The 56,283-nt window shown below is 56.0% G+C and carries 55 protein-coding genes and 1 tRNA gene (1 of these 56 only partly in view); 26 read left to right on the plus strand and 30 right to left on the minus strand.

The annotated features are described in order from the left end of the window. Positions 1 to 163: 163 nt before the first annotated feature. Positions 164 to 1,396 (minus strand): phosphoglycerate dehydrogenase, encoded by a 1,233-nt coding sequence (serA, locus tag KIF87_RS19620; RefSeq protein WP_063144926.1) that lies wholly within the window; start codon positions 1,394 to 1,396, stop codon positions 164 to 166. A gap of 266 nt (positions 1,397 to 1,662) precedes the next feature. Then, complete coding sequence (rpiA, locus tag KIF87_RS19625; protein WP_014885151.1) at positions 1,663 to 2,322, minus strand: ribose-5-phosphate isomerase RpiA; 660 nt, start codon at positions 2,320 to 2,322, stop codon at positions 1,663 to 1,665. A gap of 127 nt (positions 2,323 to 2,449) precedes the next feature. Here rpiA and argP point away from each other — a divergent pair, with 127 nt between their 5' ends. Beyond that, complete coding sequence (gene argP, locus KIF87_RS19630) at positions 2,450 to 3,343, plus strand: DNA-binding transcriptional regulator ArgP (RefSeq protein ID WP_003860089.1); 894 nt, start codon at positions 2,450 to 2,452, stop codon at positions 3,341 to 3,343. A 42-nt stretch (positions 3,344 to 3,385) separates the two neighbouring features. On the opposite strand, the gene KIF87_RS19635 is transcribed toward argP, so the two are convergent. From KIF87_RS19635 to tkt, 7 genes are all read right to left on the minus strand, one after another. Then, positions 3,386 to 4,117, minus strand: a complete 732-nt coding sequence (locus tag KIF87_RS19635) for an oxidative stress defense protein (RefSeq protein WP_023618222.1) — start codon at positions 4,115 to 4,117, stop codon at positions 3,386 to 3,388. A gap of 91 nt (positions 4,118 to 4,208) precedes the next feature. Then, positions 4,209 to 4,844, minus strand: a complete 636-nt coding sequence (argO, locus tag KIF87_RS19640) for an arginine exporter ArgO (RefSeq protein WP_021242063.1) — start codon at positions 4,842 to 4,844, stop codon at positions 4,209 to 4,211. A gap of 145 nt (positions 4,845 to 4,989) precedes the next feature. After that, positions 4,990 to 5,844, minus strand: coding sequence for a small-conductance mechanosensitive channel MscS (mscS, locus tag KIF87_RS19645; RefSeq protein ID WP_202773640.1), 855 nt, complete (start codon positions 5,842 to 5,844; stop codon positions 4,990 to 4,992). Between the two features lie 186 nt (positions 5,845 to 6,030). Then, on the minus strand, positions 6,031 to 7,110 hold the full coding sequence (fbaA, locus tag KIF87_RS19650; RefSeq protein WP_029739216.1) for a class II fructose-bisphosphate aldolase: 1,080 nt from the start codon (positions 7,108 to 7,110) through the stop codon (positions 6,031 to 6,033). A 92-nt stretch (positions 7,111 to 7,202) separates the two neighbouring features. Then, a complete protein-coding gene (gene pgk / locus KIF87_RS19655; protein ID WP_032660073.1) occupies positions 7,203 to 8,366 on the minus strand; it encodes a phosphoglycerate kinase in 1,164 nt (387 codons plus the stop codon). A gap of 49 nt (positions 8,367 to 8,415) precedes the next feature. After that, positions 8,416 to 9,435 (minus strand): erythrose-4-phosphate dehydrogenase, encoded by a 1,020-nt coding sequence (gene epd / locus KIF87_RS19660; RefSeq protein WP_023333324.1) that lies wholly within the window; start codon positions 9,433 to 9,435, stop codon positions 8,416 to 8,418. A 341-nt stretch (positions 9,436 to 9,776) separates the two neighbouring features. Continuing rightward, a complete protein-coding gene (tkt, locus tag KIF87_RS19665) occupies positions 9,777 to 11,768 on the minus strand; it encodes a transketolase (protein WP_213330261.1) in 1,992 nt (663 codons plus the stop codon). Positions 11,769 to 12,040: 272 nt separating this feature from the next. Here tkt and loiP point away from each other — a divergent pair, with 272 nt between their 5' ends. Together loiP and KIF87_RS19675 are read left to right on the plus strand one after the other, a co-directional pair. Further along, positions 12,041 to 12,799 carry a metalloprotease LoiP gene (loiP, locus tag KIF87_RS19670; protein ID WP_021242066.1) on the plus strand — a complete coding sequence of 253 codons (759 nt, stop codon included), beginning with the start codon at positions 12,041 to 12,043 and terminating at the stop codon, positions 12,797 to 12,799. 210 nt (positions 12,800 to 13,009) lie between these two features. Beyond that, a complete protein-coding gene (locus tag KIF87_RS19675; RefSeq protein ID WP_213330262.1) occupies positions 13,010 to 14,278 on the plus strand; it encodes an OprD family outer membrane porin in 1,269 nt (422 codons plus the stop codon). Positions 14,279 to 14,330: 52 nt separating this feature from the next. On the opposite strand, the gene speB is transcribed toward KIF87_RS19675, so the two are convergent. From speB to yqgG, 4 genes are all read right to left on the minus strand, one after another. After that, positions 14,331 to 15,251, minus strand: a complete 921-nt coding sequence (gene speB / locus KIF87_RS19680; protein WP_014071686.1) for an agmatinase — start codon at positions 15,249 to 15,251, stop codon at positions 14,331 to 14,333. Positions 15,252 to 15,481: 230 nt separating this feature from the next. Next, entirely contained in the window at positions 15,482 to 17,458 is a 1,977-nt protein-coding gene (gene speA / locus KIF87_RS19685; RefSeq protein WP_213330263.1) for a biosynthetic arginine decarboxylase, read from the minus strand. Between the two features lie 8 nt (positions 17,459 to 17,466). Then, entirely contained in the window at positions 17,467 to 17,598 is a 132-nt protein-coding gene (yqgB, locus tag KIF87_RS19690) for an acid stress response protein YqgB (RefSeq protein WP_127312443.1), read from the minus strand. A 94-nt stretch (positions 17,599 to 17,692) separates the two neighbouring features. Next, complete coding sequence (gene yqgG, locus KIF87_RS23625) at positions 17,693 to 17,836, minus strand: small protein YqgG (protein WP_420095149.1); 144 nt, start codon at positions 17,834 to 17,836, stop codon at positions 17,693 to 17,695. A 425-nt stretch (positions 17,837 to 18,261) separates the two neighbouring features. Here yqgG and metK point away from each other — a divergent pair, with 425 nt between their 5' ends. The 8 genes from metK to ruvX all read left to right on the plus strand — a co-directional run bounded on the left by metK (position 18,262) and on the right by ruvX (position 25,319). Further along, positions 18,262 to 19,416 (plus strand): methionine adenosyltransferase, encoded by a 1,155-nt coding sequence (gene metK, locus KIF87_RS19700; protein WP_213330265.1) that lies wholly within the window; start codon positions 18,262 to 18,264, stop codon positions 19,414 to 19,416. A 333-nt stretch (positions 19,417 to 19,749) separates the two neighbouring features. After that, the gene (galP, locus tag KIF87_RS19705; RefSeq protein WP_063144921.1) at positions 19,750 to 21,147 is read left to right on the plus strand and encodes a galactose/proton symporter; all 1,398 of its coding nucleotides are present in this window, start codon (positions 19,750 to 19,752) and stop codon (positions 21,145 to 21,147) included. A gap of 58 nt (positions 21,148 to 21,205) precedes the next feature. After that, complete coding sequence (locus tag KIF87_RS19710) at positions 21,206 to 21,703, plus strand: SprT family zinc-dependent metalloprotease (protein ID WP_213330267.1); 498 nt, start codon at positions 21,206 to 21,208, stop codon at positions 21,701 to 21,703. Positions 21,704 to 21,797: 94 nt separating this feature from the next. Next, positions 21,798 to 22,505 (plus strand): deoxyribonuclease I, encoded by a 708-nt coding sequence (gene endA, locus KIF87_RS19715; protein WP_023333343.1) that lies wholly within the window; start codon positions 21,798 to 21,800, stop codon positions 22,503 to 22,505. Positions 22,506 to 22,556: 51 nt separating this feature from the next. Then, on the plus strand, positions 22,557 to 23,288 hold the full coding sequence (gene rsmE, locus KIF87_RS19720; RefSeq protein WP_010435451.1) for a 16S rRNA (uracil(1498)-N(3))-methyltransferase: 732 nt from the start codon (positions 22,557 to 22,559) through the stop codon (positions 23,286 to 23,288). 19 nt (positions 23,289 to 23,307) lie between these two features. After that, positions 23,308 to 24,255, plus strand: coding sequence for a glutathione synthase (gshB, locus tag KIF87_RS19725; protein WP_047173570.1), 948 nt, complete (start codon positions 23,308 to 23,310; stop codon positions 24,253 to 24,255). 87 nt (positions 24,256 to 24,342) lie between these two features. Continuing rightward, positions 24,343 to 24,903 (plus strand): YqgE/AlgH family protein, encoded by a 561-nt coding sequence (locus KIF87_RS19730; RefSeq protein ID WP_008499752.1) that lies wholly within the window; start codon positions 24,343 to 24,345, stop codon positions 24,901 to 24,903. After that, a complete protein-coding gene (ruvX, locus tag KIF87_RS19735; protein ID WP_021242076.1) occupies positions 24,903 to 25,319 on the plus strand; it encodes a Holliday junction resolvase RuvX in 417 nt (138 codons plus the stop codon). Before KIF87_RS19730 ends, ruvX begins: the two co-directional genes overlap by 1 nt. 10 nt (positions 25,320 to 25,329) lie before the next feature. On the opposite strand, the gene KIF87_RS19740 is transcribed toward ruvX, so the two are convergent. Further along, on the minus strand, positions 25,330 to 26,310 hold the full coding sequence (locus KIF87_RS19740; RefSeq protein WP_121424610.1) for a type IV pilus twitching motility protein PilT: 981 nt from the start codon (positions 26,308 to 26,310) through the stop codon (positions 25,330 to 25,332). A gap of 17 nt (positions 26,311 to 26,327) precedes the next feature. On the opposite strand from KIF87_RS19740, the gene KIF87_RS19745 reads away from it, so the two are divergent. From KIF87_RS19745 to KIF87_RS19770, 6 genes are all read left to right on the plus strand, one after another. Continuing rightward, positions 26,328 to 27,029 carry a YggS family pyridoxal phosphate-dependent enzyme gene (locus KIF87_RS19745; RefSeq protein ID WP_213330269.1) on the plus strand — a complete coding sequence of 234 codons (702 nt, stop codon included), beginning with the start codon at positions 26,328 to 26,330 and terminating at the stop codon, positions 27,027 to 27,029. Between the two features lie 21 nt (positions 27,030 to 27,050). Further along, positions 27,051 to 27,617 carry a YggT family protein gene (locus KIF87_RS19750; protein WP_121424612.1) on the plus strand — a complete coding sequence of 189 codons (567 nt, stop codon included), beginning with the start codon at positions 27,051 to 27,053 and terminating at the stop codon, positions 27,615 to 27,617. Beyond that, positions 27,614 to 27,910: a DUF167 family protein YggU gene (yggU, locus tag KIF87_RS19755; protein ID WP_213330271.1), complete on the plus strand. Its 297-nt coding sequence runs from the start codon at positions 27,614 to 27,616 to the stop codon at positions 27,908 to 27,910. The genes KIF87_RS19750 and yggU overlap by 4 nt, the downstream gene beginning before the upstream one ends. A 3-nt stretch (positions 27,911 to 27,913) precedes the next feature. Continuing rightward, positions 27,914 to 28,507: an XTP/dITP diphosphatase gene (locus KIF87_RS19760; RefSeq protein WP_048979374.1), complete on the plus strand. Its 594-nt coding sequence runs from the start codon at positions 27,914 to 27,916 to the stop codon at positions 28,505 to 28,507. Beyond that, positions 28,500 to 29,642, plus strand: a complete 1,143-nt coding sequence (gene hemW, locus KIF87_RS19765; protein ID WP_213330273.1) for a radical SAM family heme chaperone HemW — start codon at positions 28,500 to 28,502, stop codon at positions 29,640 to 29,642. The genes KIF87_RS19760 and hemW overlap by 8 nt, the downstream gene beginning before the upstream one ends. A gap of 63 nt (positions 29,643 to 29,705) precedes the next feature. Then, the gene (locus KIF87_RS19770; RefSeq protein WP_166712314.1) at positions 29,706 to 30,044 is read left to right on the plus strand and encodes an endonuclease domain-containing protein; all 339 of its coding nucleotides are present in this window, start codon (positions 29,706 to 29,708) and stop codon (positions 30,042 to 30,044) included. Positions 30,045 to 30,126: 82 nt separating this feature from the next. Here KIF87_RS19770 and KIF87_RS19775 read toward each other — a convergent pair whose 3' ends face one another. From KIF87_RS19775 to trmB, 3 genes are read right to left on the minus strand one after another with little or no spacing between them, the layout of a single operon-like run. Further along, a complete protein-coding gene (locus tag KIF87_RS19775) occupies positions 30,127 to 30,843 on the minus strand; it encodes a YggN family protein (RefSeq protein ID WP_033146612.1) in 717 nt (238 codons plus the stop codon). Positions 30,844 to 30,899: 56 nt separating this feature from the next. Further along, a complete protein-coding gene (locus KIF87_RS19780) occupies positions 30,900 to 31,226 on the minus strand; it encodes a YggL family protein (RefSeq protein ID WP_014885198.1) in 327 nt (108 codons plus the stop codon). Further along, positions 31,226 to 31,945, minus strand: a complete 720-nt coding sequence (gene trmB / locus KIF87_RS19785; RefSeq protein WP_213330275.1) for a tRNA (guanosine(46)-N7)-methyltransferase TrmB — start codon at positions 31,943 to 31,945, stop codon at positions 31,226 to 31,228. The genes KIF87_RS19780 and trmB overlap by 1 nt, the downstream gene beginning before the upstream one ends. 144 nt (positions 31,946 to 32,089) lie before the next feature. On the opposite strand from trmB, the gene mutY reads away from it, so the two are divergent. The 4 genes from mutY (at position 32,090) to KIF87_RS19805 (ending at position 36,169) form a co-directional block, all read left to right on the plus strand. Continuing rightward, positions 32,090 to 33,142 carry an A/G-specific adenine glycosylase gene (gene mutY, locus KIF87_RS19790; RefSeq protein ID WP_213330277.1) on the plus strand — a complete coding sequence of 351 codons (1,053 nt, stop codon included), beginning with the start codon at positions 32,090 to 32,092 and terminating at the stop codon, positions 33,140 to 33,142. 26 nt (positions 33,143 to 33,168) lie between these two features. Next, the gene (locus KIF87_RS19795) at positions 33,169 to 33,441 is read left to right on the plus strand and encodes an oxidative damage protection protein (protein WP_023309138.1); all 273 of its coding nucleotides are present in this window, start codon (positions 33,169 to 33,171) and stop codon (positions 33,439 to 33,441) included. A 124-nt stretch (positions 33,442 to 33,565) separates the two neighbouring features. Beyond that, on the plus strand, positions 33,566 to 34,642 hold the full coding sequence (gene mltC / locus KIF87_RS19800) for a membrane-bound lytic murein transglycosylase MltC (protein WP_032660036.1): 1,077 nt from the start codon (positions 33,566 to 33,568) through the stop codon (positions 34,640 to 34,642). Positions 34,643 to 34,912: 270 nt separating this feature from the next. After that, complete coding sequence (locus tag KIF87_RS19805; protein WP_063144910.1) at positions 34,913 to 36,169, plus strand: nucleoside permease; 1,257 nt, start codon at positions 34,913 to 34,915, stop codon at positions 36,167 to 36,169. A gap of 90 nt (positions 36,170 to 36,259) precedes the next feature. Here KIF87_RS19805 and citG read toward each other — a convergent pair whose 3' ends face one another. The 8 genes from citG to KIF87_RS19845 are packed head-to-tail and all read right to left on the minus strand — an operon-like array spanning position 36,260 to position 43,571. Beyond that, entirely contained in the window at positions 36,260 to 37,063 is an 804-nt protein-coding gene (citG, locus tag KIF87_RS19810) for a triphosphoribosyl-dephospho-CoA synthase CitG (RefSeq protein ID WP_213330279.1), read from the minus strand. Continuing rightward, on the minus strand, positions 37,041 to 37,580 hold the full coding sequence (citX, locus tag KIF87_RS19815) for a citrate lyase holo-[acyl-carrier protein] synthase (protein WP_213330281.1): 540 nt from the start codon (positions 37,578 to 37,580) through the stop codon (positions 37,041 to 37,043). Before citX ends, citG begins: the two co-directional genes overlap by 23 nt. A 2-nt stretch (positions 37,581 to 37,582) precedes the next feature. Next, a complete protein-coding gene (citF, locus tag KIF87_RS19820) occupies positions 37,583 to 39,100 on the minus strand; it encodes a citrate lyase subunit alpha (protein ID WP_213330324.1) in 1,518 nt (505 codons plus the stop codon). Between the two features lie 10 nt (positions 39,101 to 39,110). Continuing rightward, a complete protein-coding gene (citE, locus tag KIF87_RS19825; protein WP_213330283.1) occupies positions 39,111 to 39,986 on the minus strand; it encodes a citrate (pro-3S)-lyase subunit beta in 876 nt (291 codons plus the stop codon). Then, a complete protein-coding gene (gene citD / locus KIF87_RS19830) occupies positions 39,983 to 40,276 on the minus strand; it encodes a citrate lyase acyl carrier protein (RefSeq protein ID WP_213330285.1) in 294 nt (97 codons plus the stop codon). The genes citE and citD overlap by 4 nt, the downstream gene beginning before the upstream one ends. Before the next feature lie 16 nt (positions 40,277 to 40,292). Then, positions 40,293 to 41,315: a [citrate (pro-3S)-lyase] ligase gene (gene citC, locus KIF87_RS19835; RefSeq protein ID WP_193940437.1), complete on the minus strand. Its 1,023-nt coding sequence runs from the start codon at positions 41,313 to 41,315 to the stop codon at positions 40,293 to 40,295. A gap of 13 nt (positions 41,316 to 41,328) precedes the next feature. Continuing rightward, positions 41,329 to 42,192 (minus strand): fumarylacetoacetate hydrolase family protein, encoded by an 864-nt coding sequence (locus KIF87_RS19840; RefSeq protein ID WP_059312234.1) that lies wholly within the window; start codon positions 42,190 to 42,192, stop codon positions 41,329 to 41,331. Positions 42,193 to 42,209: 17 nt separating this feature from the next. Beyond that, the gene (locus KIF87_RS19845; protein WP_133550521.1) at positions 42,210 to 43,571 is read right to left on the minus strand and encodes a 2-hydroxycarboxylate transporter family protein; all 1,362 of its coding nucleotides are present in this window, start codon (positions 43,569 to 43,571) and stop codon (positions 42,210 to 42,212) included. 345 nt (positions 43,572 to 43,916) lie between these two features. Between KIF87_RS19845 and KIF87_RS19850 the strand changes: the two genes are divergently transcribed. Beyond that, positions 43,917 to 45,542 carry an ATP-binding protein gene (locus tag KIF87_RS19850; protein ID WP_213330287.1) on the plus strand — a complete coding sequence of 542 codons (1,626 nt, stop codon included), beginning with the start codon at positions 43,917 to 43,919 and terminating at the stop codon, positions 45,540 to 45,542. Continuing rightward, positions 45,532 to 46,224 (plus strand): response regulator, encoded by a 693-nt coding sequence (locus KIF87_RS19855; RefSeq protein WP_193940440.1) that lies wholly within the window; start codon positions 45,532 to 45,534, stop codon positions 46,222 to 46,224. Before KIF87_RS19850 ends, KIF87_RS19855 begins: the two co-directional genes overlap by 11 nt. An 88-nt stretch (positions 46,225 to 46,312) precedes the next feature. Here KIF87_RS19855 and KIF87_RS19860 read toward each other — a convergent pair whose 3' ends face one another. Continuing rightward, entirely contained in the window at positions 46,313 to 48,448 is a 2,136-nt protein-coding gene (locus tag KIF87_RS19860) for an ornithine decarboxylase (protein WP_213330289.1), read from the minus strand. Positions 48,449 to 48,629: 181 nt separating this feature from the next. On the opposite strand from KIF87_RS19860, the gene KIF87_RS19865 reads away from it, so the two are divergent. The 3 genes from KIF87_RS19865 (at position 48,630) to KIF87_RS19875 (ending at position 50,942) form a co-directional block, all read left to right on the plus strand. Continuing rightward, positions 48,630 to 49,346, plus strand: coding sequence for a DUF554 domain-containing protein (locus tag KIF87_RS19865; RefSeq protein ID WP_213330291.1), 717 nt, complete (start codon positions 48,630 to 48,632; stop codon positions 49,344 to 49,346). A 95-nt stretch (positions 49,347 to 49,441) separates the two neighbouring features. Further along, positions 49,442 to 49,517: transfer RNA gene (locus KIF87_RS19870), tRNA-Phe, on the plus strand. Between the two features lie 165 nt (positions 49,518 to 49,682). After that, complete coding sequence (locus KIF87_RS19875; protein WP_213330293.1) at positions 49,683 to 50,942, plus strand: tyrosine-type recombinase/integrase; 1,260 nt, start codon at positions 49,683 to 49,685, stop codon at positions 50,940 to 50,942. A gap of 193 nt (positions 50,943 to 51,135) precedes the next feature. Here the strand turns inward: KIF87_RS19875 and KIF87_RS19880 are convergent, their stop codons facing one another. The 4 genes from KIF87_RS19880 to KIF87_RS19895 all read right to left on the minus strand — a co-directional run. Beyond that, complete coding sequence (locus KIF87_RS19880; RefSeq protein ID WP_213330295.1) at positions 51,136 to 52,017, minus strand: integrase domain-containing protein; 882 nt, start codon at positions 52,015 to 52,017, stop codon at positions 51,136 to 51,138. Between the two features lie 838 nt (positions 52,018 to 52,855). Further along, positions 52,856 to 53,071 (minus strand): helix-turn-helix domain-containing protein, encoded by a 216-nt coding sequence (locus KIF87_RS19885; protein ID WP_213330297.1) that lies wholly within the window; start codon positions 53,069 to 53,071, stop codon positions 52,856 to 52,858. Beyond that, a complete protein-coding gene (locus tag KIF87_RS19890; protein ID WP_213330299.1) occupies positions 53,068 to 53,529 on the minus strand; it encodes a hypothetical protein in 462 nt (153 codons plus the stop codon). Before KIF87_RS19890 ends, KIF87_RS19885 begins: the two co-directional genes overlap by 4 nt. Positions 53,530 to 54,206: 677 nt before the next feature. Next, positions 54,207 to 56,283 carry the 3' portion of an AAA family ATPase gene (locus tag KIF87_RS19895; protein ID WP_213330301.1) on the minus strand. 119 nt of this gene lie beyond the right edge of the window, so the window shows 2,077 of its 2,196 coding nt (coding positions 120–2,196); its start codon lies off the right edge, out of view; its stop codon occupies positions 54,207 to 54,209.

Here is a 56,283-nt window from a genome sequence, read left to right on the forward strand (position 1 = left end):
GGCATAAGCGACTCCATAAACGGGTTCTTATGCCTTAGTTGTAAGTGTCTACCATGTCCCCGAACAAGTGTTCACTATGTCCCCGGACCGTACACCCACAGGGAGAGGGTGAAAACATAAAAAACGGTAACTATCGTTACCGTTTTGCATTTACCTCGCACCATCAGTACAGCAGACGCGCGCGAATCGTCCCCGCAATAGACTTCATGCTCAGCAGCGCTTTCTCGGCAACATCGTCATCCGCTTCGATATCAATGACCACGTAGCCCATCTGCGAGTTTGTTTGCAGATACTGCGCGGCAATGTTGACGCCCTGCTCGGCAAAGATCTGGTTGATCGCGGTCAGCACGCCCGGACGGTTTTCGTGGATGTGCAGCAGACGACGACCACCGTGCAGCGGCAGAGACACTTCCGGGAAGTTCACGGCAGAGAGCGTAGAGCCGTTGTCGGAGTATTTGCTCAGCTTGCCCGCCACTTCCAGACCGATATTCTCCTGCGCTTCCTGGGTCGAACCGCCGATGTGTGGCGTCAGGATCACGTTGTCGAACTCGCACAGCGGAGAGGTAAACGGATCGCTGTTGGTGGCTGGCTCCGTCGGGAACACGTCGATGGCCGCGCCCGCCAGATGCTTACGCTTCAGCGCATCCGCCAGTGCCGGGATATCGACAACCGTGCCGCGCGCGGCGTTAATCAGCAGCGAGCCCGGCTTCATCAGCGCCAGCTCTTCCGCGCCCATCATGTTTTTGGTGGAGGCATTTTCCGGTACGTGCAGGCTCACCACGTCGCTCATGTTCAGCAGGTCAGAAAGGTGTTGAACCTGGGTCGCATTGCCCAGCGGCAGCTTGCTTTCGATATCGTAGAAAAACACGTGCATACCCAGGGATTCCGCCAGAATACCGAGCTGCGTACCGATGTGGCCGTAGCCGATAATCCCCAGCTTTTTACCACGCGCTTCGAAAGAGCCAGACGCCAGCTTGTTCCACACGCCGCGGTGCGCCTTGGCGTTCGCTTCTGGAATGCCGCGCAGCAGCAGCAGCAGTTCGCCAATCACCAGCTCCGCCACGGAACGGGTGTTGGAGAACGGGGCGTTGAAGACGGGAATACCACGTTTGGCGGCAGCATTCAGGTCAACCTGGTTGGTACCGATGCAGAAGCAGCCGATAGCCACCAGCTTTTCCGCCGCGGCAATAACGTCTTCAGTCAGATGAGTACGGGATCGCAGGCCAATGAAGTGGGCATCACGGATGGACGCTTTCAGCTCTTCGGTATCGAGCGCGCCTTTGTGAAATTCGATGTTGGTGTAACCTGCCGCACGAAGGCTATCGATTGCTTTTTGATGCACGCCCTCGACCAGCAGGAATTTAATCTTGTCTTTCTCCAGTGATACCTTTGCCATTTCCCCGACCCTGTTTTTGTCTGAACTGATGTTGTGCTGGATATGAATCCGCTGTAGCCAACATATCAAAAAAAACTATTGCAGCAATATGAACGTTTGCGTCGGCACTCTGAAGAAAAGTCATCCAGGGCAAAATGTCAGAGGAAAATGCTATGGAAATTTACAAACGCGGCAGGATCGGCAAAAGAGGCTGAAAAACGTGACACAAGTCACCGAATTTAGCTTTTCAAAAATTTTTTAGCGGGGGGAGGACTCCCCCCGTCAGATCATTTTACGATGGTTTTCACGCCGTCAGCGGTGCCGATCAGCGCCACATCCGCGCCACGGTTGGCGAATAGCCCTACGGTCACTACGCCTGGGATAGCGTTGATGGCATTTTCCAGCGCAATCGCGTCGAGAATTTCCAGACCGTGAACGTCGAGGATCACGTTACCGTTGTCGGTGACGACGCCCTGGCGATATTCCGGACGACCGCCCAGCTTCACCAGCTGACGGGCAACCGCGCTACGCGCCATTGGGATCACTTCGACCGGCAGCGGGAAGTTACCCAGAATGTCTACCTGCTTGGAGGCATCCGCGATGCAGATAAACTTGTCCGCAACGGAGGCGATGATTTTTTCGCGCGTCAGCGCCGCGCCGCCGCCTTTGATCATCTGCATGTGGCCGTTGATTTCATCCGCGCCATCAACGTAAATCCCCAGACGATCCACTTCGTTGAGATCGAAAACGGTAATGCCGAGGCTTTTCAGCTTTTCCGTGGAAGCATCAGAGCTGGAAACCGCGCCCTCGATTTGCCCCTTCATCGTACCCAGCGCATCGATAAAGTGTGCCGCGGTTGATCCCGTACCGACACCGACAATGGTACCCGGCTGTACGTACTGGAGAGCGGCCCATCCTACTGCTTTTTTCAGTTCATCCTGCGTCATGATCGTTTTGCCTGTGGTGTGAAAACTCAGGGCGCATTATAGAACACGTCGAATGGAATTCGTCTGCCACGAAGGGAAAATTGTGTCATAGTGCAGAATAAGCAAAATTAAGGAGCCAGCCAGAGCAATGAAACGTCCGGACTACAGAACACTACAGGCACTTGATGCAGTTATCCGTGAACGCGGTTTTGAGCGCGCGGCGCAAAAGCTTTGCATCACCCAGTCCGCCGTATCACAGCGTATCAAACAGCTTGAAAACATGTTCGGCCAGCCGCTGCTGGTGCGTACCGTGCCGCCACGTCCAACCGAGCAGGGGCAAAAGCTCCTCGCCCTGCTGCGCCAGGTTGAACTGCTGGAAGACGAGTGGCTGGGTGACGAACAAACGGGCTCTACGCCGCTGCTGCTCTCTCTGGCGGTCAACGCCGACAGTCTGGCGACCTGGCTGCTGCCGGCCCTGGCGCCGGTATTAGCGGACTCCCCTATCCGCCTGAACTTACAGGTTGAAGATGAAACCCGTACCCAGGAACGCCTGCGTCGCGGTGAAGTGGTTGGGGCAGTCAGTATCCAGCCTCAGGCGCTGCCAAGCTGTCTTGTCGATCAGCTGGGCGCCCTGGACTACCTGTTTGTGGGTTCAAAAGCCTTCGCCGAGCGCTACTTCCCGAACGGCGTCACCCGCGCCGCGCTGCTGAAAGCGCCCGCCGTCGCGTTCGACCATCTGGACGATATGCATCAGGCGTTCCTGCAGCAAAACTTCGATCTGCCGCCGGGCAGCGTGCCGTGCCATATCGTTAACTCGTCTGAAGCCTTTGTGCAGCTTGCGCGTCAGGGCACCACCTGCTGCATGATCCCGCATCTGCAGATTGAGAAAGAGTTGAAAAGCGGTGAGCTGATTGACTTAACGCCGGGGCTGTATCAGCGTCGGATGCTCTACTGGCACCGTTTTGCGCCGGAAAGCCGCATGATGCGCAACGTCACCGACGCGCTGCTGGCGTTTGGGCACAAGGTGTTGAGGCAGGATTAAAAAATAAGCCGGGTGGCGGCGTCGCCTTACCCGGCCTACAGATTACTGAGCCGGTTTCGGCTGTGCTGCAACAGGTTCCAGCTGGAAGACCACATCCACCTGATCGTCGAACTGAATGGTTGGCTGCTCATAGGTTTCCTGAGCGGACACCGGGGCTGCATCAGCCTTCATCATCCGTACCATCGGGCTTGGCTGGTAGTTAGAGACGTGGTAACGCACGCTATAAACCGGGCCGAGCTTGCTCTTAAAGCCAGAAGCCAGCTGTTCCGCCTGGTGAATGGCATCATCAATCGCCGCTTTACGCGCTTCGTCTTTGTATTTCTCCGGTTGCGCAACGCCCAGCGACACGGAACGAATTTCGTTCAGACCCGCCTTCAGCGCGCCATCCAGCAGCGAGTTAAGCTTATCCAGCTGACGCACGGTCACTTCAACGGTACGCACGGCGCGGTAGCCTTTCAGGATGCTTTTGCCATTCTGGTAGTCGTAATCAGGTTGAGTACGCAGGTTCGCGGAGTTGATATCTTTTTTGCCAACACCGTTCTGCTCGAGGAAAGAGAGGTATTGCGCAACACGATCGTCAGCCTGCTTCTTGGCAGATGCCGCATCTTTCGCAGCGACATTGACTTCAATTGCCAGTGTTGCAACATCGGGTACCGCGTCCACGCTTGCGGTGCCTGAAGTGACGATGTGCGGGCCATCCGGCAGTTCACTTGCCTGCACCGACACCGCACCAAAACTTACTAATGCCGCCAGGGCCATCACCTTAAACTTCACTGTTATTCCTCCATGTTGCGAAGAGTGCCCATTAACAGGGCGCATGCCAGCAAGCTTAGCGGGTCTTGTTCAGTTGTCCATAAGACAAGGATTAGTTGAACAATTCCTGTACGTGGTGAATCCCCTCTTTTGCCAGTTGAAAAGCAATAAACCACATCACCAGCCCCACCAGCGTATTAATGATGCGCTGGGCTTTGGCCGTACGCAGACGAGGTGCCAGCCATGCGGCAAGAATGGCGAGACCGAAGAACCAGAGGAAAGAGGCGCTGACCGTGCCAAGCGCAAACCAGCGTTTCGGCTCAACGTCCAGCTGTCCGCCCAGGCTGCCCAGCACCACGAAGGTGTCCAGATAAACATGCGGATTAAGCCAGGTGACTGCCAGCATGGTGACGATAATCTTCCAGCGGCCCTGCTTCATGACTTCCGCGCTCGCCAGTTCGAGGTTGCTGCTCATCGCCGTTTTCAGGGCACCAAAACCATACCAGAGCAGAAACGCCACGCCGCCCCAGGTGACCAGCGCCAGTAGCCAGGGAGACTGCATCAGCAATGCGCTGCCGCCAAAAATCCCGGCACAGATCAGCAGTAAATCGCTAACCGCGCACAGCAGGGCAATCATCAGATGATACTGGCGGCGGATGCCCTGGTTCATCACGAATGCATTTTGCGGGCCGAGGGGAAGGATCATGGCCGCACCTAAGGCAAGCCCTTGAAAGTAATAGGATAACATGACGGAATTCTCACAGTATTGTTCTGGAAGGTGACTATACTGCGCGAATCACATTAGAGGAAATGGATAATATTAATTGGGGATTAGCAGCGCTTATAAAAATAAAGCCCGGTGTCGCTAGCGCTTACCGGGCCTAAGGGTGAAGTTATTCTGCTTCTTTAACTTTTTTGACGTTTACGTCCATCTGCGGGTACGGGAAGCTGATGCCGTTGGCGTCGAAGTCGCGCTTAATGCGTTCCAGCACGTCCCAGTACACGTTTTGCAGATCGCTGCTCTTGCTCCAGATACGCACCACGAAGTTAATCGAGGACGCGCCCAGTTCGTTCAGGCGAACCGTCTGCTCTTTGTCTTTCAGAATGCGATCGTCTGAAGCAATGATATTGCTGATCAGCGACTTCACCCGATCGATATCGGAGTCGTACGCCACGCTGATAATCAGTTCGTTACGACGCACCGGTTCACGGGAGAAGTTAATGATGTTGCCCGCGATGATTTTCCCGTTCGGCACGACCACGATGCGGCCATCGACGGTACGCATGGTCGTTGAGAAAATCTGCACCTGCAGCACGGTCCCGGCAATACCGCCAAGGTCAACGTATTCGCCGGAGCGGAACGGACGGAAGGTGACCAGCAGAACGCCTGCCGCCAGGTTTGAAAGCGAGCCCTGCAGCGCCAGACCAATGGCCAGACCGGCGGCACCTAGAACGGCAATGACGGAGGCGGTCTGCACACCCACCCGACCCAGCGCCGCAATCAGCGTAAAGGCGATAATACCGTAGCGCACCAGTGCGGAGAGGAAGTCAGCCACCGTGGCGTCAATGTGACGGGCCAGCATTACGCGGTTAACCGCGTTCGATACGATACGCGCCACGATCATCCCGACGATAATGATGGCAATCGCCGCGACGATGTTCACGGCATAGCTCAGCAGCAGCGCCTGGTTGCGCACCAGCCAGTTACCGGCGTTATTGATGCTGTCTACAACATCGAGTTGTTCCATTTATTCTTCCTTTTGTTAAACCAAAACACAAAATCCATCCCCCATGGAGACAGGCAGGTCCGTAAAGGGTAAACAAAAAGCGCAAGTATTGCCAAACAGATCACAAAAACCGGCCTGGCAGGGTATTGAAAAAGCATAAAAAAAGGCCCGCATTTGCGGGCCTTCTGATGCTGTTAGCAGCTCAAATTACAGAACGTCTACCGCGTTCAGCTCTTTGAATGCCTGCTCCAGACGAGTAATCATAGAAGTCTGGGCAGCGCGCAGCCATACGCGTGGATCGTAGTATTTCTTGTTCGGCTGGTCTTCTCCTTTCGGGTTGCCCAGCTGACCCTGCAGGTAAGCTTCGTTAGTTTTGTAGTACTGCAGGATACCGTCCCATGTTGCCCACTGGGTGTCGGTATCGATGTTCATTTTCACTACGCCGTAGCTTACGGAGTCTTTGATTTCCTGAGCAGAAGAACCGGAACCGCCGTGGAAGACGAAGTTCAGGCTGTTGTGCGGCAGGTTGTGTTTCTTAGAAACGTATTCCTGAGAATCACGCAGGATGGTCGGGGTCAGAACCACGTTACCTGGTTTGTAAACGCCGTGTACGTTACCGAAGGACGCCGCAATGGTGAAGCGTGGGCTGATTTTGCTCAGCTCGGTGTAAGCGTAATCAACGTCTTCTGGCTGGGTGTACAGTGCAGAAGCGTCCATGTGGCTGTTGTCCACGCCGTCTTCTTCACCGCCGGTGCAACCCAGTTCGATTTCCAGGGTCATGCCCATTTTGGCCATGCGCGCCAGGTATTTGGAGCAGATTTCGATGTTTTCGTGCAGTGACTCTTCAGACAGGTCGATCATGTGAGAAGAGAACAGTGGCTTACCGGTAGCTGCGAAGTGTTTTTCACCCGCGTCCAGCAGACCGTCGATCCACGGCAGCAGTTTCTTCGCGCAGTGGTCAGTGTGCAGGATAACTGGAACACCGTAGTGTTCAGCCATCTGGTGTACGTGGTGCGCACCAGAGATAGCACCCAGGATTGCAGCACCCTGAGGAATGTCAGTCTTCACGCCTTTACCTGCAATGAACGCAGCGCCGCCGTTAGAGAACTGAACGATAACTGGAGCTTTAACTTTAGCAGCAGTTTCCAGTACGGCGTTGATGGAGTCGGTACCCACGCAGTTAACTGCTGGCAGAGCGAAGTTGTTTTCTTTAGCTACCTGGAACACTTTCTGTACGTCATCACCAGTGATAACGCCAGGTTTTACGAAATCAAAAATTTTAGACATGTTGCTTAGTCCTGTATCTTCGGCCGTTAGAAAAGGTGCGAGCTCTTAAAAGCGCGCTGAAAATTGGGCAGGTTTCCCTGCCCTTGAATGGCTTACTTCTTAGCGCGCTCTTCGAGCATTGCTACTGCTGGCAGTACTTTGCCTTCCACGAATTCGAGGAATGCGCCGCCACCAGTGGAGATGTAGGAGATTTTGTCAGCGATACCGAACAGGTCGATTGCTGCCAGGGTATCACCACCGCCTGCGATAGAGAACGCTTCGCTGTCTGCGATAGCGTTAGCAACGATTTCAGTACCTTTGCGGAAGTTCGGGAATTCGAACACGCCAACAGGACCGTTCCACAGGATAGTTTTTGCGTTTTTCAGGATTTCAGCCAGTTTCTGTGCAGAAACGTCGCCCAGGTCCAGAATCTGTTCTTCATCTTTGATGTCGTTTACAGATTTCAGAGTCGCGGTTGCGGTTTCGGAGAACTCGGTCGCTACGCGAACGTCAGTTGGCACCGGGATATCGCAGGTGGTCAGCAGGCGTTTAGCTTCGTCAACCAGGTCTGCTTCGTACAGGGATTTACCCACGTTGTGGCCCTGAGCGGCAACGAAGGTGTTCGCGATGCCACCGCCAACGATCAGCTGGTCAGCGATTTTAGACAGAGAATCCAGAACGGTCAGTTTGGTAGAAACTTTAGAACCACCAACGATAGCCACCATTGGACGAGCAGGTTCTTTCAGTGCTTTACCCAGCGCTTCCAGTTCGTCAGCCAGCAGAGGACCCGCACACGCTACGTCTGCGAATTTACCGATACCGTGGGTTGACGCCTGTGCACGGTGAGCCGTACCGAAGGCATCCATCACGAATACGTCGCACAGCGCAGCGTATTTTTTGGACAGGGTTTCGTCGTCTTTCTTTTCGCCTTTGTTGAAGCGAACGTTTTCCAGAACAACCAGTTCACCGGCAGCAACTTCAACGCCGTCCAGGTAATCTTTCACCAGGCGAACCGGGCTGGACAGTTTGTCTTTCAGGTAATTAACCACTGGCAGCAGAGAGAACTCTTCGTTGTACTCGCCTTCAGTTGGACGACCCAGGTGGGAGGTGACCATCACTTTCGCGCCCTGCTTCAGAGCCAGTTCGATGGTTGGCAGAGATGCACGGATACGCGCGTCGCTGGTCACTTTGCCATCTTTAACCGGTACGTTCAGATCGGCACGGATGAAAACGCGTTTACCAGCCAGATCCAGATCGGTCATCTTAATTACAGACATGGTGAATCCTCTCGTTGATTCTTAAAGTTTTGCAGACGCACAATGCGTCTTACCTGAAACCTTGAGCGGCCATTGCTAACGTGGTGTCGAGCATTCGGTTAGCAAAGCCCCATTCGTTATCACACCAGACCAGCGTCTTGATAAGGTGTGCGCCACTGACTCTCGTTTGCGTGCCATCGACGATGGCGCTGTGCGGGTCGTGGTTAAAATCTACTGAGACCAACGGTAATTCCGTATAGTCAACTATACCATGAAATGCCCCCTGTGCCGCTTTTTGCAGCAACAGGTTGACTTCACAGGCTTTTACCGGTTTTTTCACCGTCACGCTGAGGTCGATCGCGGTCACGTTAATCGTTGGGACACGCACGGCAATCGCTTCAAACCGGTCGTTAAACTGCGGAAAAATTCGGGTGATCCCTGCCGCCAGTTTTGTATCCACCGGAATGATTGACTGGCTCGCCGCACGAGTGCGTCGTAAATCCGGATGGTAGGCGTCGATAACCTGCTGATCGTGCATGGCGGAGTGAATCGTGGTCACGGTGCCGGATTCAATGCCATACGCATCGTCTAACAGTTTGATGACCGGAATAATGCAGTTAGTGGTACAGGAGGCGTTGGAAACAATGCGGTGTTCGGCCTGCAGCTCATGCTGGTTGACGCCAAACACGACGGTCGCGTCGAGGTCGTTACTGCCGGGATGAGAAAACAGGACTTTTTTCGCGCCGGCAGCCAGATGCGCTTCGCCATGTTCGCGGTTGCCGTAGACACCGGTACAGTCAAGCACCACATCCACACCCAGTTCACGCCAGGGTAGCCCGGAGATGCTGTTCTCATGCAGCACACGAATAGCGTCATCACCCACAAAAAGCTGATCTCTTTCCTGGCGAACATCCCAGGCAAAGCGTCCGTGGCTGGTGTCATATTTCAACAAATGCGCCATGCCCGTAGCATCCGCCAGTTCATTGATTGCCACCACGGTTATTTCCGCCCGACGTCCGGATTCATACAAAGCACGAACCACATTACGTCCGATGCGACCGAAGCCATTAATCGCTACGCGTACGGTCATAGATCTCCTGCAAAGCAATCCCTGAGTTTGAGGTGGCTGAAAGAGTAATCCAGCTACGCCCGAAGGGGAATCCTTGCTGTCACAAACTGCGATTGATTGGTCAATTGTCGAACATTTAATCGACTGAAACGCTTCAGCAAGAATAAGCGAATCGGGGAATAAAAGGAATGTCTGTCCAGATGAATAAGCGAGCTATATGACTTGCGTCACATTTTAGGTGGAATAATTTACGCCGAGGGAAAAGCAAAACGGTAACCGAAAGGTTACCGTTTTTAGTGTTTGCACCCTCTCCCCGTGGGAGAGGGCCGGGGTGAGGGCATCAGCCCGCACCGTACAAGCAATTACAGCAGTTCTTTCGCTTTCGCGACAACGTTCTCAACGGTGAAGCCGAACTCTTCGAACAGCAGCTCTGCCGGAGCAGACTCACCGAAGGTGGTCATCCCGACGATGGCACCGTTCAGGCCCACGTATTTGAACCAGTAGTCAGCGATACCCGCTTCGACTGCCACGCGAGCGGAAACCGCTTTAGGCAACACGGATTCACGGTAAGCGGCATCCTGCTTGTCGAACGCGTCGGTAGACGGCATGGAAACCACGCGCGCTTTCACGCCTTCGGCAGTCAGTTTTTCCCACGCAGCCACAGCCAGTTCAACTTCAGAACCGGTGGCGATGAAGATCAGCTCTGGCTGTCCCGCGCTATCTTTCAGCACGTAACCACCGCGAGCGATGTTCGCCAGCTGCTCCGGCGTACGCTCCTGTTGTGCCAGGTTCTGACGGGAGAGGATCAGCGCGGTTGGACCGTCCTGACGCTCAACGCCGTATTTCCACGCTACCGCGGATTCAACCTGGTCACATGGACGCCATGTGCTCATGTTCGGGGTCACGCGCAGGGAAGCCACCTGCTCTACCGGCTGGTGAGTTGGGCCATCTTCGCCCAGACCGATGGAGTCGTGGGTGTAGACCATCACCTGACGCTGTTTCATCAGCGCGGCCATACGCACGGCGTTACGTGCATATTCAACGAACATCAGGAAGGTAGAGGTGTACGGCAGGAAACCACCGTGCAGGGAGATACCGTTGGCAATCGCAGTCATACCGAATTCACGTACACCGTAATGGATGTAGTTACCGGCAGTGTCTTCGTTGATCGCTTTAGAACCGGACCAGATAGTCAGGTTAGAAGGCGCGAGGTCTGCGGAGCCGCCGAGGAATTCAGGCAGCAGAGGACCGAACGCTTCAATCGCATTCTGAGACGCTTTACGGCTCGCGATTTTAGACGGGTTCGCCTGCAGCTTAGCGATGAATTCGTTCGCTTTCGCGGCGAAGTCGGACGGCATATCGCCTTTCATACGACGGGTGAATTCAGCCGCTTCTTGCGGGAACGCTTTCGCATAGGCAGCGAACTTCTCGTTCCAGGCCGCTTCTTTCGCCTGGCCTACTTCTTTTGCATCCCACTGAGCGTAGATCTCAGATGGGATTTCGAATGCAGGGTGTTTCCAGCCCAGCGCTTCACGGGTCAGTGCGATTTCCGCATCGCCCAGCGGTGCGCCGTGGGAGTCGTGAGTACCCGCTTTGTTCGGCGAACCGAAGCCAATGATGGTTTTGCACATCAGCAGGGACGGTTTGTCCGTCACAGCGCGCGCTTCTTCCACTGCACGTTTAATCGAGTCAGCATCGTGGCCATCAACGCCACGCACAACGTGCCAGCCGTAGGCTTCGAAACGTGCTGCGGTGTCGTCGGTGAACCAGCCTTCAACGTGACCGTCGATGGAGATACCGTTGTCGTCATAGAACGCAACCAGTTTGCCCAGCTTCAGGGTACCTGCCAGGGAGCACACTTCGTGAGAAATGCCTTCCATCATGCAGCCGTCGCCCATGAACGCGTAGGTGAAGTGGTCTACGATGTCGTGACCAGGACGGTTGAACTGCGCCGCCAGCGTCTTCTCAGCAATCGCCATACCCACAGCGTTAGCAATACCCTGACCCAGCGGGCCGGTGGTGGTTTCTACGCCAGCGGTGTAACCCACTTCCGGGTGACCTGGAGTTTTAGAGTGCAGCTGACGGAAGTTTTTCAGCTCTTCAATTGGCAGATCGTAGCCGGTGAGGTGCAGCAGGCTATAGATCAGCATAGAGCCGTGGCCGTTGGACAGCACGAAGCGGTCGCGGTCAGCCCATGACGGGTTCTGCGGGTTGTGGTTCAGGAAATCACGCCACAGGACTTCGGCGATATCAGCCATACCCATAGGAGCCCCTGGGTGGCCGGATTTGGCTTTCTGTACTGCGTCCATGCTCAGCGCACGAATAGCATTAGCAAGCTCTTTACGTGAGGACATTTTAACTCCAGATCGGACTGTTAAAGGCCATGCCCTTGACGACAGCGCGTTTTGGGCTACGCCGGAAAAAAGTGCCAACAATGTAACCCAAGCCGCAAGTCATGTACATGGAGCATTCTTTTGCTTGTTAAGAAATCTCTGGATCATGCTCGCATGTTGCGCAATCTACTCGCCCGGCTCTTTCGATATTCCTTATACTTAGCCCGACACCGGCTTCGCTGACGGTGCATTTTTCGGATTTTATTCAGATTAACGAGTACGGAAGCAACCTCATGAAAATGCGTGCAATAGTGCTGGCCCTGGGTACAACGCTCCTGCTGAGCGGCTGTCAGAATATGGATTCTAACGGTCTGATGACGTCAGGCGCAGAGGCCTTTCAGGCCTATTCCCTGAGCGATGCGCAGGTGAAAGCGCTGAGCGACCAGGCCTGTAAAGATATGGACGGAAAAGCCACGCTTGCGCCGGCTAACAGTACCTACACGCAGCGTCTGAATAAGATTGCTTCCGCGCTGGGCGACAACATCAACGGCCAGCCGGTGAACTACAAGGTGTACATGGCGAAAGACGTGAACGCCTTCGCGATGGCGAACGGCTGTATCCGCGTCTATAGCGGGCTGATGGACATGATGACCGACAACGAAGTGGAAGCGGTCATCGGCCATGAAATGGGCCACGTTGCCCTGGGCCACGTGAAGAAAGGGATGCAGGTTGCCCTGGGCACCAATGCCATCCGCGCGGCGGCGGCTTCAGCGGGCGGTATTGTTGGCAGCCTGTCGCAGTCACAGCTTGGTGACGTGGGTGAAAAGCTGGTTAACTCTCAGTTCTCACAGCGCCAGGAGTCCGAGGCGGATGACTACTCCTACGATCTGTTGCGCAAACGCGGCATTAATCCATCAGGCTTAGCCACCAGCTTCGAAAAACTGGCCAAGCTGGAAGCGGGACGCCAAAGCTCCATGTTTGACGATCACCCTGCCTCAGAAGAGCGCGCACAGCATATTCGCGACCGCATGGCCGCGGACGGAATTAAATAATTTTACCGGGAGGCAGTTTTGCCTCCCTTTTATTTCGCATGAATTGTTAACTTAACAGCACGTATCGATAACCCCCCTGAAAGCCCCGCCAAATCTGCCCCATCACATTGAAATGTCTGGTCACATAATTATTGCAAAGGTGATTTTTTCCGGTAATTATCACCCCTGCAGTTATTCAAATTAATATATCCAGACAGAGACGTTCCCTCCGTGAAAAAAGAATTATCATTAATTGCTTTAAGTTTATTTTCCGCATTACCTGCCGCCGCAAGCCAGCAATCCGACAGCCAGGGTTTTATTGACGACAGCCATCTGGATCTGTTTTTACGCAATGCGTATATCAGCCGCGACTACCATCAGGGCCAGCAGGACAAAGCAGAATGGGGTCAGGGGATCATCGCCACCTTTGCATCCGGCTATACCGAAGGGCTGGTGGGCTTTGGTGTAGACGGTATTGCTCAATACGGCGTGCGCCTGGACGGCGGCCGTGGCAAAAGCGGCGCAGGCGGCATCGACTTCTTTAAGCAGGAAGACGATGGCCGGGCAAAATCCGATCTGGCAAAGTTTGGCGCTACCGCCAAAATGCGCATTTCAAACACCGTGCTGAGCTACGGAAATCAGCGTCCTGAGCTGCCTATCATCAATGCAGACAGCTCCCGCCTGCTGTTTGAAAGCTACACTGGCACCATGCTCACCTCGAAAGAGATCGACGGTCTGGAAGTCAACGCCGGTTACTTCACCGACGAGCAGCGTAAAAGCGATGACCGCCACGACAGCGGACTGAAAAGCCTCTCCTTCGGCGGTGCGAGCTATCAGTTTAACGACCAGTTCAGCGGCGCGCTTTACGCCTCTCATAATGAAGAGGTGATGAACAAGCAGTACCTGGGCATGAACTTCAAACAGCCGTTCAGCACCGGGCAGCAGCTGGTGCTCGACTTCAACGGCTATAACTCCCGTCTGGACCAGGGTTACGCGGACAGCCTCGACACGGGCCGCAGCAACACCATCTGGAGCCTGGCGGCGAGCTACATCTGGGACATTCACACGTTCAAAGTGGCGTACCAGCAGAGCAGCGGCAGCACCGGCTACAACTACGGCGGCTATCGCGACAAGGGCGGCGTGGGTGACGGCGGTAACACCATCTGGCTGGCGAACTCCTACTGGTCTGATTTTAACGGCGAAGATGAACGTTCCTGGCAGGCATCCTACGGTCTGGACTTTGGCGGTCTTGGCCTGCCGGGCCTGAGCTGGACCACCGCCTACGTGCGCGGCGATAACATCAAAACCTCTGAAACCAGCAACGGCAAAGAGCACGAGTGGTTTAACCAGATCCAGTACCAGGTGCAGGATGGCCCGGCGAAGGATCTGAAGCTGAAACTGCGCTACTCCGTCCTGCGCGTCTCCAGCAACGCCAGCGAGTACAACGTGGGCGGGGACGAGATCCGCGCTTACGTGGAATACCCGTTTAACGTGTTCTAAAGGCAATAAAAAACCTCTCAAGAGAGAGGTTTTTTTTTACGCCAGGCGAGGCTTACTCGCCTTTCTTAGCAGCCTGGATGTAGAGCATCTCCAGCGCCAGAGTCGCCGCCGCCAGCGCGGTGATCTCGGACTGATCGTACGCAGGCGCCACTTCCACCACGTCCATCCCGACAATGTTCAGATCCTTCAGACCTCGCACCAGCTTGATGGCACGATCTGAGGTCAAACCGCCGATGACCGGCGTACCGGTGCCCGGTGCAAATGCCGGATCCAGGCAGTCGATGTCGAAGGTCAGATACACGGGCATATCACCCACGATCTGCTTCACCTGAGCGATGATGTCATCGACGCCGCGATCGTTAACCTGGCCCGCATCCAGCACGGTGAAACCGTTGTCTTTGTCGAACTCGGTACGAATACCGATCTGCACGGAGTGGTTCGGGTCGATCAGACCTTCGTTCGGCGCGGTGAAGAACATGGTGCCGTGGTCAAACTCACAGCCGTTCGCGTAGGTGTCGGTATGTGCATCGAAGTGCACCAGCGCCATTTTACCGAAGTGCTTGGCATGGGCGCGCAGCAGAGGCAGGGTCACGAAGTGGTCGCCGCCGAAGGAGAGCATGCGCTTGCCGGCAGCCAGCAGCTTCTCGGCGTGCGCCTGCAGCTTTTCGCTCATCTCACGCGCGTCGCCGAAGGCGTACACCAGGTCACCGCAGTCCACCACGTTCAGGCGCTCGCGCATGTCGAAGTTCCACGGGAAGCGGTTATGCTCCCAGGCCAGGTTAGTGGAAACCTGACGGATTGCTGCCGGGCCGTGACGACCACCCGCGCGACCGGACGTTGCCATGTCGAACGGTACGCCGGTGATCACCCAGTCAGCGTCGCTGTCGTACGGCTGGAAGTTCATCGGAAGGCGTAAAAAACCAAACGCGTTAGATACCAGAGAGTTATCGTACTGATGACCTAAAGTGCTCATGTCCTGACCTCTTTTAAAGTCGATACATTAAAAACAGATGAAAAAAAATCCCCTCCGCGTCGTTAAACCCGACGAGGAAGGGATTGATTCGTAAATCGCTTATTGGGGCGAATTATCGCCGGTAATGCATACGGGTTCAAGTGAGTATAGCATTCTGCCGGATGACGGCTTCGCCTTATCCGGCCTACATTCGTAGGCCCGGTAAGCGCAGCGCCACCGGGCATCAGCAGCTACTCGTCTTCCAGGTAGGTGTACCCGTACAGACCCGCTTCAAACTCTTCCAGGAACTGCTGCTGGAGCGCATCGTCCAGACCGGTGTTTTTCACCTGGTCGCGGAACTGGGTAAGCAGTTTTTTCGGATCCAGCTGAACGTATTCCAGCATGTCCGCCACGGTGTCCCCTTCATCGGACAGCTCGATTTCCACGTTGCCGTCAGGGAAGACAAACACGTCCACCGCTTCGGTATCACCGAACAGGTTGTGCATGTTGCCGAGGATCTCCTGATACGCGCCGACCATAAAGAAGCCCAGCATCGGCGGGTTCTCCGGGTCGTACTCCGGCATTGGCATCGTCGTTGCGATACCGTCGCCGTCAACGTAGTGGTCGATGGCACCGTCGGAATCACAGGTGATATCCAGCAGCACCGCACGGCGTTCCGGCGCGTGGTTCAGCCCTTCCAGCGGCAGAACCGGGAACAGCTGGTCGATACCCCAGGCATCCGGCATCGACTGGAACAGCGAGAAGTTGACGTAAATCTTATCCGCCATACGCTCCTGCAGCTCGTCGATAATCGGACGGTGCGCGCGGTTGCTCGGGTCGAGCTGTTTCTGCACTTCATGGCACATGTTCAGGTAAAGCTGCTCCGCCCACGCGCGCTCCTGCAGGCTGAAGGTGCCTGAAGAATAACCCACGTGAATGTCATGCAGGTCCATCTGGCTGTCGTGCAGCCATTCGCGCAGGGAACGACGCGTGCCCGGCTCGTGCATTTCCTGCCAGGTTTCCCACATGCTTTGCAGGGAACGCGGGGCATCGTCTGCCGGAGGCGTTGCCTCGGAGATTTCGCTACGCTCAACGCCGATGATGTTAGAGACCAGCACCGTATGGTGCGCGGTCACCGCGCGACCGGATTCGGTGATCACCGTCGGGTGCGGCAGGCCGTTCTCTTCACAGGCATCACCGATCGCCCAGATGATATTGTTCGCGTATTCGTTCAGGCCGTAGTTCACCGAGCAGTCAGACTGCGAGCGGGTCCCTTCGTAGTCCACGCCGAGGCCGCCGCCCACGTCGAAGCACTGAATATTCACGCCAAGCTTGTGCAGCTCCACGTAGAACCGCGCGGATTCACGCACGCCGGTGGCGATGTCGCGAATGTTGGCCATCTGCGAGCCGAGGTGGAAGTGCAGCAGCTGAATGCTGTCCAGACGACCGCGCTCGCGCAGAATTTCCACCAGCTGCAGCACCTGGTTCGCCGCGAGGCCAAACTTGGACTTTTCACCGCCGGAGGACTGCCATTTACCGGAACCTTGCGACGCCAGACGCGCACGCACGCCAAGGCGTGGCACCACGTTCAGACGCTCAGCCTCTTCCAGCACGATGGCGATTTCGGACATCTTTTCGATAACCAGATAGACCTTGTGGCCCATCTTCTCGCCAATCAGCGCCAGACGAATGTATTCACGGTCTTTATAACCGTTACAGACGATCACCGACCGGGTCATGCCCGCATGCGCCAGAACCGCCATCAGCTCCGCTTTGGAGCCTGCTTCCAGGCCCAGCGGCTCGCCGGAGTGGATCAGGGATTCAATCACGCGGCGGTGCTGGTTCACCTTGATCGGGTAAACCAGGAAATAGTCGCCTTTATAGCCGTAGGACTCACGCGCGCGCTTGAAGGCGGCGTTAATAGAACGCAGGCGATGTTGCAGGATCTGCGGGAAGCAGAACAGTGCAGGCAAACGCTGGCCCTGGGCTTCACGGGCTTTCACCAGTTTAGCAAGGTCCACGCGCGCTTCAGGGACGTCCGGATCCGGGCAGACGCTGATGTGGCCCAGTTCGTTAACGTCGTAGTAGTTATTGCCCCACCAGGCAATATTGTAAGTGCGCAGCATCTTGCTGGCTTCCTCGGAGCTCATCGCAACCTCCTGCATAGAACGTAGTACACCCTGTTCGCCCGCTGACGAAGGCGAAAAAGAAGACATGTCGTCAGACATAGCGAACCTCAACTCTTTGTATTAAGTGTAAAACAGTTGACTACTATCGCAGCGTTATACGGCGATAACAACCCATAAACGGCTCCGTTTCCCAGCAGAGTATGCTGAAAACCAGACCGTGCGACCGGTTTCTTATTCATATCATTGTAAAACACGTATCCGAACTCTGTATGACAAGGTTCGGCGAAACCACGAGAAAACTCTTGTATTAACAAGAGCGCCCTTGTTCAGTTTTCACAGAGCGTAACCGGCCCTTGAATCCTGAGAAGCGCCGAGATGGGTATAACATCGGCAGGTTTGCAGACTAGAAATGCGGGTTGCGGGAATCAAATGCGCGCCAGAACGGCTGCGCTGAATGTGCGGAAAACGATGGTTCATTATCTCGTATCACCTCCACGGCCGCCTCTGCTGAAACGGACCACAAGCCAAAGCTAAAAGTTCACTGCTTAACCCGGCTGGAAGTGGCGACACGATGAGTTCATCGAGCGCTTATTTTATATGAGCCGCGCGCCGCGTTTTATACCGAGAACAGGGGTAAAAAGCAAAAGATAAATGTGCGTGTTGCCGGGGCCGTCAGGAATTATTGCCAGCCGCAATTTCAACTGAGTGAGAGGTTAGTCAAAAAAAACTGGAAATCGGGCGAAGAAGTGACCTAAAATAGCCATCCAGATGTTAATCCATCTATACTGATTAACACTCATACTGCCAGTGTCAAAAACCTGCAGGCCTTGGTAGAATTATCTCCTTTGGCTATTCCACACAGCAGCTTGAGCTAACCAAATTCCTCTTAGGTGAAATAAAACATGGCAAAACACCTGTTTACGTCCGAGTCCGTATCAGAAGGACATCCTGATAAAATTGCTGACCAAATCTCCGATGCGGTGCTGGATGCGATCCTGGAGCAGGATCCAAAAGCGCGCGTAGCGTGTGAAACCTATGTCAAAACCGGCATGGTTCTGGTTGGCGGTGAGATCACCACCAGCGCATGGGTTGATATCGAAGAGATCACCCGTAACACGGTGCGTGAGATCGGCTATGTGCATTCTGATATGGGCTTTGATGCCAACTCCTGCGCGGTACTGAGCGCGATTGGCAAACAGTCTCCAGACATCAACCAGGGCGTTGACCGTGCCGATCCGCTGGAACAGGGCGCGGGCGATCAGGGTCTGATGTTCGGCTATGCAACCAACGAAACCGACGTGCTGATGCCAGCACCGGTCACCTACGCACACCGTCTGGTGCAGCGTCAGGCTGAAGTGCGTAAAAACGGTACCCTGCCATGGCTGCGCCCGGATGCGAAAAGTCAGGTAACCTTCCAGTACGACGACGGTAAAATCGTCGGTATTGACGCGGTGGTTCTGTCTACCCAGCACTCCGAAGATATCGATCAGAAATCCCTGCAGGAAGCAGTGATGGAAGAGATCATCAAGCCGGTTCTGCCGACCGAATGGCTGAGCTCTGCGACCAAATTCTTCATCAACCCAACCGGACGCTTCGTTATCGGCGGCCCAATGGGTGACTGCGGTCTGACCGGTCGTAAAATCATCGTTGATACCTACGGCGGCATGGCGCGTCACGGTGGCGGTGCATTCTCCGGTAAAGATCCGTCTAAAGTTGACCGTTCTGCGGCGTACGCTGCACGTTATGTGGCGAAAAACATCGTTGCTGCCGGCCTGGCTGACCGCTGCGAGATCCAGGTTTCCTACGCTATCGGCGTGGCTGAACCAACCTCCATCATGGTTGAAACCTTTGGTACTGAAAAAGTGCCTTCAGAACAGCTGACGCTGCTGGTGCGCGAGTTCTTCGACCTGCGTCCATACGGCCTGATTCAGATGCTGGATCTGCTGCACCCAATCTACAAAGAAACCGCGGCATACGGTCACTTTGGTCGTGAACATTTCCCATGGGAAAAAACCGACAAAGCCGCCCTGCTGCGTGAAGCTGCCGGTCTGAAGTAATCGACTGACAGCGTTAAAAAGGCCAGCCTTTGTGCTGGCCTTTTTTTATGCTTGAAACCGATTACACCATGCCGAATATAACCCGCTTTCAGAATAATCTCTTTGCCTGATCGTCTTTCTTCTGCTGTTACATTTCATTTCAGTTAAGTCCGAAATTCTAACAAACGCGATGCACATCACCTCGTTTACCTCTATATTTTCAAAGCTTTAATTATTTTTACGGTTTCGCGTTAGTGTAACCGATTACACCTATGTGATTAATCTCACATATTTTTACGGGTCACTCACCTACCCTTTACATCAATAAAACTGATAACCCAACTGGAGGGCATAATGCCTGACAATAAAAAACAGGGGCGTACGTCCAACAAGGCGATGACATTCTTCGTCTGTTTCCTCGCTGCCCTGGCAGGATTACTTTTTGGCCTGGATATCGGCGTGATTGCCGGTGCATTACCTTTCATCACTGACGAGTTCCAGATCAGCGCTCACACCCAGGAATGGGTGGTCAGCTCCATGATGTTTGGCGCTGCCGTCGGGGCCGTCGGCAGCGGCTGGCTCTCCTTCAAGCTCGGGCGTAAAAAGAGCCTGATGATTGGCGCGATCCTGTTCGTTGCCGGTTCACTCTTCTCTGCCGCAGCGCCTAACGTTGAGGTTCTGCTGGTTTCCCGCGTGCTGCTCGGCCTGGCCGTGGGCGTGGCGTCCTATACCGCCCCGCTTTACCTGTCTGAAATCGCGCCGGAGAAAATCCGCGGCAGTATGATTTCGATGTATCAGCTCATGATCACCATCGGTATTTTGGGCGCGTACCTTTCCGATACCGCGTTTAGCTACAGCGGCGCATGGCGCTGGATGCTCGGCGTGATCATCATCCCGGCCATTCTGCTGCTGATTGGGGTCTTCTTCCTGCCGGACAGCCCGCGCTGGTTTGCCGCAAAACGTCGATTCCACGATGCCGAACGCGTACTGATGCGCCTGCGCGACACCAGCGCCGAAGCGAAAAACGAGCTGGAAGAGATCCGCGAAAGCCTGAAGGTCAAACAGTCCGGCTGGGCGCTGTTTAAAGAGAACAGCAACTTCCGCCGCGCGGTGTTCCTCGGCGTACTGCTTCAGGTGATGCAGCAGTTCACCGGGATGAACGTCATCATGTATTACGCGCCAAAAATCTTTGAGCTGGCGGGCTACACCAACACCACCGAGCAGATGTGGGGGACCGTCATCGTGGGTCTGACCAACGTGCTGGCGACCTTTATCGCCATCGGTCTGGTGGACCGCTGGGGACGTAAGCCAACCCTGACGCTGGGCTTCCTGGTGATGGCGGTCGGGATGGGTGTCCTCGGTACCATGATGCATGTGGGCATTCACTCACCAACCGCCCAGTACTTTGCGGTAGGTATGCTGCTGATGTTTATCGTCGGGTTTGCGATGAGCGCCGGCCCGCTGATTTGGGTGCTGTGCTCTGAGATCCAGCCGCTGAAAGGGCGTGATTTTGGTATCACCTGCTCTACCGCAACCAACTGGATTGCCAACATGATCGTCGGCGCAACGTTCCTGACCATGCTCAATACCCTGGGCAACGCGAACACCTTCTGGGTCTACGCCGGTCTGAATATCTTCTTTATTGTGCTGACTATCTGGCTGGTTCCTGAAACCAAACACGTTTCTCTGGAACATATTGAACGTAACCTGATGAAAGGTCGTCCTCTGCGCGAAATCGGCGCCCACGACTGATCCTCATGCGGGGGGCGCCTCTTGCGCCTCCCCGCTTCGCGCTTTATGCTCTGCCCCTATGAAAGCACCCCGTCTCCCCATCGCCCTTCAGCAAGCCGTTATGCGCTGCCTGCGGGAAAAACTCGCCCAGGCGAACCTGAAGCTCGGTCGCAATTACCCTGAACCTAAGATCGTTTATCAGCAGCGCGGAACCGCGGCCGGCACCGCCTGGCTCGAGCCTTATGAGATCCGCCTTAACCCGGTGCTGATGATGGAAAACCAGAAGGCGTTTATCGAGGAAGTGGTACCGCACGAGCTGGCGCATCTGCTGGTGTGGAAACACTTCGGACGCGTCGCGCCCCACGGGAAAGAGTGGAAGTGGATGATGGAAGCGGTGCTCGGCGTTCCGGCACGCCGTACCCATCAGTTCGAGCTGGAATCGGTGCGCCGCAATACCTTCCCCTACCGCTGCCAGTGTCAGCAGCATCAGCTTACCGTCCGCCGCCATAATCGCGTGGTGCGCGGCGAGGCGACTTACCGCTGCGTCAAATGCGGCGAGCCGCTGGTTGCGGAATAATCATCTGAACTTTCAGGAACTTTCCTGATCTGACTGATTGCATACGGGAACAACATTCGTTACGTTGCGGGCTCGTTTTGACACGGAGTGTAAGATGTCCCGTAATTTTTCTCTCGCGGTCGCCTTTCTGACGACGGCGCTCTCAGGCCATGCTCTGGCCGACGGTATCAACAGTTTTTCCCAGGCTAAGGCAGCAGGCGTGAAGGTGAACGCCGATGTGCCGGGCGATTTCTACTGCGGCTGTAAAATTAACTGGCAGGGTAAAAAAGGGGTCGTTGACCTTGAGTCCTGCGGCTATAAGGTGCGTAAAAACGAAAACCGCGCCAGCCGTATCGAATGGGAGCATGTCGTTCCGGCCTGGCAGTTTGGTCACCAGCGCCAGTGCTGGCAGGATGGCGGACGTAAAAACTGCGCCAAAGATCCGGTTTATCGCCAGATGGAAAGCGATATGCATAACCTGCAGCCTGCCGTAGGTGAAGTGAACGGCGACCGCGGTAATTTCATGTACAGCCAGTGGAACGGTGGCGAAGGCCAGTACGGCCAGTGCGGTATGAAGGTTGATTTTAAAGAGAAAGTCGCCGAGCCCCCTGCCCGCGCGCGCGGCAGTATCGCCCGCACCTACTTCTATATGCGTGACCGTTACGACCTCAACCTCTCCCGTCAGCAGACGCAGCTGTTCAACGCCTGGGACAAGCAGTACCCGGTGACGGAGTGGGAATGCCAGCGCGACGAACGTATCGCCAGAGTCCAGGGGAATCACAACCCTTACGTCCAGCGGGCTTGCCAGGCGCAAAAGAGCTAACCTACACTACGGCAATTCGCTTATATCGCATGACACATGGAATTTCTGACTATGCGCATTCCCCGCATTTACCATCCTGAACTGATTACCGCAGGCCGAGAAATCGCCCTGTCTGATGACGCCGCCAACCACGTTGGCCGCGTGCTGCGCATGGGCGCAGGTCAGGCAATACAGCTGTTCGACGGCTCGAACCAGGTTTTCGACGCGGAAATCACGCGGTCGGATAAAAAAAGCGTACACGTTAACGTGCTGCGTGGCGAAGTAGATGACCGGGAATCACCGCTGCACATCCATCTGGGCCAGGTGATGTCGCGCGGCGAGAAAATGGAGTTCACCATTCAGAAATCCATTGAACTGGGTGTAAGCCTCATTACGCCACTTTTTTCTGAGCGCTGTGGCGTTAAACTGGATGCGGAACGTCTGAACAAAAAGATCCAGCAGTGGCAGAAAATCGCCATTGCGGCTTGCGAACAGAGTGGCCGCAACCGTATTCCGGAGATCCGCCCGGCGATGGATCTGGAGGACTGGTGTGCAGAAGAGGACAGCGGGCTGAAGCTCAATCTTCATCCGCGCGCCAGCGCCAGCATCAATACGCTGCCCCTGCCCGTTGAGCGCGTACGCCTGCTGATTGGCCCCGAAGGCGGCCTGTCGGCGGATGAAATTGCGATGACGGCACGTTACCAGTTTACTGATATTCTGTTGGGACCTCGCGTTCTGCGCACTGAGACAACGGCACTCACGGCCATTACCGCGCTACAGGTACGGTTTGGCGATCTGGGTTGAAGCATTAACGGAGAAGAACATGATCAAGCTCGGCATCGTGATGGACCCCATCGCAAACATTAACATCAAGAAAGATTCCAGCTTCGCCATGCTGCTGGAAGCGCAGCGTCGCGGCTATGAACTCCACTATATGGAGATGAACGATCTTTACCTGATCAACGGTGAAGCCCGCGCGCGCACCCGCATCGTTAACGTCGAGCAGAACTACGACAAATGGTACGAATTCGGCACCGAGCAGGACATTGCCCTGGCCGATCTCAACGTCATCCTGATGCGTAAAGATCCGCCGTTCGACACCGAATACATCTACTGCACCTATATCCTTGAGCGTGCTGAAGAGAAAGGCACGCTGATCGTCAACAAGCCGCAGAGCCTGCGCGACTGCAACGAGAAGCTCTACACCGCCTGGTTCTCTGACCTGACGCCGGAAACCCTGGTGACCCGCAGCAAAGCGCAGCTGAAGGAATTCTGGCAGAAGCACGGCGATATCATCATGAAGCCGCTGGACGGCATGGGCGGCGCGTCGATTTTCCGCGTGAAAGAGAGCGATCCGAACATTGGCGTGATTGCCGAAACGCTGACCGAGCTGGGCACGCGTTACTGCATGGCGCAGAACTATATTCCGGCGATCAAAGACGGCGACAAACGCGTTCTGGTGGTGGATGGCGAACCGGTTCCTTACTGCCTGGCGCGTATCCCGCAGGGTGGCGAAACCCGCGGTAATCTGGCCGCCGGTGGCCGTGGAGAACCCCGTCCGCTGACCGAAAGCGACTGGGAAATTGCCCGCCGCGTTGGCCCGACGCTGAAAGCCAAAGGCCTGATCTTCGTTGGCCTGGATATCATCGGCGATCGCCTGACCGAAGTGAACGTCACCAGCCCGACCTGCATTCGTGAAATTGAAGCGGAATTCCCGATTTCGATCACCGGAATGCTGATGGACGCTATCGAAAAACGTTTACAGAAATAACCTAACAATACTATTAGTGACAGCGCCTGTGTTTGTCCCCATACTGGGCGCTGTCGCTTTTTAAACCAGGAAACAGTACCTCTGACAATGAATTTACAGCATCACTTTCTTATTGCCATGCCTGCTCTCCAGGACCCGATTTTTCGCCGCGCCGTGGTGTATATTTGTGAATACAATGAAGACGGCGCGATGGGCATTATCATCAATAAACCGCTGGAAAATCTTCAGGTTGAAGGAATTCTGGACAAGCTGAAAATCCCGGCTGAAGCGCGACTGCCGGAAATCCGGCTTGATAAACCCGTGATGCTGGGTGGACCTCTTGCAGAAGATCGCGGTTTTATCCTGCATACGCCGCCGGTATTCTCTTCCAGCATTCGCATCTCCGACAACACCGTTATCACGACATCGCGTGACGTGCTCGAAACGCTGGGCACCGCAGAGCAGCCTTCTGAAGTGCTGGTTGCGCTGGGCTATTCATCGTGGGAGAAAGGCCAGCTTGAGCAAGAGATACTCGATAACGCCTGGCTGACCGCGCCTGCGGACATGAACATCCTGTTTAAAACCCCTATCGCCGATCGCTGGCGTGACGCGGCGAAGCTGATTGGCATTGATATCCTGACCATGCCAGGCGTAGCGGGGCACGCCTGATGAGCGGAACGCTTCTGGCCTTCGATTTTGGTACTAAAAGCATTGGCGTTGCCGTGGGTCAGCGCATCACCGGTACCGCGCGTCCACTCACGGCCCTGAAGGCTAATGACGGCACGCCAGACTGGAATCTTATCGAGCGCCTGCTCAAAGAGTGGCAGCCGGATGACGTGATTGTTGGGCTGCCGCTGAACATGGATGGTACAGAACAGCCGCTTACCGCCCGGGCGCGTAAGTTCGCCAATAAAATCCATGGCCGCTTTGGCGTCTCCGTGAAGCTTCACGACGAGCGTCTTAGCACCGTCGAAGCGCGTGCGGGCCTGTTTGAGCACGGCGGCTTCCGGGCGCTCAACAAGGGCAGCGTGGACTCCGCTTCAGCAGTCATCATCCTCGAAAGCTATTTCGAACAGGGCTTTTAGACTCAGGGGCCTACAGCCGCCCCTGCGCCCGTCTCTCCGCCAGGCTCTGGTCAAAGTTCTGCATTCCTGCCTGCTGACCGGTCTGGATGATGCCGGGCAGTTGCCACGTTTTCCCTTCACGAATAAGATTCGCCGCCGCTGCGGTGTTCACCAGCAGTTCATACAGCGCAACGCGCCCGCCCTGGAGATCGGGAAGCAGCTTTTGCGCCAGCACCGCCCGCAGGCTGCCGGCCAGCTGGTTACGCACCGGATCTTTCTCCTGCGCCGGGAACGTATCGACCAGCCGTTCAATCGCCTGCGATGCCCCGCGCGTGTGCAGCGTCGCCAGCACCAGATGTCCGGTTTCCGCGGCCGTCAGCGCCAGGCGGATCGTTTCGCTGTCGCGCAGCTCTCCCAGCAGAATAACGTCCGGATCCTGGCGTAAGGCACTGCGCAGCGCGTCGGCAAATGACGGGCTGTGCTGGCCTATCTCCCGCTGCTGGATCAGGCAACGCTCGCTCTGGTAGATAAACTCCACCGGATCTTCAAGCGTGAGGATATGACCGTCAGCATGGCGGTTAAGAAAATCGACCATCGCCGCCAGCGTAGTGGATTTACCGCTGCCGGTTGCCCCTGTCACCAGAATCAACCCGGCGTCATTGGACAACAGTTCCGGGATTGCCCGCGGCGCGCCCAGCGAAGCGAGCTGCGGGCAGGTACGCGGCAACAGCCGCAGCGTCACAGAGATCCCGCTCATCTGCTTAAAGGCACTGCCGCGCAGACGCTGGCCTCCCGTTACCGTCGCGGCAAAGTCCACCTGCCCGTTCGCCCACCAGGTTCCCTGCTGCTCATCGTTGAGCCACGCTTTTAATAACGCCCCAACGTCGGGAGGCGGAAAGGGAGCAGGCTCAAGCCGGCCTAATCTGCGCCAGCGCGGCGGTGAATCACTGCACAGGTGTAGATCGGAGACGTTATGCTTTACACTAAGGGCCACAATTTCTTCCACATCCATAGACTACTCCTCGGAAAATGAACGACATTGCGCATAACCTGGCACAGGTCCGGGACAAAATCTCAGCCGCCGCAACGCGTTGCGGCCGGGCTTCAGAAGAAATTACGCTGCTTGCAGTTAGCAAAACCAAGCCTGCGAGCGCCATCGCAGAAGCCATTGATGCAGGCCAGCGGGCGTTTGGTGAAAACTACGTGCAGGAAGGCGTGGATAAAATTCGCTACTTCCAGGAACAGGGAAAGACGAGTCTGCAATGGCACTTTATTGGCCCGCTGCAGTCGAACAAAAGCCGTCTGGTGGCAGAGCACTTCGACTGGTGCCATACCATCGACCGTCTGCGTATTGCTACCCGTCTGAATGACCAGCGTCCGGCAGAAATGTCGGCACTCAACGTGCTTATTCAGGTCAACATCAGCGACGAAAACAGCAAGTCCGGCATTGCGCTGAGCGAACTGGACGCGCTGGCCGCAGAGGTGGCCGAACTGCCGCGCTTAACCCTGCGCGGGCTGATGGCAATTCCGGCGCCTGAGTCAAGTTATGAAAGGCAGTTTGCCGTGGCACAGCAAATGGCTGTAGCATTTGAGGCGCTTAAAGCGCGCTATAACACGGTAGACACGCTTTCTTTGGGCATGTCGGATGATATGGAAGCCGCCATCGCGGCAGGCAGCACTATGGTGCGCATCGGCACGGCAATTTTCGGTGCGCGCGACTACTCAAAATAATAAGGAAACCTGAGGAACGCCATGAAGACGTTGACTTTCCTGCTCTCAACTGTGCTTGAGCTGTATACGATGGCGCTTTTGCTGCGCGTCTGGATGCAGTGGGCCCGCTGTGATTTTTACAATCCGTTCTCGCAGTTCGTCGTGAAAATCACGCAACCTATTGTCGGACCATTGCGCCGTATTATCCCGGCCATGGGCCCCATCGACAGTTCGTCTCTGCTGGTGGCGTTTATTCTGAGCGTTATCAAAGCGATCGTGCTGTTTATGGTCATCACCTTCCAGCCGATTATCTGGATTGCTGCGGTCCTGATTCTGGTCAAAACCGTCGGCCTGCTGATTTTCTGGGTGCTGCTGGTCATGGCCATTATGAGCTGGGTGAGCCAGGGGCGTAGCCCGGTGGAGTATGCTTTGATTCAGCTGGCCGAGCCGCTGCTGCGTCCGATCCGCAACCTGCTTCCGTCTATGGGCGGCATCGATTTTTCCCCGATGATCCTGGTTCTGCTGCTCTATGTGGTCAACATGGGGATCGCTGAGCTGTTACAGTCCACGGGCAACATGCTGCTGCCGGGGCTGTGGATGGCGCTATGAGTGCAGTAAGCACCTGCGCTGACGGGCTGGTCTTGCGGCTGTATATTCAGCCCAAAGCCAGCCGTGACACTATTGTTGGGCTGCATGGCGACGAGTTAAAAGTCGCCATCACCGCCCCGCCGGTTGACGGCCAGGCGAACGCGCATCTGACCAAATATCTGGCAAAACAGTTTCGCGTCGCCAAAAGCCAGGTCATCATTGAAAAAGGTGAACTTGGGCGACATAAACAGGTAAAAATCCTTAATCCGCAATCTATCCCGACGGAAGTCGCGGCTCTGAAAGAACAGGACTAAACCATGCAGAAAGTTGTTCTCGCGACCGGCAACGCCGGTAAAGTGCGCGAGCTGGCCTCGCTATTAAATGATTTTGGGCTGGACGTGGTCGCCCAGACCGATCTTGGCGTGGAGTCCGCCGAAGAGACGGGGCTGACGTTTATCGAAAACGCGATCCTGAAAGCACGCCACGCCGCGCAGATTACCGGCCTGCCAGCAATTGCCGACGACTCCGGCCTGGCCGTGGATTTTCTCGGCGGTGCGCCGGGGATTTACTCCGCGCGCTACTCCGGCGTTGACGCCACCGACCAGCAGAATCTGGAAAAGCTGCTTGTCGCCCTGAAAGACGTCCCGGACGAGCAGCGCACCGCGCAGTTCCACTGCGTACTGGTTTATATGCGTCACGCGGAAGACCCTACGCCGATCGTCTGCCACGGCAGCTGGCCGGGCGTGATAACCCGTGAAGCGGCTGGCAACGGCGGCTTTGGCTACGACCCGATTTTCTTTGTCCCGACCGAGGGCAAAACCGCTGCGGAACTGACCCGCGAAGAGAAAAGCGCGATTTCCCACCGAGGACGCGCGCTTAAACTGTTACTGGAAGCACTGCGTAATGGCTAATTTGCCGCCTCTGAGTCTTTATATTCACATCCCGTGGTGCGTGCAGAAATGCCCGTACTGCGATTTCAACTCGCACGCGCTGAAGGGCGAAGTGCCGCACGATGACTACGTTGCGCATCTGCTGGCCGACCTGGACACCGATGTACCTTACGCACAGGGACGTGAAGTTAAGACCATTTTCATTGGTGGCGGTACACCGAGCCTGCTGTCCGGCCCGGCGATGCAGACGCTGCTGGACGGCGTGCGTGCGCGCCTGAACCTGGCCGCGGATGCTGAAATTACGATGGAAGCCAACCCCGGCACCGTTGAAGCCGACCGTTTTGTCGACTATCAGCGCGCGGGCGTGAACCGCATCTCCATCGGCGTGCAGAGCTTTAGCGAACCGAAGCTAAAACGTCTGGGTCGCATTCACGGCCCGGAAGAGGCGAAGCGCGCGGCCAACCTGGCGACCGGGCTTAATCTTCGCAGCTTCAACCTCGATTTGATGCACGGCCTGCCGGATCAGTCGTTGGAAGAGGCGCTGGACGACCTGCGTCAGGCGATCGAACTGAACCCACCGCACCTGTCGTGGTATCAGCTCACCATCGAGCCAAACACACTGTTTGGCTCGCGCCCGCCGGTGCTGCCGGACGACGACGCGCTGTGGGATATCTTCGAGCAGGGCCACAGGCTGCTAACCGCTGCGGGCTATCAGCAGTATGAAACGTCCGCTTACGCGAAGCCGGGCTATCAGTGCCAGCACAACCTGAACTACTGGCGCTTTGGCGACTATCTGGGGATTGGCTGCGGCGCGCACGGCAAGGTGACCTTCCCGGACGGGCGCATTCTGCGCACGGCCAAAACCCGCCACCCTCGCGGGTATATGGAAGGCCGCTACCTGGAGCGTCAGCACGACGTTGAGGCGGCGGATAAGCCGTTTGAGTTCTTCATGAACCGCTTCCGTCTGCTGGAAGCCGCGCCGCGCGCGGAATTTGCGTGTTATACCGGGCTGTCGGAGTCGGTGATTCGCCCGCAGATCGACGAGGCGCTGGCCCAGGGGTATCTCACCGAGAGCGAGGTATTCTGGCAGATCACCGAGCACGGCAAGCTGTTCTTAAACTCCCTTCTTGAGCTGTTCCTCGCCGAAGAATCCTGAAGGCTGATTCAGGATTTTGCATCCCGTTCTGCCGGTTGAGGGAAAGGCTGGCAGAGTGTGGGGATGGAAAAATCAAAACAACTCCGAAAACAAATGACGCCCGAAGAATTACGCCTCTGGTATTTGCTCAGAGGTCGTCGTTTCTTTGGGTATAAGTTTCGCCGTCAGATGCCGATCGGGACCTATATCGTCGATTTTGCCTGCTTTAAGGCGAAACTGATCGTTGAGCTGGATGGGGGACAGCATCAGGGTGAAGAGGACTATGATTCACGTCGTACCGCGTTTTTGAATACGAACGGATGGGAAGTCGTACGGTTCTGGAATAATGAATTCAGGGCTAATGAGGAGGTGGTGTTGATGGCTATTCTGCAACGACTGCAATGCCTGATGCCCTCACCCTAACCCTCTCCCACAGGGAGAGGGAACGATTACACCCTCTCCCATGGGGAGAGGGCCGGGGTGAGGGGCCCAGCGCGCAGAGATCTTACTTAAGCGTCCCCACCAGCGCCTTCCGGCTATCTTCCAACGACACCACGCGTTTACACACGTCTTTGCCGAACTGCTGGAAATCATCTTCCTGGTTCTTCCACTCGTTCTGAATGGAGGTCTGCAAGCCGCCCAGACTGCCCAGCACGCCCTGCAGCGGGTTACCGCCGCCTTTCAGCACGGCTTTGGCGCCCATCTCGTTGATGCTGTCCTGCAGGATGCCGCCCATCGCCTGATTCACCAGCTGCTGCCCGTCAGCACGGACCTGATCAATCGCCTTGTAGTGGAACGTCAGGCCGTCGGTGCGCGTCTCGATAATGCGGTTCATCTGCTCTTTAAGCTGCTTATCGAGCTTCGTCAGGCGGGTGCGCATGTTGCTGCTCTCCCCCACCTCTTTGGTGATGATCTTATCCAGCGCGACGCGGCTTTTCTCAACGCGGGTCAGCGCGCCTTCGTTAATCCATGGCAGCGCGGTACGCAAATCGGCCTGATAGTCTTTCGCCTGCTCACGCTGTGCGGCAGTCAGGTTGTACTGCTTGCCGTTAAAGGTGACGTTCCCCTGCGGCGTAATCACCAGATTGCCGTTCTCGCCTTTGACCTGCACGGTTTGCGGGCTTAACACCACGTCATCACGCGGGGTGACGCTACATTGATAATCCGCATGGGCGGTGAATCCGGTTGCCATCAAAGCAACAGCCAGCAACGTTTTGCGCATCTTAAACACTCCCTCAGACAAAATGGGCCAGCTAATGCTGGCCCCTTACTGCTTTATTAGTCCCACCAAACGTCGAAAAGTTCGCTGACGCGGACATCTTCCAGCTTGTGGTCCTCAAGCCATTTACGTACCAGCGCCTGATGTTCTTCGGTGCATTTACCCACTTCCTGGGTGCAGATCAGACCTTCCCATGCCAGGTAGCCGCTACCGTCGAAGGCCAGCTTGTTTGGCTCAATCACGTCATTAATGAACGCATCCACGTCCTGATCGATCTGTTCTACACTGGTGCCTTCCGGGAAACGCCACGCAACGGAGAAGCCCACTTCCTGGAATTCTTCGATGTGCATCTTTTTACGCAGACGACGGCTACGATTCTTTGCCATTATTTCACCCTCTCGAACATTAAGTCCCATACACCGTGACCAAGACGATGGCCACGCTGTTCAAATTTCGTTACCGGACGCGATTCCGGACGCGGTACATAGTCGTTGCTCGCAGACTGGTTTTTATACCCATCCAGCGACGACATCACTTCCAGCATATGTTCCGCATACGGTTCCCAGTCGGTCGCCATATGGAAGACACCGCCCAGCTTCAGCTTACTTTTCACCAGCTCGGCAAACGGTGCCTGAACGATACGGCGTTTATTATGACGTGCTTTGTGCCACGGGTCAGGGAAAAAGAGCTGAACCATGGTTAAAGAATTGTCAGGAATCATTTTATGCAGCACTTCCACCGCGTCGTGACACATTACGCGCAGGTTATCAACGCCCTCTTCATGGGCCGTTGCCAGGCATGCCCCCACGCCCGGGGAGTGGACTTCGATACCGAGGAAGTTCTGCTCCGGGCGGGCTTTCGCCATGGTCACCAGCGAGGTGCCCATACCAAAACCGATCTCCAGCGTGACGGGTGCTTCGCGGCCAAACAGTTCAGTAAAGTCCAGAGGCTGCTCGCTGAACTCAACGCCCATCACCGGCCAGTAGTTGTCCAGCGCATGTTGCTGCCCTTTTGTCAGGCGGCCCTGACGGCGGACAAAGCTGCGAATACGGCGCAGCGGGCGACCGTTTTCATCAAATTCCGGTGAAATGACGTCGTTTTTCATAAAAGAGTTGTCTGCTTGTGAGAATGTTCGGGAAACGGGCATTATCCAAAGTTAAGGCTTCTATGCAAGCATGGGAAAGATCCGGTTTACAGCAGATTGACGCTGTGCTGCAATCTGCGTCCCTGATTATGCGAATCGATGACCATGCAAGCCTCTCAATTTTCAGCCCAGGTGCTGGACTGGTACGACAAATACGGGCGTAAAACCCTGCCCTGGCAAATTGAAAAAACGCCTTACAAAGTATGGCTCTCCGAGGTGATGTTGCAACAAACGCAGGTCGCCACGGTGATCCCTTACTTCGAGCGTTTTATGGCGCGCTTCCCGACGGTGACCGATCTGGCCAACGCGCCGCTGGACGAGGTCCTGCACCTGTGGACCGGTCTTGGCTATTACGCCCGCGCGCGTAACCTTCACAAGGCCGCACAGCAGGTTGCCACGCGCCACAACGGGACATTCCCGGAAACCTTCGACGAGGTGGCCGATCTCCCCGGCGTCGGACGTTCAACCGCAGGCGCTATTCTCTCCCTGTCTTTAGGCAAGCATTTCCCGATCCTCGACGGCAACGTGAAGCGCGTGCTGGCACGCTGCTATGCCGTCGACGGCTGGCCGGGGAAGAAGGACGTTGAAAAACGTCTGTGGGAAATTAGTGAAGCGGTCACCCCGGCCAACGGCGTCGAGCGTTTCAACCAGGCGATGATGGATCTCGGCGCGATGGTCTGCACGCGCTCAAAACCAAAATGCGAACTCTGCCCGGTGAATAATCTCTGCGTGGCGTATGCCAACCATTCATGGGCGCAATATCCGGGTAAGAAACCCAAACAGACGCTGCCGGAGCGCACCGGCTATATGCTGCTGATGCAGCACGACGACGAGGTATTCCTCGCCCAGCGTCCGCCGAGCGGCCTGTGGGGTGGTCTATACTGCTTCCCACAGTTTGAAAATGAAGACTTGCTGCGTGAATGGCTTAAACAGCGCGGAATTGCTGCCGATAACCTGACGCAGCTGACCGCGTTTCGCCATACCTTCAGCCATTTCCACCTGGATATTGTACCCATGTGGCTTCCCGTGTCGTCATTTGCCTCGTGCATGGATGAAGGCACCGCTCTCTGGTATAACTTAGCGCAACCGCCATCAGTCGGACTGGCGGCTCCCGTGGAGCGCCTGTTACAGCAATTACGTGCCGGTGCAATGGTTTAGCATCGACAAGAAAAAGAGGAATGAGTATGGCCAGAACGATTTTTTGTACTTTCCTGCAGCGTGACGCTGAAGGCCAGGATTTCCAGCTTTATCCGGGCGATCTGGGTAAACGCATCTACAATGAAATCTCCAAAGAAGCCTGGGGACAGTGGCAGAAAAAGCAGACCATGCTGATCAACGAGAAAAAACTCAGCATGATGAACCCGGAACACCGCAAGCTGCTGGAGCAGGAGATGGTGAGCTTCCTGTTCGAAGGCAAAGACGTGCACATCGAAGGCTATACGCCACCGGAAAAATAATATCGAGCGGCTGTTGCCGGGTGGCGCTGCGCTTACCCGGCCTACAAAACCGTAGGCCCGTGCAAGCGTAGCGCCGCCGGGCAATAGCAACGACTAAGCAAACACAACACGCACTCCCGGAATGATGAAAAAACTTTTAGCGCTAGCCCTTGTTGCGCCGTTGCTTGTCTCGTGTTCGTCAAAAAAAGGCGAAGATTACAACGAAGCCTGGATCAAGGACACCAACGGTTTTGACATTTTGATGGGGCAGTTTGCCCACAACATCGAGAATATATGGGGATTTAACGAAGTTCTTATTGCCGGACCTAAGGACTACGTTAAGTACACCGATGCCTATCAGACCCGTAGCCACATCAACTTTGATGAGGGTACGATCACGATTGAGACCATTGCAGGCACCGACCCTGCGGCACGACTCCGTCAGGCGATTATCAAAACCCTGCTGATGGGTGACGATCCGGGCTCTATCGATCTCTACTCCGATGCCGACGATATCACGATCTCGAAAGAGCCGTTCCTGTACGGCCAGGTTGTCGATCAGACCGGCCAGCCGATCCGCTGGGAAGGTCGCGCCACGAAATTTGCCGACTACCTGCTGCAGACGCGCCTGAAAAGCCGCTCTAACGGTCTGAAGATTATCTACAGCGTCACCATCAACCTCGTCCCGAACCACCTCGACAAGCGTGCGCATAAGTACATTGGGATGGTGCGTCAGGCCTCGCGCAAGTACGGCGTGGATGAGTCGCTGATCCTGGCGATTATGCAGACCGAATCCTCGTTCAACCCGTACGCGGTGAGCCGTTCCGACGCCCTGGGGCTGATGCAGGTTGTGCAGCACAGCGCCGGTAAAGACGTCTTCCGCGCGCAGGGGAAATCCGGCACGCCGAGCCGCAGCTATCTGTTCGATCCGCAGAGCAACATTGATACCGGCACGGCCTACCTGGCGATGCTGAACAATGTCTACCTGGGCGGCATTGATAACCCAACGTCGCGCCGCTATGCGGTGATCACCGCCTATAACGGCGGTGCGGGCAGCGTGCTGCGCGTCTTCTCAAATGACAAGGTGCAGGCTGCAAACATCATCAACAGCATGGCGCCGGGGGATGTCTACTCAACCCTCACCACCCGCCACCCGTCTGCGGAATCACGCCGCTATCTGTATAAGGTGAATACGGCGCAGAAGAACTATCGTCGCCGATAATCAACACACCTTCTCCTACAAGGAGAAGGTGTTCTGCTTCCCCTCTCCCCGTGGGAGAGGGTCAGGGTGAGGGCATCAGGCCGCACTCACTCACCCCACCCATACGAAAATGTTATTTGCATCACAATCCAAACTGCAAATTAATGTGGATTGCATTTTTTTGCGGGAGGTAACAAAACATATCGTTGCCAACTGATAGAATTGCATCAAATAACAACCCTGAATGTTCCCAAAACAACATATCTCCCGCTCACTTGTGAGGAAAGTAACATGAACCTTAAGCTGCAGCTTAAAATATTGTCGTTTCTGCAGTTCTGCCTGTGGGGTAGCTGGCTGACCACACTCGGCTCCTATATGTTTGTAACGCTCAAGTTCGACGGAGCGTCAATCGGTGCCGTATACAGCTCGCTCGGTATTGCGGCTGTCTTCATGCCAACGCTGCTCGGTATCGTGGCGGATAAATGGTTGAGTGCGAAGTGGCTGTACATGCTTTGCCATCTGGTGGGCGCGGGGACGCTGTTTATGGCAGCCCAGGTGACCACGCCGGGGGCGATGTTCATGGTGATCCTGCTTAACTCGCTGGCCTATATGCCAACGCTTGGCCTGATCAACACCATCTCCTACCACCGCATCAAGTCTGCGGGCATGGACATCGTGACCGACTTCCCGCCAATCCGTATCTGGGGCACCATCGGCTTTATCATGGCGATGTGGGGCGTGAGCTTCGCGGGCTTTGAACTGAGCCATATGCAGCTCTATATCGGTGCGGCGCTCTCCGTGGTCCTGGCCGTGTTTACCCTGACGCTGCCGCATATTCCGGTTTCTAACCAGCAGAAAAACCAGAGCTGGAGCGCCATGCTCGGCCTGGACGCGTTCGCGCTGTTTAAAAACAAGCGCATGGCGATCTTCTTTATCTTCTCCATGCTGCTGGGCGCTGAGCTGCAGATCACCAACATGTTCGGCAACACCTTCCTGCACAGCTTCGATAACAACCCGCTGTTTGCCGGAAGCTTTATCGTCGAGCACGCGTCGGTGATGATGTCCATCTCTCAGATCTCTGAGACGCTGTTCATCCTGACCATCCCGTTCTTCCTGAGCCGCTACGGCATCAAGAACGTCATGCTGATCAGTATCGCTGCATGGATGCTGCGCTTCGGCCTGTTCGCCTACGGTGACCCGAGCGCGTTCGGCACCGTGCTGCTGGTTCTGTCGATGATCGTTTACGGCTGCGCCTTCGACTTCTTCAACATCTCCGGTTCGGTGTTTGTGGAAAAAGAGGTGAAGCCTGAAATCCGCGCCAGCGCGCAGGGCATGTTCCTGATGATGACCAACGGCTTCGGCTGTATTCTGGGCGGCGTGGTGAGCGGTAAAGTGGTTGAGATGTACACCACCAACGGCATCACCAACTGGCAGCCCGTGTGGCTGATCTTCGCGGCGTACTCGCTGGTGCTGTTCTTCGCGTTCATCGCGCTGTTCAAGTACAAGCACGTGCGCGAGCCGCACGGTGCGCAGCCGATTGCGCATTAATCCTTGATGTCTTTTGCCCGGTGGCGGCTTCGCCTTACCGGGTCTACAAAAGCACGGAGAGTAGGCCGGGTGAGCGTTAGCGCCACCCGGCTATTTTATTGCAGACAGCACCCACCCCACCGACAGCAAATCCGCACTGCCGCCCGGGCTCAGATTGCGTTCAATCAATGCCTTATCCATCTTAAGCAACGCCTCGCGATCCCAGCCGTTAGCCAGCAGTTCCCGCGCGTAGCCCTGAACGTAGCGCAGCCCTTCAATGCCGCCGCGCGACACGAGATTAGTGTCCTGATTAACCGCCATCAGGCGCAGCAGCAGGCCGTGAAGCGATTGTCCGTTCCACGCATCCAAAGCCTTACGCGCCGTCGCAAAACCGCTTTCTGCCTCACCGCGTGCGCCGGTTAAGCCGTACTGCTGAAACTGCCGCTCGCCCGCCGTCGCCTGCCCGCTGCGCGCGGCCAGCTCACGCGATACCAGCCCGCTGCAGATGTTACTTACCTCACAGCAGAGGCTGTCTGCGGAGATATTTTTCACACGTCCGGCGGCGAAGCACAGTAAACCCAGGGCAAAAATCCCGCCCTTGTGGGTGTTCACTCCGTTCGTCGCGTCATACATCGCCTGCTCGCAGGCCATCCCCATCGGGCGGATAATCCGAAGCTGTGCGTCAGCGGGTTTATCCGCATGCGCACTACCCAGCTCGGTAAAACGCGAAAACCACGGCGTAATCGCCGCAATGCTGCGGACGAACAGCGCGTGGTCCATATCGCGATGGGAACCGTTATTGAGCTTGTCCACCAGCCCCGGCTTGGGCGTCAGCTCCAGCTCCTGCCACAGCGCCGCTTCGGCAAGCGCGGGCACGTCAGCCGGGCGCGGTTTAGTCGCGAGCAAACCAGTCATCGATCGTCTTCTCCACGCGGGAAACTACCGCCTCAACAGGATGCTTTCGCGAACGGGAGCAGGCGTGAGCGGGCTCGTCGCAGATCAGGCAGCGTCTGAGATTCGCCCCCAGCGACTGACGCCCGACGTGGCCGTGCTGAGGGCAGATCACGTCCAGATCCCACAGCCTGCCGAGCGGGTGCGTCTGCTCCAGATCCGCACAGTGCGCTTTGATTTCCGCCGCCGGATGGGCCACGCACCACAGGGCTTCTGGCCCGGTAGGGAGCCACAGCACCTGGCGGTCCAGCACCTGCCAGCGGTTTTCCCACAGCAGCTGGTCGCACATTTGCAGCGCCACGCCCATGGTATTGCGATAGCGCAGGCTGTCTTTGATTTCTCCCGGCGTGACCAGCGTGAGGGAGATCACCGGCTGTTGATAGTGCTCAAGCATGTCAGCCTGGCGCGCCGCGCGGCGATCTTTCGCCGCCAGCAGTTCATCCAGGCTGACACCCGCCCGCACGGGTGTCGCTATTGTCATAACTACTCCTTTACCTGTCGCACGGTGTCGATCACGCTGCCGTCGCGGTAGCGGATCACCCCGACGATTTTGTCGGTAAATTCAATCGGTTTTGGTACGCCCGTCAGGGAAATCGCCCGCTCGTAAAGCGCGCTGATATCCACAACGCTGAGCCCGGCTTCCAGCAGCCGCTCGCGGATCTCCGGGCGCGCCGGATTGACCGCAATGCCGTGGTCGGTGACCAGCACGTCGATGCTTTCGCCCGGCGTGAGGCGCGTGGTAACCCGCTTCACGACCGTCGGAATACGGCTGCGCAGCAGCGGCGCGACCACAATGGTCAGGTTCGCCGCGGCGGCCACGTCGCAGTGACCGCCGGACGCGCCGCGCATCACCCCATCGGAGCCGGTGATAACGTTGACGTTGAAATCGACGTCAATTTCGAGGGCGCTGAGGATCACCACGTCGAGCTGATCGCAGCTTGCCGCCTTGCTGCCGGGGTTGGCGTAAACGTTGGTGGAGATCTCAACGTGGTTCGGGTTGCGCGCCAGCGAGGCTGCCGCCTGGCCGTCAAAGCACTGGGTATCGAGCAGCTTTTCGATGAGCCCCTTCTCGTGCAAATCCACCAGGCTGCCGGTGATGCCGCCGAGCGCAAAGCGTGCCTTCACGCCGCTGCGCTCCATCTTCTCTTCCATAAAGCGCGTGCAGGCGGTCGCCGCCGCGCCGGAGCCGGTCTGCATCGAGAAGCCCGGTTTGAAGTAGCCGGAGTGTTCAATGACGTCTGCCGCATAGCGGGCAATCATCAGCTCGCGCGGGTTGCTGGTGACGCGCGCCGCGCCCACGCTGATTTTCGCCGGGTCGCCCACGCTTTCAACCTGCACGATGTAGTCCACCTGGTCCTGCACCAGGCTGGCGGGCATGTTGGGGAACGGCACCAGGGCTTCGGTCAGCAGCACCACCTTGCGGGCAAAGTGCGCGTCCACCATCGCGTAGCCCAGGGACCCGCAGCACGATTTACCGTGCGTTCCGTTGGCGTTGCCAAACTCATCGCTGCACGGCACGCCGAGAAACGCCACGTCGATATTCAGCTCGCCGTCCTGGAGCAGCTTCACGCGCCCGCCGTGGGAGTGGATTTGCACCGGCTCGTCCATCAGCCCGTGGGAAATGGCGTCCGCCAGCCTGCCGCGCATCCCAGAGGTGTAAATCCGGGTGATGACGCCGCTTTCAATATGCTCGATCAGCGCGTCGTTGCAGGTCATCAGCGAGCTGGAGGCCAGCGTCAGGTTTTTAAAACCCATCCGCGCCAGCAGCGCCACGACGGTGTTGATCACCCGGTCGCCTTCGCGAAACGCATGGTGGAAGGAGATGGTCATCCCGTCCTGCAGGCCGCAGCGCTTAACCGCCTCTTCAACAGAGGCGCAGAGCTTGCGGCTGTGCTTCGCGTCGCTGTCCGCCAGCCACGGCGTGGCGCTGTGGGCGGTATCAAAAGGTTTTAAGTCCCGCAGATGGGGAAAATTCACGTGAAGAAGTTCTGTCTGATTCATCATCTCATCCTTACCGACGCACGCCGGAGGCCGCCGCGCGCTCCAGCACCACCTGCGCGTGGTTAATAATCGGTGCATCCACCATTTTGCCGTTGAGCGACACCACGCCCAGGCCGTTACGCTCGCCCTCTTCTGCCGCCTCAATCACCCTTTTGGCGTGATCCACCTCTTCCTGCGTCGGGGCGTAGGCGTTGTGCAGCAGGTCAATCTGGCGCGGGTTAATCAGCGATTTGCCGTTGAAGCCCATCTTGCGGATCAGTTCGACCTCGCGAAGGAACCCGGCCTCGTCGTTAACGTCTGACCACACCACGTCGAAGGCGTCGATGCCCGCCGCGCGGGCGGCGTGCAGCACGGCGCAGCGGGCGTAGAACAGCTCGGTGCCGTCGCCGCGCTCGGTCTGCATGTCCATCACGTAGTCAAAGGCGGCCAGCGCGATGCCGATGAGGCGCGGAGAGCTGCGGGCAATCGCCACGGCGTTGATAACGCCAATGGCCGATTCAATCGCCGCCATCACGCGGGTGGAGCCGACCTCGCGCCCGCACTCGCGCTCGATACGCTCAAGGTGGCCTTCCAGCTCGTAGATATCGTCCGGCGTGTCGGTTTTCGGCAGGCGGATCACGTCCACGCCGGCCCGCACGGCAGCTTCCAGATCCAGCAGGCCAAACGGCGTGCTGAGCGGGTTAATGCGCACCACGGTTTCGATATCCTGATACATCGGGTGCTGAAGCGCGTGGAACACCAGCATGCGCGCGGTATCCTTCTCGCGCAGGGCGACGGCGTCCTCAAGGTCAAACATGATGGAGTCGGGACGGTAGATAAAGGCGGTTGAGAGCATGGCGGCGTTGGCGCCCGGCAGGAATAGCATGCTGCGGCGGAGTTTGCTCATTTCAGCGCCCCCCAGTTGATGCCCTGTTCATCGGCGGCACGCATCAGCGCGCTTTGCAGGCGGGCGCGGATAACACAGTCCAGCGCCCCTTTGTCTTCAATAATGATTAATCCCTGGTGCACGTTCATGGCGCGCAACGTGTCGTTGACCACCTGGCGAATCTGCTCGCCAAACTGCTTAATCACTTCACTGTGGATGACTATCTCCAGCTCGCCGTAAGCGGGAGCGATTTTCACCATCAGGTCGCTGGACTCCTGCGTTCCGGCCAGCGCCTCCCTTACAATTTTCATGATAATTTCCTGGTAGTTAAGCGACTTCCGCACTCGCACGGTAATGCGTTTCGAGATGCGCGAAGGTGGAGTCCGGGACAATCTCCCGGATCCGGGAAAACTGCTGTGTTTTCAGTAAGCGGCGCACTTCAGACGCTGATATGGCGTTGCCGGTGGCCTTGATGCGCGGCATTTCCACCACCTCGATATGCGAGGCCAGCAGGTCGTGCAGCGTCTGGTTGTACTGGCGGGTGATATCGCAAAACGGCTCGGAGCCGATGAAGCGGTGCGTGATACCGAGCGCCGGAGCGATGAAGTCCCGGAAGATCAGCACGTCAATCTCGCTCCACGCCTGCTGCACTTTGCCGGTCTCCTTCAGGAAGTAGGCCGGGAAGGTGGCGCGGGAGATGATGTACTGCGAACCTTCATGCACCACCACGTTCGGCAGATGCGCCACGCCCGCGCGCACCATCTCAAGGCGCGCGCTGAACGGGAAGAACGAGGCGTCTTCACGCACCACGAACAGATGCAGGGCGTCGCACCGCGTCGCCGCCTGCTCCACCAGATGGCGATGTCCGAGGGTGAACGGATTGGCGTTCATCACTATCGCGCCAATGTTCTCCCCGCACCTGCGCTTCGCGCGCAGGGAACGGCAGTAGCGTTCGATCCCCTGCGGGGTGTTCTCCATCAGCACCGCGTTGTTCCCGCTTTGGGCAATCGGCCAGAAGCCGCTGCGGGCAAAGCGCTCCCGGTTGCACGGCCGGGTGCAGAGGAAGAGGTGAAAATGGCCGCGCTCCAGCGCCGCATTTTCCACCTCTGCCAGCAGCCGCGCGCTGAGGTTCTCGCCGCGAAGCTGTTCGTTGACCGCCACGCATTTGATGACGTTGGCAGCAAGCCCTGCACAACCCACCAGCTGCGAGCCGGACCAGGCTTCGACAAACAGCGTGATGTCGTTGTCCAGGCCAAGGCCGCTGTCTGCCAGCAGGTAACGGATCTGGCTTAAGCGTTCCGGGTGCTTCGCCACCAGCGTGTGGCGAAAATCGATGGGTTGCGAGTGCATGCTGCCGCCTTACTTAATGTGCTGCCGCAAGCCCGACGGCCGGCGCTTCCACGATCACGTTGCTCAGATGACCGATATGCTCGATCTCTACCTCAATGCGATCGCCCTCTTTCATAAACAGCGGTGGGTTACGTTTTTTACCCACCCCGCCAGGCGAGCCGGTGATGATCACGTCGCCCGGGCTTAAGCGGGTAAAGGTGCTGATGTACTCGATCAGCTCCGCCACCTTGTGGATCATGCTGCTGGTGTTGTCTTCCTGCACCATGCGGCCGTTCAGCCAGGTGCGGATCGCCAATTGATGCGGGTCCGGGATCTCATCCGCCGTCGCCATCCACGGGCCAAACGCGCCGGTCTGACGCCAGTTTTTACCGGCGGTAAACCAGGTGTGCTGCCAGTCGCGGGCGGAGCCGTCCATGTAGCAGCTGTAGCCCGCCACGTGGCGCAGGGCGTCGTCGCGGCTGATGTTCTCCCCGCCTTTGCCGATGATCACCGCCAGCTCGCCTTCATAGTCGAATTCGCTGGAGTGGCGCGGCTTCAGCACCGGCTCGTTGTGGCCGGTCTGTGAATCCGGGAAGCGGACAAACAGCGTCGGGGCCGGGTTATGCTGGTCAAACTCCTTGCGCTTGTCGGCGTAGTTCATGCCCACACAGAGGATCTTTTCCGGCTGCACAATCACCGGTAAGAAGGTGATGGCGCTCAGCGGCACGTCCACGGCGTCGTTCAGGTAACGGGTGGCCTGCGCCAGCCCGTTGCCCTGCAGCAGCGCCTTGAGGTCGCTGTAGCGGTCGCCGAGGCGGCGGCCTAAATCAATCACGCCGTCGGCCTGGACGATGCCGTAGCTGCGTTTTCCCTGGTATAAAAAGCTTGCGAGTTTCATTGTTCTTTCCTGAAAACTTAAACGAGGAAGTTGCCCAGAATCAGCAGTGAGATAGAGACGTTAATCGCCCCGCCGATACGGGTAGCAATCTGGGCGAACGGCATCAGGCTCATGCGGTTGCCTGCGGTCAGGATCGCCACGTCGCCGGTACCGCCCTGGCCGCTCTGGCAGCAGGAGACGATGGCGACGTCAATCGGATGCATACCAATCTTTTTGCCGACGAAGAAGCCGGTCGCCACCAGTGCGGAAACGGTGCTGACAATCACCAGCAGGTTGCTGACGGTGAACGCCGCCACCAGTTCATGCCACGGGGTAATGGCCACGCCGACGGCGAAGAGAATTGGGTAGGTCACGGAGGTCTGGAAGAATTTGTACACCACCTGCGAGCCTTCCAGCAGGCGCGGAGAGGCGCCGTTGCAGAGCTTCACCAGCACCGCCATAAACAGCATGCCGACCGGGGCAGGCAGGCCAATCAGCTTGTGGCCGAGCATGCCCAGCATGTAGAGCAGTACCGCCAGCAGCGCGCCGGAGGCGATAGTGGTGACGTCCGCTTTGCCGGAAAACGCAGGCTGAGAGACGGTAGCATCGGCATTCGCGCGGTTAGGCATCAGCTGGCCTTCGCCGGTCAGGTGCGGGTAGCGTTTACCGAGCTGGTTCAGGCAGCCGGAGATGATGATTGCCGTCAGGCCGCCGAGCATGACCATCGGCAGCACGCGGCCGAGCGCCACGCCCTGGTCCATATGTAGCAGGGTGGCATAGCCGATGGAAAGCGGGATTGCCCCTTCCCCGACGCCGCCCGCCATAATCGGCAGAATGATAAAGAAGAAGATCTGGAACGGCTCAAGGCCCAGCGCCATACCAACGCCCATGCCGACAATCATGCCGACGATTTCGCCGCACAGCATCGGGAAGAAGATGCGCAGGAAGCCCTGAATCAGCACCGTGCGGTTCATGCTCATGATGCTGCCAACGATAATGCAGCAGATGTAGAGATAGAGAATGTTGGTGGATTTATAGAACTTAGTGGTGGACTCGACCACCACGTCCGGCAGCAGGCCATAGTAGACCAGCGCGGAAGGGATAAAGGTGGCGCAAATCGCCGCCGCGCCGAGCTTGCCGACAATCGGCAGGCGTTTGCCAAACTCGCCGCAGGCAAAGCCGAAGAAGGCCAGAGTCGCCACCATCACCACGATATCGCTCGGCAGCTTTCCGCCCAGGCAATCAATCGCAATCAGCGCGCCCGCCAGAACGAACAGCGGCAGAGGAATAATCCCAATTTTCCAGGTATCCATAATATGCCACCAGCGCTCTTTGAGCGAAGGTCGCTGAATTTCAATCGGGTCGTGGGTAACAGAGAAAGAATCGTCAGTTGTGCTCATAATAAGCCCCTTGGTTATTTTGTGCGTTCAGCTTAGAGTCACAAAGGCTTACTTTATGTGAGGGATGGCATATTAAAAGCGAAGTTTTAATGGCAGCTATGGTTTTAATGGTTTCTTTTATTTAATGTGATTTATACCTTATTTATTGGCGTGGTTTTTATGGTTTCTTTTCCGAATTGAACAAACAAATAACATTTGTTCGCGCAGCCCGAAGCACGTTAGCCTTCAGGAGAACTCATTTACAGCGCCCGCTGTGCAAGGGATCACAAGTTTTCGGCAAAGCGGGCGTCCGCACGAAAAAAGATGATATATTGGCGATCTTTGCTGCTACCTCGCGTGATAGTTATGAAAGTCTCTTTCCAGATCAAGTTGTTTATTTCGCTGGTTGCCTTTTTCTCAGTGCTTTTTGCGCTACTGGGCGGATATTATTATGCCGATGTCGGTAAACAGCTTTATCAGGAAATGAGTACGCGAGCCAAAATACAGGCTGAAGAGATTGCGCTTATTCCGACATTGCGTAATGAAGTTGAACAAAAAAATATCTACGCCATCCATGATTTTATGCAGAAGATTTCTGCGCACAGCGACGCCAGCTTTATTGTGATTGGTGATAATAAAGGGCAGCATCTTTTTCACTCCGTCTTTGCCGACAGAGTGGGCACTACCCTGGTGGGCGGAGACAATGAAGCCGTATTGCAGGGTAAAAGCACCACCACCATCCGCAAAGGCGGGCTGGGCATTTCGCTGCGCAGTAAAGCCCCCATCTTTAACGCTGCCGGCCAGGTGGTCGGCATTGTTTCGGTAGGCTATCTCACCAGCTACCTTGATACCATTACCGTCAGTAAGGTGGTCAATATCCTGATTGCCGCCGTGCTGCTGCTGATCGCTCTCTTTATCTTCTCCTGGTTCTTTACCCGCAGCATCAAGAAGCAGATCTTCTCCCTTGAGCCGCGAGAGATCGGCCTGCTGGTGCGCCAGCAGAAGGCGATGATGGAGTCTATTTATGAAGGGGTGATTGCCATTGACGATCGGCGGCGGATTGAAGTCATCAACCAGGCGGCGCGCAAACTGCTGGGTCTGAGCCAGCCGGCCCGCGAGCTGCGCGGACAGCTGATAAGCCAGGTGATCGATCCGGTTCCGTTCTTCGACACGCAGACGATGCTGGCGAAAGATACCCATGACGAGATTTGCCGTTTTAACGATCTCACGGTAATTGCCAGCCGGGTGCACATTATGCTTGAGGGGTCGCTGCAGGGCTGGGTGATCACCTTCCGCGATCGCAATGAGATCGACTCGCTGAGCGCCCAGCTCAGCCAGGTCAAACGCTATGTCGATAACCTGCGCATTATGCGTCATGAGCAGTTAAACAGGATGACGACCCTCTCCGGCCTGCTGCATATGGGCCGCTATGAGGAAGCCATTGGCTACATTCAGGCGCAGTCGGAGCATGCTCAGGAGCTGCTGGACTTTATTTCTTCGCGCTTCTGCTCCCCGACCCTGTGCGGCCTGCTGCTCGGGAAAGCCGCCCGCGCGCGGGAGAAAGGCGTCGAGCTTAGTTTCGACCCGGCCTGTCGGCTGGACAGACCGTTCCAGCCCCTTGGGGAGCAAGAGCTGATTTCAATTATTGGCAACCTGCTGGATAACGCCATCGAAGCGACGCAGCGATCGCCGCTTCCCCATGCGCCGGTAGAAGTGCTGATCAAACTCAGCGAACAGGAGCTGATTATTGAAGTGGCCGACCAGGGCGTTGGCATTACACCGGCGATCCGTGACCGGATCTTTGAACGCGGCATCACCACCAAAACGCGCGGCGATCATGGGATTGGTCTGTATCTGATCGAAAGCTATGTCACACAGGCTGGCGGCGCGATAGAAGTTGCCGATAATACCCCGCGCGGCGCCATTTTCTCCTTGTTTATCCCGGCTACGGGAACCGCCCGGCAACTGGAAGACACCGACTATGCAACATGAACTTATCGACGTACTGATTGTTGAAGACGAGAACGAACTGGCGCAACTGCACGCGGAGCTGATAAGCAAACATCCGCGTCTGAGGCTGGTGGGCATTGCCTCGTCGCTGGCTGCGGCCCAGGCAGAGCTTGAAAGCAAACAGCCGCAGCTGATGCTGCTGGATAACTATCTGCCGGACGGCAAAGGTATCTCGCTTATCAATAACCCCATGCTGGCCCGCGCCAACTGCTCGGTGATTTTTATTACTGCCGCCAGCGATATGGACACCTGCAGCCAGGCGATTCGCAACGGCGCGTTCGACTACATCCTCAAACCCGTCTCCTGGAAGCGGCTCAGCCAGTCGCTGGAGCGGTTTGTGCAGTTTGCCGAACAGCAGCGGGTGTGGAAGATTGTCGACCAGCAGAACGTGGATTCGCTCTATCAGCTACAGGCGAAAAACTACCGCCTGGACAACGGCAGCAAAGGCATTGAGGAAAATACGCTGGCGCGGGTGCAGACGCTGTTCAACGACAAGGCAACGCACTGCTTTACCGTGGATGAGGTGGTGAGCGAAACGGGATTAAGCAAAACCACCACCCGGCGCTATCTGGAACACTGCGTAGAGGCGGGCTTTCTGACGGTGGAGATGCTGTACGGCAAGATTGGGCATCCGAGGAGGATGTACCGCCGCACAGAAGCCTGATGCGGTATTGTAGGCCCGGTAAGCTTGCGCCACCGGGCAAGTCGCCGGGTGGCGCTGACGCTTACCCGGCCTACGTTCGAGAGAGGGTCTACCTTAATACATACCCATACAGCCGCTTAATCCCGTCGGCATCCTTCTCGCTGTAAACCCCCTGCAGCTCCGGCGAGAAGCCCGGCAGCAGGTTGATGCCCTCCTCCAGCGCCAGGAAGTAACGCTGTACCGCCCCGCCCCAGACTTCACCCGGCACCACGCACAGCACGCCCGGCGGATAGGGCAGCGCCCCTTCAGCAGCAATGCGCCCTGCGGCATCCCGAATGCGAACCAGGTCCACCTCTCCGCGAATATAGGCCCGGTTTGCATCCTGCGGGTTCATTACCACCTCAGGCAGGCTCTCCTTGCGGAACATCGCCTTCTGCAGATCCTTGACGTCAAAGCTGACGTAGAGATCGTGCATCTCCTGGCACAGCTGGCGAAGGGTGTAATCCCGGTAGCGCACCGGGTATTTCTGAAAGATCGTCGGCAGCACGTCCGCCAGCGGCGTGTCGTCTTCTATATGCTGTTCAAACTGGCCCAGCATCGCCACCAGCTGCGCCAGCTTCTCGCTGCTTTCGGCAGGCGTCAGCAGGAACAGGATCGAATTGAGGTCGCATTTCTCCGGCACGATGCCGTTTTCGCGCAGATAGTGCGCCAGAATCGTCGCCGGGATCCCGAAATCCGTGTACTCCCCGGTTTCGGCATCGATACCCGGCGTGGTCAGCAGGAGCTTGCACGGGTCGACAAAGTACTGCTCGCTGGCATAGCCCTCAAACCCGTGCCATTTAGCCCCCGGCTCAAAGCTGAAGAAGCGCAGCTCGCTGGCAATGACGTGCGTCGGATGATCCTGCCACGGCCGCCCCGCCACCACCGGTGGGATAAACGGTTTGATCATATGACAGTTGGCAACGATCGCCTTGCGCGCCTCAATCCCCAGCTCGACGCACTCCGCCCACAGCCTGCGTCCGCTTTCCCCTTCGTGGATCTTCGCATTCACATCCAGCGCGGCGAACAGCGGATAAAACGGGCTGGTGGAGGCATGCAGCATAAACGCGTTGTTCAGCCGCTTGTGCGGGCAGAAGCGCGCCTGACCGCGGATGTGGTTATCCTTTTTATGGATCTGCGACGTTTGCGAGAACCCGGCCTGCTGTTTGTGCACCGACTGGGTCACGAAAATCCCAGGATCGTTCTCGTTCAGCTCCAGCAACAGCGGGGACGTTGCCGCCATCATTGGAATAAACTGCTCGTAGCCCACCCAGGCGGAGTCAAAGAGGATGTAGTCGCAGAGATGGCCGATCTTGTCGATCACCTGACGGGCGTTGTAGATCGTCCCGTCGTAGGTGCCAAGCTGAATGATCGCCAGGCGGAACGGACGCGCCTCGTCGGCCTTCTCCGGCGCCGTCTCGCGGATCAGCTCCCGCAGATATCCATCGTCAAAGCAGTGGTCGTCAATCCCGCCAATAAAGCCAAACGGGTTACGCGCGGCCTCAAGATAAACCGGCGTGGCGCCCGCCTGGATCAGCGCCCCGTGGTGGTTAGATTTATGGTTATTGCGGTCGAATAGCACCAGGTCGCCGCGGGTCAGCAGCGCGTTGGTCACCACCTTGTTGGCCGCCGACGTACCGTTCAGCACGAAGTAGGTTTTGTCCGCGTTGAACACTTTCGCCGCGAACTTTTGCGCGTGCTTGGCGGACCCTTCGTGGATCAGCAGATCGCCCAGCTTCACGTCGGCATTGCACATGTCGGCGCGAAACACGTTCTCACCGAAGAAATCATAGAACTGTCGCCCTGCCGGGTGTTTTTTGAAAAACGCCCCGTGCTGGTGGCCCGGACAGGCGAAAGTGCTGTTGCCCATCTCCACATACTGGCTCAGGGTGTCAAAAAAGGGCGGCAGCAGGTTCTCTTCGTAGCGGCTGGCAGCGCTCTCCAGTTCCAGAAACTCCTGAGCCTTACCCGAGATAACCGCGGTGGCGCCGTCAGGAACGTCCGTTGGCTCCTGCGAGAAAATAAACACCGGTAGCTGAAAGCCCGTGCGTTTCAGCAGTGCAAGAATGCCGCTGCGACTTTCAGCTGTTGTGATGACCACGGCCGCCACATCGGTAAAATCAGTGCTGTCCAGCGTCACCTTTTCGCGGTGCGTAGACACGGTGGAGGCCAGCTCGCGGCTGACGGCAATTTTCATGGTTTTCATAGGCGCAGTTACCCTCACCGAGCGGTGAGACAGGGAGGAGAAAATTCGCGCAATAATGTCACCTTTTATTTTGAGGTGCAAGAAGGAATCAGTATGCACGAAACCACCCAAAGCTAAGGCCCGAGCAGCCCTAGCGTGCCATAATAATGCAATATCAATGATTAAATAACAGGAGTTAACTTTGGTTATCGGGCCATTTATTAACGCAGGCGCCGTATTGCTGGGCGGCGTACTCGGCGCCGTGCTGAGCCAGCGGCTGCCGGAGCGTATTCGCACCTCCATGCCCTCGATATTCGGCCTGGCATCGTTAGGGATCGGTATTCTTTTAGTCATCAAATGCGCCAACCTGCCGGTGATGGTGCTGGCCACCCTGCTCGGCGCGCTGATTGGCGAGTTCTGCTATCTGGAAAAAGGCATTAACAGCGCGGTGAGTAAAGCCAAAAACCTGATTGCCCGACCGGGCGGCAAGGCGAAACACGGCACGCACGAGTCGTTTATTCAAAACTATGTCGCCATCATCATTCTGTTTTGCGCCAGCGGCACCGGGATTTTCGGTTCGATGCAGGAGGGGATGACGGGCGACCCAAGCATATTGATTGCGAAGGCGTTTCTTGATTTCTTCACCGCCACCATTTTCGCCACTACTCTTGGCGTCGCTGTGGCGGTGATTTGCATCCCGATGCTGCTGATCCAGCTGGCGCTCGCCACCTGCGCCACGTTGATTCTCCCGCTCACCACGCCGGCGATGATGGCAGACTTTACCGCCGTCGGCGGCCTGCTGCTGCTGGCTACCGGGCTGCGCATCTGTGGGATAAAGATGTTTGCCGTGGTGAACATGCTGCCCGCACTGCTGCTCGCCATGCCGCTCTCCGCGCTCTGGACGCGCTTTTTCGCTTAAGGATGCGGCGAAATGGTGAGAGATTGCGCAGTCTGTAACGAAAACAACATTTTTCGTTGACGGCAGGGGGCAGATCGGGTTTAATGCGCCCCGTTGCCCGGATAGCTCAGTCGGTAGAGCAGGGGATTGAAAATCCCCGTGTCCTTGGTTCGATTCCGAGTCCGGGCACCAAAATTTAGTTTCATGATGTTCCTATACGTCCTGAAACGTTAGAAAATCAGTAAGTTAAAGAAACCTGATGGTACTGAAAAGTTCCGTCAGGTTTTTTTGATATCCAGAGTTTTGGGGGGCTTAATTGGGGGCCTGTTGGTTCGATAAACTCTGGAGCCCCCCGCGATGCCACTCACCGATATCGCCATCCGCAATGCAAAGCCGCTCGATAAACCTTACAAGCTCAGTGACGCGCAGGGTCTTTACCTGCTGATTAAACCCAACGGTTCTAAACTCTGGCAACTCAAGTACCGCTTTGGCGGCAAGGAGAAAAAGCTGGCGTTTGGCGCTTACCCGACCGTAACGCTGGCGAATGCGCGTAAGCTGCATGAAGAAGCTCGCGCCGTACTCAGCGCGGGCGACGATCCAGGGGTGAAAAAGCAGCAGCAGAAGCAGGCAAAGAAAAGTGGTAATACCTTTGAAGAAATCGCCCGTAAATGGGTGGCAGGGAATATCCGCTGGACCGAGGCACACGCCGCCAAAGCCCTGCGCTCGCTGGAACTGCACGTATTTCCGCTGATTGGCAGGATCCCCGTTGCCGACCTGAAAACCGCCGATCTGCTGATCCCGCTGCGGGTGGCGGAGAGAAAGGGCAATCTGGAGACCGCCGCGCGGATCCAGCAGCGCACCACGGCGATCATGCGCTATGCGGTGCAGGAGAGCCTGATCGCCAGCAATCCGGCTAACGATCTGACAGGCGCCATCGCGCCGCCCCCGAAAAACCACTACCCCGCCCTGCCGCTGGAAAAGATGCCGGAACTACTGGAGCGCTTCGAGAGCTATTCTGGCAGGCTGTTAACCCGTCTGGCGGTGCAGCTTAACCTGCTTATCTTTATTCATTCCAGCGAACTGCGCTTTGCCCGCTGGGCGGAGATCGATCTGGATGGCGCAATGTGGACCATCCCCGCCGAGCGTGAGCCGATTCCGGGTGTGCGCTATTCAGAGCGTGGCGCAAAGATGAAAACGCCGCATCTGGTGCCGCTGTCAAAACAGGCGGTCACGGTGCTGAAACAGTTAAAGCTGCTGTCCGGTAACAGCGAGTTGATGTTTCCCGGCGATCACGATCCGCGCAAGCCAATGAGCGAAAACACCATCAACAAGGCGCTGCGGGTGATGGGCTATGACACAAAGGTGGACGTGTGCGGTCACGGCTTCCGCACCATGGCCTGTAGTGCGCTAATTGAGTCCGGACGCTGGTCGAAGGACGCTGTGGAGCGGCAGATGAGCCATCAGGAGCGTAACAACGTTCGCGCCGCGTATATCCACAAGGCGGAGCACCTCGACGAGCGCACGCAGATGATGCAGTGGTGGTCGGACTATCTCGACGCCTGTCGGCAAAAGTTTGTTGCGCCATATCGGTACGACAGGCAGGTTCAGGTGGCCTGAGCCATTCAGCGAGTCACACCGGAAAGCAGATCTCAGCGGATCTGCTTTTTTATTTGCACCAGCGCCAAATCCATTGAGCTGCGCCAGTTCCGGCCCTTTAAGCCCTTTGGCCTTTTCCGGTCTGGCGCGGTTACCCTTAACGTTCCTTTACCCTTCGGCCTTTTGCTTTTCATGATTGCACCAGAACAGGAAATTATTCCTCTTCCCGCCGTCCGTAAACCTGCACCACATACCGCCCGCGCCCGTCGCCGTGGCCCAGATCCATTGAGGTCAGCGCCAGCGCTTCTTTGTCGCTGAATCCCTGTGCCAGATAGTGACGGAGCGCATCCTGCGCCCACGCATAGCGCAACGAGTGAGGAGTGTAATCGCCCGTCAGGCCAGCCTTTGCAATCTCCCCTCGCCAGTAATTCATCGCTTTCTGAAGATTAGGCTGATCGATCAGTCTGCCGTCACGTTGCTCTGCGACAGATAAGGCGTTTTCCAGCGCTTTTTTCACTGCGCCAGTGTCCTGAATAATAGTTTCACGTGGACGATGGCCTTTGGTGCCAAACACCACCGTCAGCCGGGTCTCGCCGCGCTCCAGCGCCTGTTTCCACGTTTTTAATGACTGACAACACTGAACCGCTTCCTGCGAGCGCAGCCCCATCAGTCGCGCCAGCTCCAGCGTTGCCGCCAGCCCTGCGTCTTTGTCGCGGACGGCTTCCAGTACCTTACCGTAATACTCCGGCGTGATGGCCCGGTTGGTGCCGTTACGGGATGCGCCAGCCAGTCCCAATGATTTATTGGTCAGGCGCGAATGTTCCGCCACCTGCTTACGTCCGGCCTGTTGCAGCACGCCACGCAGCGCGGCCATTTCATTTTGCAGCGTCCGTTTACCGATCTCCTGCGCCAGTCGCGCCTGAATATAGCATTCGATATGGCGAACCTTGATCTGCTCCACCCGCTGGATCTGGATATTCAGCGAGCGTAAATGGCGGCTGAACCGCTGCACAATGTGGATGCGATCATCCACCGTTTTAAAACTGCCGCCCGCTTTTTTTGCCAGCGCCTTCATTTCACCACCTAATTTACCCATAGCGACCCCTTGCAGCCTGATAAAAAGCACAATCTGGCCCCGGCGTATGCTTTGTGGCTGCGCCAGAACGATACCTTCACGCCGGGGTGGCAGGTTGTTGAGGTGTAGGAAGTTTCAGACTGTACGCGGTACAGGCTGCCTGCGTGAGCAGGAATTCTCCGGGGCGTCATGCCCCCCTCGGTATCGATCTTTTTCTCCTTTTCTGAACCGACAGCGACCTGAAAACGGCGTGCCAGTGTGGGGGATTGAGGGCGCAGGCCGGATAAACCGTGGCTTGCGTGGGCGTGGTGAAACGGCGTCACTTGCGCCCGTAATACGGGACTCAAGTGACGCCCGGTCAGGTGCTGTGCTCTGAGAGGGCACATTCTGGTGTAGGATTTATCGGAAAGTTTCCGGCGCGGTGAAACAACGATCAGTGAACTGGTGCAGTTAAGAGGCGCTGAAATTCAGCTGGTGTAAGCGAGCCACGAAATCGGGTGATTTCCGGTTGATTGGAATTACAGCCGATGAACTGGCGCAGTTAAAGAGTGTATCTGAGCCTCCGCCGCGATGTTCTGCGACCCGGTGTTTGCAGAGGTCTGCACCGGTAAAGGGATCAACCGTCCTGATAACAGGTGCTTCTTTCAGGTTGCGAAGCAAAGGGCGCTGTCAACGACAGCATAGAGCAGAAGGGAGATTACACCCGGTTTGCACAGATGAAAAGGGGAAACCTTTTTTCTGGAAATTGAGTTGCTTGTGGATTTTTTCGCGATTTTATGAATGGCAGTCTGCCGCGCTTCGCTTGCCTTCTCCCGATCTTCCGCCTGCACATGCAGCCAGAAGATCGAGAGAATCTGTTTTAACGTGGTCTGAGATAACGGGAAGGCCAGATGTGCTCTGGCGCAACGCCTAACGCTTCAGCGATCAACCTTTCACCTTTGGGCCAGCGGCGGGTAAGCGCGTTTGCCAGCGTGGAGGACGCCAGCCCCGACTGACGAGACAGCGCCGCCAGCGAGGTGCTCCGCTTTCTCAGCCCGGCGATAATGTCGGCGGGATGCCAGTCCTGCTGTATCATACTGTCACCTTATCGATAAACTTCACGCCATCGGCGGTGCGTATCCATCGTGGAGCCTTAAGTTCAGCGGCAAAGCACCAGACCAGCTCACACATTAATCCGGTCAGTAACTGTTCCATTTTCGGCAGTAGCGCCCGCCCTGTCAGAAGCCTCGCCAGTGTAAGCGAGTAGTCGCAAAGTAATTCGGAACCGGGTTCAAAGTAGGTGGAACTGGCAGGAAGGGTATCGGTGGTCAGACTTTCAATCAGGTGGGGCGGGATGGGATCGTTCAGCGTGGGACGCAGCAGCGCAAGACAGGCAGCAAGCCGTCCGCAAAGCGCCAGCCGTAGCGCCGGATTGTCGCTTTCAATGAGGGTGTCGGCGAAGCTTTCGCAATAGTTGGCAAGGACGGTGAAATCCGTGGCGGCGTTGAAGGAAACAGCAAGTAACGGGTGTGTTTGAGTGGGGATCGTAGCCATAGTGGCAGCCTCCAGTAAGTGATTGTTTGAACCACCACCGAAGAGACCAATCTTACGGGTGGTGGAACCGGACGGAGTTGGTCTTACCGGCCTTACTGGACACCGGCGCGTCTTGCGACGCCTCCGCCCGGCCCACCATTGAGATGTAGCCGGATGAACGACATAAAAAAGACGCAAAGCGCGTCATATGTCGCCAGTAAGGAATATCTTCAGGAGACCAATCCCGGCACCTGAATTTGCAGGTGCCAAGAAAAGATACCGCGTTTGGTTTTGCCAGACAAGGAATTTCCGGGGGGCCCATTACACTTCTCTGAACAATAATGCCGGCAGAAAAACAGTGACTGAATTTTCTCCAATACAAAAACACGACCATCTCAATCAATTGTTATTCAAAGCAAAGATTGAATCATCAGATGAAATCGCCTACGATAGCGAAAGCCATCCCCCCGGGATCCTTAGCCTCTACACGATAGTCATGCTCGTACGAGGTGTGCGGGGCTCGCCGACAGCTTGTCGGCGTCGAAAGAAAGGAGCCCGGTATGAAACAGAAAACTGTGCTGGTTCACCAGTATCTGCGTTTCCGTTTTGGTCGCTGGGAGCACGTGTGTCAGCACATGCGCTCTTTGCCGAACTGCTAACGGTTAATCCCGGGGTGATGGTCCTCTTCTATTTGTTAATCAGGCCGCTTGTGTCGTCTTTTCCATCATTGATGTGTAATGTTCTTCATCTTTCGCCGCCTCGAATACTTTCTTAAACCAGATAAGATAGCGTTCAACCGAAGCCCCCTCATGAAGAGAGATATTACGGGCATCCTGGTGAGAATGTCGATTCAGGTAACGAGCAAATATACGGAAACCCGGTTCGCCTTCAGGTCCGCTGGCCAGTGTTTCAAGCGCCCGATGAAGGGTTTCACTTTTCCCCGAAAAACCAAAATAATATTCAAGGATTTGCCGCATTGTATTTGGGATCACCACACTGGCAATGTCATCTTTTTGGGCGTGGCGTAAGACATACCATAGTGCCTGATAGTCGTTCAGTAATTCTTTTTCGGAAACAAAGGAAGCAGAACTATGTAAAGATTTGGATACCCGATAAAGCGTCCATTCTGGTGGGCAAGAACCCGCTGCCCTTTTCTTCCGTTCCGCAGAAAGCAGTAACTCCTGAAAGAAAAACAGGCTGTGCGTCAGAATAATCACTTTCTCAGCAATTCTGGCACGTATAACCTGATGCTGGATCAACGATGCTATTTCAAAAACATAGTTTTGCGACAGGCTGGATATAGGATCATCAATGACAATTAAACGTTTTCGTTGGTCACTGTCATCACGACTTTTTCTCCCTGTGCAAGTCTCCAAAAAATAAAGAAAAGCAATCAGTGTTTTTTCACCTTCACTCAGACTACCAAAAACAGGCGTATCGCTGTTTTCACCTTCCCGTACCAGACGATAATCATCCCGATCGTCATAGGGCGCAATACGGAATCCAGTGATCCCAAGGCTATCCAAACTGTGATTAATACGTTCAATCGTTTCCTGCGTATTGACGATCAGGCTGGATTTATCGCGAATGATTGCGTTCAGAGTATCAAGCTGGGCCGTAATTTCATCCCGAGACACCGTTAATTTTGCTAATTTTTCAGCAAGTTCTGCTAGTTGTTCATCATGGTTAATTATCGTATCGGTAGCCAGCTTTCGGATATGACCGAGTAACCTCTGTTTCAGTCTTACCCGCTCAGTCTGATAATTTTCAGTCTTTCGGTTATGTTCGCTTATTACCGCATTAATACTGACTATCTGCACAGAGACATTGCCAGCCAGAGCAGAAAGATCCTCAACAGTAATCGACGCAGAGGGTGATGTTAATTTCTCATCGATATGCAATTTATTTCTTTGATAGGCCTGCTCCAGTTCAAGCAAACAGAGATAAACAGGATGTTCCTGATCAACTAACGGACACGCTTTTATTAACTGCCGCATATGTTCGGGTTTATCGTGCCAGAGTTGATATCGTGCCTGAAGTTCCCGCAACTGGTCCATCGCGGCTTCCCATGAAGTATCAAAAAGGGCAGTGATTTCCTGTTGAAGTTGCCAGACATCTATCGGCGTTTGACAAAATGGGCAAATGTCATAACTCAGCCACTGCAGCCCATTTCTCACCCAGTCAATGTTGCCTAATTGGTTAATTGCGGCAGCAAGACGGCTATCACCTGCTGGAATAAGAGGTTGCATCAATAGCGCAATATCACTTTCATTCAGAGGGGATACTGGCAATGCTTCGAGCAAAGCGTAAGGGTTGCCTTTACTGGCCTCAAGTCGGTGTAGTTCTTCGTTTAATTCCTGCGTCGAAGTATCTTCAACTTCAGTGTGTTCAAGGATGGTTTGATAAAGCTTGTCAGTCTGTTTAGTTCCAACCATCAAATCCCATAAATCTGTTTTTCTGATTTCTGCGGTAGAACTATAAATCTGTTTCGCAGAACCATTTTTAATGTTTTCTTCCATACTCTCAACGTCGCGTTTTTGCACGTCCAAAGCATCACGCCGGGCAAACAAAACTTTACTCTCCGCTTCCAGAGCATCTATTTCAGTTTTAATTTCTGCATTTTCACTATTTAAAGTGAAAATGCCCGGCTGAGAAGGTTGACTGAAAATATCGTCTACATACTCCTGATTAAATACCAGGTAGTTCATATCCAGTGGAGGTCGCAGGTTGCACTGACTGTAATCTGGTCGACCATGCTTATAAAAGTAACCAGAA

Source organism: Enterobacter sp. 120016 (assembly GCF_018383635.1).
Taxonomy (GTDB): Bacteria; Pseudomonadota; Gammaproteobacteria; order Enterobacterales; family Enterobacteriaceae; genus Enterobacter; species Enterobacter asburiae_D.

Bases quoted from the DNA above. Each gene is read 5' to 3' on its own strand.
- yqgB (WP_127312443.1), bottom strand. From the start codon at position 17,598: ATGAATAAGAAACCGGTCGCACGGTCTGGTTTTCAGCATACTCTGCTG.
- KIF87_RS19845 (WP_133550521.1), bottom strand. From the start codon at position 43,571: ATGAGCACAACTGACGATTCTTTCTCTGTTACCCACGACCCGATTGAA.
- endA (WP_023333343.1), top strand. From the start codon at position 21,798: ATGTCCCGTAATTTTTCTCTCGCGGTCGCCTTTCTGACGACGGCGCTC.
- citX (WP_213330281.1), bottom strand. From the start codon at position 37,580: ATGACAATAGCGACACCCGTGCGGGCGGGTGTCAGCCTGGATGAACTG.
- mscS (WP_202773640.1), bottom strand. From the start codon at position 5,844: ATGGAACAACTCGATGTTGTAGACAGCATCAATAACGCCGGTAACTGG.
- KIF87_RS19760 (WP_048979374.1), top strand. From the start codon at position 27,914: ATGCAGAAAGTTGTTCTCGCGACCGGCAACGCCGGTAAAGTGCGCGAG.
- KIF87_RS19890 (WP_213330299.1), bottom strand. From the start codon at position 53,529: ATGGCTACGATCCCCACTCAAACACACCCGTTACTTGCTGTTTCCTTC.
- KIF87_RS19885 (WP_213330297.1), bottom strand. From the start codon at position 53,071: ATGATACAGCAGGACTGGCATCCCGCCGACATTATCGCCGGGCTGAGA.
- rpiA (WP_014885151.1), bottom strand. From the start codon at position 2,322: ATGACGCAGGATGAACTGAAAAAAGCAGTAGGATGGGCCGCTCTCCAG.
- KIF87_RS19750 (WP_121424612.1), top strand. From the start codon at position 27,051: ATGAAGACGTTGACTTTCCTGCTCTCAACTGTGCTTGAGCTGTATACG.
- KIF87_RS19855 (WP_193940440.1), top strand. From the start codon at position 45,532: ATGCAACATGAACTTATCGACGTACTGATTGTTGAAGACGAGAACGAA.
- hemW (WP_213330273.1), top strand. From the start codon at position 28,500: ATGGCTAATTTGCCGCCTCTGAGTCTTTATATTCACATCCCGTGGTGC.
- KIF87_RS19775 (WP_033146612.1), bottom strand. From the start codon at position 30,843: ATGCGCAAAACGTTGCTGGCTGTTGCTTTGATGGCAACCGGATTCACC.
- KIF87_RS19850 (WP_213330287.1), top strand. From the start codon at position 43,917: ATGAAAGTCTCTTTCCAGATCAAGTTGTTTATTTCGCTGGTTGCCTTT.
- mutY (WP_213330277.1), top strand. From the start codon at position 32,090: ATGCAAGCCTCTCAATTTTCAGCCCAGGTGCTGGACTGGTACGACAAA.
- argO (WP_021242063.1), bottom strand. From the start codon at position 4,844: ATGTTATCCTATTACTTTCAAGGGCTTGCCTTAGGTGCGGCCATGATC.
- tkt (WP_213330261.1), bottom strand. From the start codon at position 11,768: ATGTCCTCACGTAAAGAGCTTGCTAATGCTATTCGTGCGCTGAGCATG.
- galP (WP_063144921.1), top strand. From the start codon at position 19,750: ATGCCTGACAATAAAAAACAGGGGCGTACGTCCAACAAGGCGATGACA.
- KIF87_RS19840 (WP_059312234.1), bottom strand. From the start codon at position 42,192: ATGAAACTCGCAAGCTTTTTATACCAGGGAAAACGCAGCTACGGCATC.
- KIF87_RS19875 (WP_213330293.1), top strand. From the start codon at position 49,683: ATGCCACTCACCGATATCGCCATCCGCAATGCAAAGCCGCTCGATAAA.
- loiP (WP_021242066.1), top strand. From the start codon at position 12,041: ATGAAAATGCGTGCAATAGTGCTGGCCCTGGGTACAACGCTCCTGCTG.
- trmB (WP_213330275.1), bottom strand. From the start codon at position 31,945: ATGAAAAACGACGTCATTTCACCGGAATTTGATGAAAACGGTCGCCCG.
- KIF87_RS19740 (WP_121424610.1), bottom strand. From the start codon at position 26,310: ATGGATGTGGAAGAAATTGTGGCCCTTAGTGTAAAGCATAACGTCTCC.
- KIF87_RS19770 (WP_166712314.1), top strand. From the start codon at position 29,706: ATGGAAAAATCAAAACAACTCCGAAAACAAATGACGCCCGAAGAATTA.
- epd (WP_023333324.1), bottom strand. From the start codon at position 9,435: ATGACCGTACGCGTAGCGATTAATGGCTTCGGTCGCATCGGACGTAAT.
- KIF87_RS19805 (WP_063144910.1), top strand. From the start codon at position 34,913: ATGAACCTTAAGCTGCAGCTTAAAATATTGTCGTTTCTGCAGTTCTGC.
- KIF87_RS19745 (WP_213330269.1), top strand. From the start codon at position 26,328: ATGAACGACATTGCGCATAACCTGGCACAGGTCCGGGACAAAATCTCA.
- mltC (WP_032660036.1), top strand. From the start codon at position 33,566: ATGAAAAAACTTTTAGCGCTAGCCCTTGTTGCGCCGTTGCTTGTCTCG.
- serA (WP_063144926.1), bottom strand. From the start codon at position 1,396: ATGGCAAAGGTATCACTGGAGAAAGACAAGATTAAATTCCTGCTGGTC.
- KIF87_RS19795 (WP_023309138.1), top strand. From the start codon at position 33,169: ATGGCCAGAACGATTTTTTGTACTTTCCTGCAGCGTGACGCTGAAGGC.
- KIF87_RS19880 (WP_213330295.1), bottom strand. From the start codon at position 52,017: ATGGGTAAATTAGGTGGTGAAATGAAGGCGCTGGCAAAAAAAGCGGGC.
- citE (WP_213330283.1), bottom strand. From the start codon at position 39,986: ATGAGCAAACTCCGCCGCAGCATGCTATTCCTGCCGGGCGCCAACGCC.
- citF (WP_213330324.1), bottom strand. From the start codon at position 39,100: ATGAATCAGACAGAACTTCTTCACGTGAATTTTCCCCATCTGCGGGAC.
- KIF87_RS19710 (WP_213330267.1), top strand. From the start codon at position 21,206: ATGAAAGCACCCCGTCTCCCCATCGCCCTTCAGCAAGCCGTTATGCGC.
- speB (WP_014071686.1), bottom strand. From the start codon at position 15,251: ATGAGCACTTTAGGTCATCAGTACGATAACTCTCTGGTATCTAACGCG.
- KIF87_RS19860 (WP_213330289.1), bottom strand. From the start codon at position 48,448: ATGAAAACCATGAAAATTGCCGTCAGCCGCGAGCTGGCCTCCACCGTG.
- citG (WP_213330279.1), bottom strand. From the start codon at position 37,063: ATGACTGGTTTGCTCGCGACTAAACCGCGCCCGGCTGACGTGCCCGCG.
- argP (WP_003860089.1), top strand. From the start codon at position 2,450: ATGAAACGTCCGGACTACAGAACACTACAGGCACTTGATGCAGTTATC.
- citD (WP_213330285.1), bottom strand. From the start codon at position 40,276: ATGAAAATTGTAAGGGAGGCGCTGGCCGGAACGCAGGAGTCCAGCGAC.
- yggU (WP_213330271.1), top strand. From the start codon at position 27,614: ATGAGTGCAGTAAGCACCTGCGCTGACGGGCTGGTCTTGCGGCTGTAT.
- fbaA (WP_029739216.1), bottom strand. From the start codon at position 7,110: ATGTCTAAAATTTTTGATTTCGTAAAACCTGGCGTTATCACTGGTGAT.
- gshB (WP_047173570.1), top strand. From the start codon at position 23,308: ATGATCAAGCTCGGCATCGTGATGGACCCCATCGCAAACATTAACATC.
- KIF87_RS19730 (WP_008499752.1), top strand. From the start codon at position 24,343: ATGAATTTACAGCATCACTTTCTTATTGCCATGCCTGCTCTCCAGGAC.
- yqgG (WP_420095149.1), bottom strand. From the start codon at position 17,836: ATGAACCATCGTTTTCCGCACATTCAGCGCAGCCGTTCTGGCGCGCAT.
- citC (WP_193940437.1), bottom strand. From the start codon at position 41,315: ATGCACTCGCAACCCATCGATTTTCGCCACACGCTGGTGGCGAAGCAC.
- KIF87_RS19780 (WP_014885198.1), bottom strand. From the start codon at position 31,226: ATGGCAAAGAATCGTAGCCGTCGTCTGCGTAAAAAGATGCACATCGAA.
- speA (WP_213330263.1), bottom strand. From the start codon at position 17,458: ATGTCTGACGACATGTCTTCTTTTTCGCCTTCGTCAGCGGGCGAACAG.
- pgk (WP_032660073.1), bottom strand. From the start codon at position 8,366: ATGTCTGTAATTAAGATGACCGATCTGGATCTGGCTGGTAAACGCGTT.
- rsmE (WP_010435451.1), top strand. From the start codon at position 22,557: ATGCGCATTCCCCGCATTTACCATCCTGAACTGATTACCGCAGGCCGA.
- metK (WP_213330265.1), top strand. From the start codon at position 18,262: ATGGCAAAACACCTGTTTACGTCCGAGTCCGTATCAGAAGGACATCCT.
- ruvX (WP_021242076.1), top strand. From the start codon at position 24,903: ATGAGCGGAACGCTTCTGGCCTTCGATTTTGGTACTAAAAGCATTGGC.